Below are 55925 nucleotides of genomic sequence, written 5' to 3'. Positions count from 1 at the left end.
CCCCGCATCAATAATTATTGACTATGCGAGTACGGGCAAGTTTGACCTAGTCATGATGGGCCACAGGCCGCATATCATTGGTAGTGTCGCATTGAAGGTTGTGGCGAGATCACCAATACCCGTACTAATAATTAGGAGGCTGAGTAAAGCCAGGTATTAAAGTCAAATTTATCATTTACTCAGGGTAATCCTCATCAGGGTATTCACGTAGGTCTCCTCATCAATCCCCGGCGGATTAATCACATAGCATAACAACCCACCTAGGAATGCTCTAATCCTCACAATGCCCTCGGGACCCTCATCGTTGAAGACCACCCTACTTATCTTAACCACCATTGACCTGCATAGTTCTCTAACGCTCTCCTCAAGTTCCCTGTAGACGTTCATTGCCGATATTGTGTGCAGGAATAACCTCCTCATTACCGAGTCGCGGTATTTCCCCAGGAAACCAATCCCAATGCACCTAAGGATCTCATACCCACCGCCTCCTCTACCCAGGCAGTCCTCAACAACATCAAGGGGAATGCTCCTCCGGGCAACCTCAATTATCAACTGATCCTTGGACTTGAAGTACCAAAATACCAATCCCTTGGATACACCTGCCCTACTGCACACCTCATCCACAGAGGCCCTGAAAAAGCCCTCCTCGGCAAAGACCTCACTGGCCGCCTGCAGAATCCTCTCCCTAGACCCGAGAACTGGAGAACTCATGAGAAGACGCCCAAATTACCTAGTTTAAAGGATGCTTATCAATATTTTTCCAAGCACAAACGCTATTATTAACATTATGACAAATCTCATGTATTGGGTCCTTATCCTATTCATTAGGTACGAACCTGTGAACCCGCCCAAGACACCGCCCACTAGTACCATGATCCATAGCATGTAATCAATACCCCTCAATAAGAATAGGTAGCTCGCAAAGCCGCTTGCTGAGCTAAACAATGCTATATAACCCGCCGTTGCCGAAACCCTCTTATAGTCATTCTCTATGAGGCTAGTACGGGCAGGATTATCATGCCGCCACCAACGCCAAGCAAACCCCCTAGGAAGCCCACAATAGCACCGGTAAACACACCCAGCGCATAGCCCTTTAGGCCCATGTAAAACCTGCCCACTCTCTCCTTAACCCTACCCTTCGCCAGGTTGTATAGTGTGTATGCCAGGAATGCCGCGAATGCGCAGAGCAGTATCTTCCTTGGTGTGTGGATGCCTATGTAGGCGCCTATTGGCGCCATGACGATGGCGGGTATTAGGAAGATTGTCCCCAACCTCCACAGAATCCTCTTCTTATTCGCATTGTATATTGTGGCCGTGGATAAGGAGAACACATTGAGTAATAGCCCTGAGGCGGCCGCCACAGGGAATGGTATGCCTAGCGAGTAGTATATAGGGATTAGGGTATTGGCCGCACCCACTCCAGCGATTGCGAAGAGCGCTGAGATTGCCCAGGTTAGTATGGTGATTATGATAGGAGTTAGGTCTGCCGTAATCATAGTGATCCTCGTGATTCTCCCCTCAACTCAGTCTCGTAGCACCTTGGGCATAGTTTCTTTCCATTAAATATCTTGATATAATTCTCAAAAACGAGCTCCCCGCATGAGTCACAAGGTATCCTGCTCATCGCCTTCCTAATTGCTGGCCTGTAATTGAAGTCCTTAAGGAATTCGTACTTAAATACCTCCTCGGGATCTTTAGATAGTACGAAGTTTATGACCTCATCAACCACCTCCCTAGGTACCTGGGAAGCCGGTATCCCTGACCTCCGGTACCTAAAGAACTCGAACTTGCCGAGTTCGTTCAAGAACTCCGACTTTATGGCAACTCTTACGGCCCCCTTACCTGGTCTATAGAGTATTATTGCCAGCTTCCCGTAGTATAGCCTTTTGTAAAGGCCCTTGCCGTATGTGCATCCAGTGGCTGCTTGCACACCATCGTCGAAACACTCCTGGTGATGCTCATCCCCAGTCTCGGAAAACACGTAGGTACCCGAGTCCCTCTCCCTCTCAATCCCAAGCAGTTTAAGGGCGTACTTACCCGCCAAGTAACCCAGAACAAGCGCTGGGCATCTATGTCCATGGAACTCAAAGACCCAGTCAGGAATCTCGTACTTCAGGTTTGCCGAGGCCGTATTGATCCATTGCCCAACTGGTCAATTAATATTTAATCATTATTACACGTAATCCGTAAAAAGCCCTTGAGATTGAAAACTCGATAATAAAGTTTTAAGCGAATCCCACATAAGCGCTAACGCTAAGCTATTATGTAAAGAAATAAAAGAAATAACTGAGAACAAGTAATACAGCTGATATTAGGGCTATCGTTACAGCGAATACCATATAAGGCCTTCTGTTCTGCATAGGCGACTCTACACCCCCACGAACATCGCCCGAACAGGTAGAACACGGTCGAAGGAGAGAGAAGCCAAGCTTATCCCCGATAATAACTTCAAACGAAAATATTATGTAGAAAGGAGCGGAACTATATTTTATTTATTTTAAGTTAAATTCTTAACAATTCTAGCGGCTCATCAAATCAGCGTTATTGCTATCCTTAATGCTGAAACCAATAGTATCAGAGCGAGAAGCATCCTCAACCATGATGGTTTTGCAAGTTTTATCGAAAGGAAAGCACCTATTACAGAGGCTATTGCAACGAGGGAGGCTGATAAGATTAAAAAGTTTAAAGGTATGAATGAGTGCATAACAAAACCTGCAAATCCGGCAAAGCTTGCAACTGTTGCTATTATTGCCGTTGTGCCGGCTGCCTTCTTAGTGTTATAGCCGGAGATGAGCAGGAAGGGCATCATTATGCCTCCTCCCCCTATTGCCAGAAGCCCTCCTATGAACCCTGCAAATATAGCTCCTGGCAGGCCTGCAGAAAATACCCTTTTGGCCTCAATGCTGACTCCCTCCCTCTTTACGTTTAAGATAACCCATGCGCTGAGGATCAGCAGGACAGCGACTAAAAGATACATTATCACTTTTACAGGAACCATGAATGCGTAGTAAGCTCCAGTGAATGCCGCGATGCCAGCCGCAACTGAAAGTAGGCTCCCGTACTTCCAGTCCACGTTTCTGGTCTTTATAAAAGGTATCGACGCGAAGCCGCTGTTTATCCCGTTAAGCAGTATGGCGAGAGGAAATATCGTAGAAATCACGCTATAACCCAAGCCCTCCATGCTTGCTATAAAGACAGGTGCAGCTCCAACTCCAAGCATGCCGAAAAGCAGCGCTGCCAAAAAGTTCACTAGCTGAACTATAACTGATGCTATCATTGCACTTTCACCTCCTTATTTTTATTGATTGGCCTGAGGAGAAGCTCCCAAACGAAGAATACCGCGGTTATTCCTGCAAATACTGTTAAAGTATAAGTTTCGCCAACCACTGAGAACATGTAGCCCACCAGTGGCATTAGGGCTGACATTATCATCATTATTGAACTGAAGAATGATGTGGAGGTTGCGATTTCCTCACGCTTAAATGACGTGTTGGCAATTTGTAACCCAAGGGTCCAGGTCAATCCATCTGGTATACCTGCTATTAGGAGTGCTAGGATGAAGAATATCCATGAAACCATGCTTAATGCCAGGAATACCGAGGCTAGTAGCGCTATGGTGACGGCGGCAATCATGTAAGGCCTCCTGTTGGTTATTGGTGATTTAAGCCTAACCACGAGTCTCGTCAACACATCACCAACGAACATGGCGGCCAATAGGTAGTAAACCTCGCTGGCAGTGAAACCTAAGGCACTTCCTATTTCGTAACTGAAGGAGAATATTATGAAGAAGGGTATTGTGTATGCCAATGCCGCAATCACTGCCCAGTTAAACTCAAGGTTCCTGAATAGGGATGATATACTCGTGTGTCCGCCATGGCCCTTGGCTTCCACGTACTTCAACGCGTACCTCCCACGTAGCGCCACCACGAAGGGTATTGCTATGAAGGCCATTATGGCGAATAATGCGAATAGTGTCTTTATTCCAAGGCCAAGTAGATAACCTGTAGTGAACGGAGCTACAATAAGCGCCAGCGCCACCCAGAATGAGAATGCCGCCTGTTCCACCTGCCTCCTTGCCTGGTCGATTGATGCCATACCTGACATGGTCATAAAGGAATCCATGACCACGCCCGTTATTAGGCCATCAATAATCATCAACGTGTAAACCTCAGCATAGCCCTTCACTACTATGTATAGTGGCATTGTTGCGCCGAGAAGCGTGAGCGCTATTATTTCAGCAGTCCTTAATTGACTGGGCCTTATTCTATGCATTATGAATGCTGATGCTGCGAAGGCTAGTGTGAAGAGTGCGAAGCCTATACCTATCTCAAATGAGTTCATGCCGAAGGTACTCCCTAGGTAGCCTATTGATGTTTGATAGAATTGAAGTAGGTACCTACCTAGGAACGCTGCCACTATTATTAACCACTCGGCTCCACTTATTACACCGAAATCCAACCCGATTTTCCTCCATCTACTTTGTTGGGACATACTGGTCAACTAACCGGTCAGTTAGCTGGTTTATAAAGCTTTCTGACCAGTCAGTTAGTAATAACCAGTTGGTCAGTAAGTTATTTAAAGGTGTAATGCTAAAATAAACACGTGAGGAAAACCATGAGGAGCAAGATGAGGAAGGAAAGAATGATGAACATTATTAATGCAGCTATTAAGGTCTTTGCTGAGAAGGGGTTTGATGCAGCCTCAATGGATGAGGTTGCTAAAATGTGCGGTGTTAGTAAGGGCACAATATTCCTATATTTCAAGAGCAAGGATGAGTTGATACAAAGTGTTGCCCTCTTATCTGTACCGCATGACATAATAAATGAAGTGTTGAGGAGAGATTACAATAATGCACGGGATTTGTTAATTGATTTCGGTATGAGGTTTATGGAGAAGTACTCCAACAGGGATTTAAGGTCCTTACTGATGCTCACAATGGCCTATAAGGATAGGTATGGGAGAGTTAAGGAGAGGTTAAGAGAGACATGCATGGACAAGATGAATGAAATGTTTAGGAGGGTTGAGACGCTTACGGGGCACTCAATACCGATGTCTCTCAGGAGAGCCTTCTTCGGGGCATTGATGTGCTACACCATTTGGTGGGATGAGAATGAGATGGAACCCAGGAAATTCGTTGAGGAATTAGTCGATAGCCTACTAAGCGCCACCAGCCTCCAAACAAGCCAAAGATAGGCTTAACCACCAAGAACAAAGTATTTAAGTGAAACAGATTATGTGTTAGTAATGAGTAGTGGCGAGAAGGCCCAGGGTAAGGAACCGTTCTACTTCAAGTCCTTTGACAGGGTCATCGGCATAGCCCGTAATGTTGAGGAACTAAAGAGTGAGCTTGAGAGGCTCATTAATGTTGATCCAAAGGCCCTTGAGTACCACCTTAGGGAGGGCCATATTGTTCAGTGGCTTGTTTATATTGGCGAGGTTGAATTGGCGAAGAGGTTGATCGGCGTTGGCGATCCTAAGAGGGCCCTTGAGATAGTAAGTGAGTACTTATCATCAAGAGGTAGGGAGGGTAAGCCTGAGGAAAAAGAGGGGGAAGTGGAAGAGGGACCTGGCGAAAGCCATTTATGAAACCACATAGGAAACCCTTTGAGAAGCCTTGGGAGGGAGGGCACGGTACCTAATTAACTAAGAGTAAAATGCGTTTTACTTATCAACGATCTTCACCAACTTAGTCATCCTCACAATTAGTGAGTCTGGTAACTCCATTAATAGGTTTGGGTTCCTACTTAACCTATCCTCAAGTTCCCTCCTCACTATTCCTGAATCCACCAGGTCTCGTGCGAGTTTCTTAAGCTCGGAGAAGTCTGGGAATTTAATTGCGTCCCAGAGGCAAGCCACTTGGCAGTTGTTGCAACCAACCATGCAGTTGTACGGGTATAAAACTACGGATTTTCTCCTTGTCTCATCATAACCAAATACATTCCTCCTCTCACTACATTGCACAACGCAGAGACCACAACCAACGCACTTATCCTCATCAATCATTGGGCCCCACCTTATTGCTGTCCTATCAATACCATGCCACTTGCTGAATTCGGGGCTTGGTTTATTAATTAGTTTGAAGGTTCTTGAGTCAACCCTGTGGTCAGGGTACTTACTGAGTCTCTCCATTAACTCCTTCTTAACGTTTGGGTATATTTTCTCCTTAATTATTATAGTCCTCAGGAACCTCTTTGGGTCATCCGGAAATGTCATGGCATCCTCAGGCATAACTTTGCGCATGTGGTGCACCCCAATACACAGTTACCTGGGTTCGCAACAATGGGTAACCCCCTGTCCGACCACCTAAAGACATCATTACCACACGTAAGCAGGCACAGGCCGCACCCGGTGCATTTACCATAGTCTATTCTTGGATACCAAGTTAAGCGTGTCCTATCCACTCCATGCCAAGTCCTTCGTTCTGTCCCGTGTGACATCGATTGACCAGTCAGTCAATATAATTACTTAGGGATTATTCCACAGGGAATGTGTAAGTCCCTGCAGAAGCACGTAATTAGTAGGTTGTGAATAATTACTTATGCCTTCCTATTATTCACGCAGATGTTGTTGTTCTTTATCCTTATTATTTCATTCAACACGCACTCCATGTTGCTCAGGTTACTCAGTATTAAGTCAATCCTATCCCTCAACTCAGGCATTTTACCCCTAAGCTCAAGCAACCTCTGCTTAAGCGGTATAACCTCCTTATCAAGCATCTCCACTGGCTGGTTTAGGAAGAGTTCATAGAACATGGGCACCGCAGTGAAAACCCTAACCCTACCCCTCTTCTCGGGCTTAACCATGTAATACCGAACCAGGTTATTAAGTGATTGGGACACAGTCGACAGGCTGAAGCCTGTCTTCTCGGAAATATCCTTCATAGTCATGGGTCCAGGCTGAGGAGAAGCGCCGTGTATATCGCTATGTCCTTCTCACTAAAACCCCAACGCCTAAGTATCCTACCCATTAACTCCAGGGAATCATCCAAGGTATCACCAAGGGCCATGGTAACCACCCAAAACCCTAATAGGAGAAATTAAGAAAAAAATTTTGAATTTTTAAAAGTTACACACAGCATCCTCTAGTCTCACTTCTTAAGTGCCACGAGGATTCCTCCGATCAAGGCAAGTATGGCACCAACCTCCCAGAACCCACCATCAAATGGCATGGTTATTATTGCGAGCACAAAAACAGTCCAGCCAATGGCAGCAGGCCACCTCTTATAGAAGGGTAGTAGTATGAACATGATGATACTAAGGGCTATCTCAGTCCAACCAACCACGGAGACACCGCCATAATGCGGACCATAGAACGTGCTCATGCCGAGCACCAGGCACCATCAATGAGTATTAGCAACGCACCAATTATCGCAAGCCAAAAGCCCCATGTACTTAACCTACCCACCGTTGCCTGTGCGGGTTTAGTCTGGTTTTCACCCATATCACTCACCGACTATACTACTAATTCACTAGTTTTTAAAACTTTCTTAATTTCTAAAAATAATGTAACATTAGAATTTTTAGAAAAATAGAAAGATTAAACCCCAATACACGTGAAGCAATACTTATAAGCCACAAGGGGGTGCGGGTCATTGTGAGGGTATTAATACCCGTGCTTGATGAGAATGGTGAACAATCAAGGATATCACCACACTTCGGCAGGGCCCCATACCTAGCCTTGTGGACATTGATGAGGACGGTAAAATACTAAATATATCATTCATAGAGGGCGAGGGACCACATGAGGAGAGAGGAGAGGATGAACAAGCCTCTGCGGTACGCAGGGGTATTCATGAGAGGATAATAGGGTTAGGACCCGATGCAATTATGGTAATGAGGATTGGGCCCAGGCTGTCTATGACTTCATAACTCATGGGATTAGGGTAATGAGGATCCCTGAAACAGTGGTGACAATTGCCGACGCCATAGTGTCGCTCCACACCGGCACTGTGGAGGAATACGTGCTGGAAAACGAGGAGTAAATAACTAATTATTGCATTAATACTGCCTGGGACCTCCTCGTAGTAATTACGCACGTAGGGCGTAATAATTATGCATAAGTCATTGTTGTCATTGATTAGGGCTTTTGTCCCCTTACTCATAATTGGTACTTAATTAGCCCCATCACCTCTAACCCTATTCCTGTACATGAGGTATATCGTCAAGTCATACATCATCTTCAGGGACCCACTGACTATGAATGGCAGGGAGTAGAGCCTCTGGGTTATTAAATCACCAACTATTAATGGGCCAGGTAGGGAACCAACACTCCTCGCCGTATTCGTTATCGCATTCGCGGGGACCCTCTCCTCATCACTGAATATCTGCGCCATGAATGCCTGCCTAGTCGGCACATCCATCTGCGAAACACTCTGCCTAAGTAGGAGGAATGCGAGGCTATCCATGAGGGAGCCCGCGAGTGGCACTAGGATCAGGAATACGTTTGATAATAAGTGCGTGTATACCATGGTCCTCAAATTACCAATCCTCTCGGCAATCAACGGGGCAATAACCAGCGAGGTCGCCGTAATCGCATTAACAATCATGAACACAATACCCAACTCCCTCAGGGATACCCCTAGCGAATATAGAACCAGTAGGACATTAGGGATTGCGTTACTAGACCACCACCGAAGGAATCCACCGAGAACAGTATTGATAAATTCCTAATGTCAACAACGGCGGTCCTACCCAACCCCCTCAAGCCAAGCCTCCTTCCCCCAGCCTCGATATTACTCATTGCGCTGTAGGTGATGACCATGACCAAGCCAGCCACTGCGTATATGAGGTACATCGACCTAACAAGCACCAGTTTATCCCCCAGGTAGGCCGGTATTGATGATGCGAGGGCGCCCAGTGATGAGGCTGAGTAACCGATTAGGTTGTAAATACCCAAGACCCTACCCAACCTATTGCCCGTGAACCTGGGCAGTACACCAACCTCGATGGATTGGAAGGGACCGGCCTCAGTCCCCGTCGTACTTATGTTATCCATGAACAGCGCCAGGCTAGTATGGGTATAGTGAGGATGAGGATAGGAGGATGCCGGAGGCGAACGTGAGGAGACTAAAGATGATTAATAACCTCCTCCTACCAATCACGTCGCCGAACCACGTAAGTAGTATGTTTGAGGAGGCATTACCGAGGACTATGAGGAATATGGACGCACCAACATAGGTTGGTGAGAAGCCTAACATTGCCAGGTAAATCGGCGTCAACACACTGACCATGCCGAAGACGAAGGTCCTCAACCCCTTAACAAATAAAACCAGGTAAACACTCCTGTGCATTCTAAACTGGGCGAAAAATCACTGATTTAAACATAGTCACTGGTAAAACCGGGGTGATAACCCAATAAAGTAATAAAAGTGGGTGTGTTGGCGTTTAATTGAATGGATTGTGCATTGAGAATTGAAAAATTAACCGTTAAGTACGGGAGCAAGGTCGCCGTTGACGGCCTAAGCACCTGCGTAAGGCAGGGTGAGACCTACTGCCTCCTGGGCCGAATGGGGCTGGGAAGACGACGACGATTAAGGCCGTGCTAGGCTCGTGAGGTATGAGGGGGTCATAGACATACTGGGCATGGGACCACCAAGACCCGAGGTCATGAACCACGTGGGTGCGGTCCTGGAGACCCCACTGGTCCTGGAAACCTTGAGCCCAAGGGACTTCCTGGAGTTCGTTGGCTCGGTTAGGGGTGTTAAGGACTCCAGGTACGTGGAGGCCTTGGTTAGGGCCCTGGGCTTGAGGAGTTCATTGACAGGCCAATAATGACGCTGTCCGCGGGCAATAGGCAGAAGGTGGTTATTGCGGCAGCCCTAATGCATAGGCCGAGACTTCTGCTCATGGATGAACCCTTTAATTATCTGGACGCCAAGTCCGTGAGGGTTATTAAGGAGTTGATGCAGAGGCACCTTGAGTCCGGTGGTTCGATACTCTTCACAACGCACATAATGGAAGTTGCAGAGAGGGTTTGCATGAGGATCGGCATCATAAACATGGGCAAACTCGTAATAGAGGGAACGCCCACGGAAATTATTAACGCAGCCAACGCGGGTATCTCGAGGACGCCTTCCTAAGGGCCATTAAGGCTGAGGATGAAATCAAGGGATTGCTGGAGGGTTTATAACATGAATGCCTGGTGGCTTGGTGGCCTGGTCTATAGGGAATTGATTGTCCAGGCAATAACCCAGTCCAGGAGGACTGGGGCTAGGCCCGTCAGGATTGATAGGATTGTTAATGGCTATGGGGTAATTAAGGCCGTGGCTCGATAATGACCACAACATACCTAGCAGCGCCGCTCATCATAGACCTAATCACGCACTGGAATGGCGCAGTTAGCATGTACCAGACACCACCCTATGAATACCTGGCCATGTACTTCATAATATTAATGATCTACATGCTACTAACTCCAATAGTTACCTCCGTAATGGGCTACCCGGTGATTGGCGACCTACTCAGGGTGTTGGGCCTCGATGAGGGCTCCATAAGGCTCGCCGCAACGGTGGCCATAATTAGGGCCGTGGATGCGCCATTATTTGCGTCAATCATGATGGCAATAATAATATCAGTAATAGCACACACGCCAGTGTTGGTGTTAGTCACGGCGCAGGCACTTCTTCTGGGTTTGATGGGGCCGTTGATGGGTATAGTGGCTCTCGACACCGTGGTCAGGAGGAGGGGATTGGCAAACGCATTCTTGACTAGGTCGCTCGTTATCATAATGAATTCAATACCCTGGGCAATAGCAATGGCACTACTGATGCTCAGTGAGGATCCCGGCATCATAAGCCTGGAATTGCCCAATACATACCGCTGGTAAACGACCCATTAATCATGAAATACCCAATGGCCGTCATGAACTCCATGGCAACCACGGTAATACTCCTCATAACCGATGTGTGCCTAGTGATAAATGCGGGACCCAGGCTGCTGAGACCGAAGATACCAGGCGGCCCAGAGTCCGTGATAAATATTGGGAGGTCATTCATGGGGTTCAGATTCAGGGGTTCATTCACGGGCTTGGTTAGGTACTACATGAAGATGATATTGAGTGCCAGGGGATCCCTGGGTATGGTCATTGGTGGCCTGCTCATGGCCGTGTTCCTATACGCATCCTTGGCCACCTCAATGAATGACCTAAGCCAATTCGGGTTGATGATCGGTGTCATGGCCTACGCAGCTCCACTGGCCTTCATATCCTCATTCCTGCCCGTCATGATGTACAACGCGGAATACTCCGCACTGCCAATAATTCTCACAATACCAATAACACCGATTAGGAGGATGCTCGCAAAAATACCCATGGTACTAACGACGTACTACGCACTCGCAGTACCCATAGTGGCAATACTCACCGCCCTACACCACCAATCAGCCATACCGCCAATCCTAGCCCTCTCCATATCTCCACTTGCCTCAACCGTGATGTCCGCCGTAATATTCCAACTAGAGGTCAGGGACTACCTAAGGGGTTCCCAAGCCCTGGCATTGCTGAACTTGGTCAATACCGTACTAATAATAGTGACGGCCTCAATACCAATGATAGCCTTTATCACGGTCCAGGTAATTACAACGAACACGGCCTACTCAACAATCACCCTATTAATCACGGGCACGGTGGAAACAATGACACTTTCCCTCATCCTAATCGGGCTGGCCAGACGGTGAGAAAGAGGGGGACTACTGCTTCTGCTGAGCCTTGGCCTGTGCGGTCTTTTTACCACCACTGAGCTCCTCCTCAATCCACTCAAGCTTACCAAGCATTGGCTGCCTAAGGGTTAGGCTAACCCTAACCACGTCCCTGTTACCAGCCGTCACGTAGCTAACCCCCACAACCCTAGCCCTAACAACGTCACCCCTACCAAGCCTACGCCTACTACGCTCGCCAACGAAGGCCCCACTCTGCTTGTCATAGAGAACCACGTTATCCTCCATCATCTGAGTCCTATGTATCAAGGCGTCTATGGCCCAACCCTCACGAAGGCCCCAAAGTCCTCAGTCCTAACCACCTCACCCTCAACAACCTCATTAATCAACGGCGTGTAAACCAGGGCCTTAAAGCGAACCCTGTTGTAGGTGGCCCCATCACCGAATATTACCACACCCCTCCTACTGACCTCAACGTCGAATATGGCCACGTAGACACCCACATCCCTCTCAACCCTACCCACGTACTCACCCCACAAAACCTCAAAGGCAACCCTCTCCAGAGGTTCCCCAAACCTACTGGGTGGGATCCTGATGTAGTCCTCGAGTGTCAAAACCCTAAACATGCAGGCTCCGTTTTAAGAAACCCTTTAAAAAAAACTAATCACCCAACCCATAAACCTCCCTCCACGGCCTACCCTCCTCAACCATCCTAAGTATCATAACCCTAACCTTCTCAACACACGTAAGCAGGTCCCTACCAAGCATCTCCGCAATCACTGGGCCGGCCACGGAGGCTATGAAGCCCGAGGAGGCGACAATGGCCATGTACCTAGCCAGGACAAACTCACCACTCAACTCCACAACCCTCTCCATAACCCTCCAGGCATTCACCAACTCATCACCACCGCAATCAACGCCCAGGGCACCACAGGACCTATTAAGGACCTCAATGCATAGTTTTGAGAGGCCATTTATTATTGACGCACCATCACCCCCAAGCGATTCACTAACCCTACCGGGCAACTCATCCTTCAGGTACTTAATTAATGCCTCATCCCTCCCAATCATCCCTAGGTCTCCACAATGGTCTCATCAATCAGTATGTTCTCCTCCCTAAACCCCAACTCCACAAGCAACTTCTTAACCCTCTGTCTCTGGTCACCCTGAACCTCAATGACGTTATCCTTAACAGTACCACCAGCCGCAAGCCTACGCTTAAGCTCCTTGGCAATGCCATTTATGTCTATGGCCTTAACATCAGAACTATCAAACTCAATAACAGTAACCAAATGCCTCTTCCTCCTCTCAACCCTAACCCTAACCAGGGCCTGCTCCTTGGCAATCTCCGACTCAGCCGTACTCTCACCACCAAGCACTGACGAAAGCAACTCATCAACTATGTCTCCCTGACCCTCCCCACTCATGGACCGAGTAAGTAAGCAACACATGTATTTATATCTTTTGCGTCCAGGAAAGGATGCAGCATCACGAAACAAGCAGGGAGGAACCCCCAAGATTAATGAAAACCCTACCGCCAACACTCACCAACGCCCCATACACAAGGAGATAACGAGTAGTCTGGGCAGTACTAAGGCCAAAACCCACCAAGCAGTCCATTGGGGCCGACACATCGATGACGCCGCCATTGACCTCCCTGGTGATGGCCACGGGTCTCGGGAAATCAAGGCCCTGGGCAGGTCCCAAAGATCAAGCGGTGGGTTGAGTGGGCGTGACCTACAGCCCACGGCCCTACGCCCAACCAGTGAGACCCCAATCACGTAGTCACCGACCAGGAACCCGAGGACCAGGTCGAACCAAGGCTTGTCAATGGGTCCCTCAATGGCAACGCTCTAACAACCAAGTCGTTTACTGGGTACTCACGGCCAAGGTCAACCAGGGTGAACCAGGGAACCGCCTGAATGGGCAGTAGGTACTTATCACCAACCCTCCTAGCCCCAAACCTCCTACCCAACTCAACACTCGAAGCCCTAAACAAGGCCTCCAACTCATCCAGGGAGGTGACGGGGAACTTACCACCGAATTGCCTAACAACCATGGGCGCTAGTCGTAAGTATCCTTGGTAGGGACTATAAATGCGTTTCTCCAAAATACGCAAGTGCCCAACAAACTCAAGCTAACAACCAAGGTTAACCCTACGAATTACAAAACCCAACCCCAGAAGGCGGTAACTGGGTTCAATCACCAAACACTAGACACAGGCGTTCCTCAACGCCTCCTCACACTTGACGTGCACGTCCCTGGGTATCCTGGGTATCACGTTTAGGAGGACCTTACGGGCAAGCTCCAGCTTCTCACTCATGACCCTCTCCACAAGCTCCGCAGTCACGGGTTGGTGCGGGACCCAAATGTCGTAGTCGGTCACCAGGGCGAGTAATGAGTAGCACATGCCCAACTCACGCACCAGGTTTATCTCGGGCACGAGCGTCATACCGATAATGTCGCAGCCATAGACATCCCTCCAAACCCTGGACTCAGCCTTTGTGCTGAACCTCGGGCCCTCAATACACACGTAACAACCACCGAGGTGAGTCCTATTAACCTACTAGCCTCCTCATAGAGCAATTGATTAATGACTTGGTTAAAGGCTCAAGGCCAATCTGTATGTGGCAGGTCCTAGGACCGTCAAAGAACGTGTACTCCCTACCCTTCGTCGCATCAAAGAACTGGTCAGGAATCACGAAGTCACCGGGCGCGAAGTCCTGCCTAAGACTACCCACGGCACTGACACTAATCACGGCCTTAACACCAAGGGCCCACAGGGCCCAGGCATTGGCCTATACGGAATCTTATGCGGCGGGTACCTATGCCCACGGCCATGCCTGGGCAGGAAGGCAACCCACTCATTACCAACCCTACCAATCACGACGTTATCACTGGGCAGGCCATAGGGCGTGTGAAGCTGAACCTCAAAGTACTCACTGAAGAAGCCAGCCTCATAAAGCCCACTACCACCAATAACACCAACGTAGGGCAGGGCATCAACACCCAACTCACGCGGGTCAACAGGCGCCTTGGTAACCGTCAACTTCCTAACCTCAACCACGGTAAAGCCGGGAAAAGGACCTATAAAAGCGTTACCCAATAACCAAATAACGAGGCAGAAACCAACGGCTAAGCACAATCACGAACCACCCACTAAACCCTCCCTCAATGCCTTAAGCTACTCTCAAGTACGTCACTCTGCCTTATCCTCTGCTTTAGGTTCTCTTCTGTTCACTAACTCCCCCATCAGCTTTATTACGGTTGTTGCTGCTTTCTGCCTATCCCTGTACTTGCTCATTGCCATGTCTGGTCCGGCCCATTGTATTGATAATCATGCAGTTCTAGGGTTACCGCAGTCCATGCAGATATTCCGTAGTGACCAACCTCCTCGAGCATCTGTGATAGCTTGACCATCCTCGTGGTTGGAATCCTCGGTACAGCCCTATTAGCAAGCCAATTCCTCTCCTCATCATCCCTAGCTACCTGTAATAGTTTGTTTAACTCAAGTCTCAGTAAGGCGGCAAGAAAAGCCCTCCAGGCCTGGAAGGCCTTACCAGCCGCATTCCTAACGAGACCCTCGTTGAGAAACCACAAAGCCAAACCAGCCTCAACGAGTGACTCAAACAACTTGGCATTAATGTAATCCTCAGTAGTTGGCTTAGGCAAAGGCCTCTCAAGGGGCTTCAGTATTCGCAACTTATTAATTGAGTTAGCCCTTAAATACTTAGTGATTTGCCGTAATGCCGGTAACTTAATTTTGGCGATTGGATTCCGTGCTTCAGATTATTCGTTACATAAAACCCGCCGTTAATTATTACTAATAAGGGTAAATGCGCACAAATCCTTACCGCCTAATACGGCCTTATCCACGCACTACCTAGCGCTGCGGTTCGCTCGTTCGTGAGTACTTCCTAATTAATTCATCGTAATCGACCTCCCTAAGCATTGGGTCAATTAGCCTATACTCGCCCTCCCTGACCCTCTCAACGAAGTTATAATTAATTAAGGCATTTAGCGCATTTACAAACTCTCTATCGCCGAACTCCCTACCGAGCCTTGCCGTTACTGCGAACTTAATATCCTTCCACCTATTCACGAATCTCAATGCCGATAGTATGGCCAGGTAGAGCGCCTTGTTCGCCTTATCCTCTAGGAAGTGCTCAAGCTCGCTGATCATTATCTTAACGCCCTCATTAACCGTCTCCCTCAGCGAATCCTCTATGCCCAAGCCCCTAACCCCATGGTAATTACCGAAGAGTGTTAACCAACCAATCACGCCATCAAGCCTATTGATGACGGTGTCAAAGGCGTGGAATTGAATACCCAACTCATTAAATCCCCTCCTTAGGAATTCCCTGGACAATTCATCACTAAACGACCTAAGCCTAACCTCCACCGGCGGCCTGCCGTACAGTGGTGACTCGGGGCTCGGCCTTAGTAATGCCTTAACGAGGCCCACGTACGACCCGGTGAACACGAAGGAGACCCTCGGATTACTCGCGAATACGTTGCCGAGTATCTTTAGGAATTGACCACTGACCCTACTCAACTCCTGAACCTCATCAATCCCAATCACGGTATCCTCATCGATTGATAACAGGAGTTCCAACAAGCCATTGAATACCCTGGAACCCCTACTTAGGGTGATACCCGCCGAGCCAATGATGAAGTTCAGCGAGACGGTAAGCCTAAGCCTTACGCGTGATTTATTGATCTCATTAATTAATATCGCAAGCAAATCCCTAAGCGTTGTGATGCCCCTCGCATTGACGTAGATTGCCCTAAATCCATCCCTGGATAACTCATTAAGTACAACCTTCAATAGGCTGGTCTTACCAATACCACGCTGACCACTAATGACAACCCAATTACCAGCCCTAACCTGTCTCTTAACATACTCAACCTCCTCATCCCTACCAAAAAGCTCATCCCGAACCTCCTTCGGGTGCAGGTCAAAGAGCACTGCAGACCCAGCAGTAACTGAAGACCCAGCAGTTATAAGGATATCTCCCGAGGAATCATCAAGACACTTCTCAAGCCAGGTAATAGCCTTAACACATAGTCCAGGATACACGTACTAATTAACAGGACCTACGGCCCAAGCATCAATCCCTACGCAATGATTCAATGGCCTTCCTGAGCCTATACTCCATTCTCTTCATGTATATTGCCATGGCGGCCATTCCGAGGAATTGTAATCCGATCAGGGTCCCATCCCTACTACCACCAACAACGAGAATCCTCTCCCTAGAAACACCAACGCCATTAACTCCGCAGAACCACGCAGATGGAAGTAGAGTATGACCATGGTGTCGCCGGGAATAACCACATAATCACCATAACAAAGAAGATAACCATAGGAAACCTCGCTAGGGACGGGGTGGGCAAACCCACAGACCTCGTAATAAAGAACTTAACAACAAACAAAGAAGCCACAACAGCAACAACCACCACAGTCACCAAAAACCATCCCACCCTCAAACCCACAACCATCAACCCCACACCACAGAACCCCCATTTAAAACTTCAGCATCACAAACAACACCCCTAAAACCACTCAAAGAAAATCAACAACCAATAAGCACCACCCACCAACACCAATAAAGACACAAATTAAACACAGTAAAATCAGACTTAGGAACCACAATAAAGTAAATTAAAATCGCGAGGAAGCTATAGTAATTGAAATCAAGTTCAATTCCTATTTAATTTAATTAATCATAAAGCTTAATCATCAGCCCTGCCACCACTCATAGCCCGGCAGTAGTGGTACTATCACGTTACCAACACTCGTACTCAACACCACAAAGCCACAGGACAACCCAACCACGCACCTGAGAGAGCGTAATTCACTACACAAGCCATTTAGACGCGCCTTAGGGACTAATTAAGGCCATTAAGCGACCTCACGAATCGTGGAATTGCACGTACCAATACCTACAGGTATTGCGGTTACTGGGAAACGGAGTTTGACGTGCACCTCAAGCTTTATTGACTTACCCCATTAATATTTTGCTCATTACCCACTTGTTATTCCCATTGGTGTTAACGTCATTGACCAACCACCAGTCTCATAGTTAATACTCACTATGTAATTATCACCTATGTACGAGCCAGGACCATTGATAAACTCAATAACTAACCAATAAATTCCATTACCTAACAGGATTTCCGACCCCGTTGCATAACCGGCACCACAGCCCATCCCAAGTGCGGGTGCGGTGGTTGGGGACTTAATTACTAGGGTTATTGGGTAGTAGGAGGATGAGGATGCCGCACTGCAACTTATGTTATTCCAACTAACGCCGCCGGATATTAAGTTGCTAAGAAAAACGTGATACACTGCGTAATATACCACGTTACTCGGCATTAATGCCTGGATCGACTGATTGCCTAGGCTTATTGACTGGGGTGTTAATGTTAGTGGTCCGTATGGGGCTATTACTACGAGTATTGCCGTGTCATTACCAACAACCTCATCGTTGAAGCCATCAATCGTTAAATTCACAAGGCCACGGTACACCCTGATGGGGATTGCTATTATACCCATCGTATTAGGCTCATTGGGCGTAACCTGCAACTGGTCATTCACTAGCCTTGGATAGCCAGGCACACTACTCCAAAGAATCAACTGCCCACCGAGTAATGAACCCACGAAACCCCTCAACTCCTCATACTCACCCCTCAAACTCGTATAATTAACCACAAGTTGATTATACTGCGACTGCAGTGCCGAGTAGTTCGCTTGCAACACCACGTACTGACCCTTTAATTCCGTGCAGTTAATCCTCAGCGAATTAACCTCACCCTGCAACGCCGAAACCTTCGAAGCCTCACCACCAACAAGCATACCAAGGTAAACACCAACAACCACAAGAACCACAACCAAAACAACCACAACATACAAGTACGGATTAGGCATAACCACAAGAAAGAACAACCAACTTTAAGCATTACCCCAAACCACCAACAAACAACTAACCCGTCACCCCCAACACCTGATTATTTACTACCCTTGCATTGAACAAAATGGATACTTTATTAATGAACGCAACAAGAACCTAACCACTGAGTTAGCCATAACGGTATAAGCAACACCGGATATGCAAAACCATGAAAGAACAACCCAACCCCAACCACACCCAGGCACCCACCCATTAGACCCCACCACCCGCACCTGGGGCAATTGGGAGTGGCGGGCTCCCCCCTCGGGAAAACCCTCGGGGGTTACACCCCCACCCCATCAACCCCGTCTTCTACGGGGACCCTCACCCGGCACCCGGCGGGTTTCCCCACCGGGCACCGAGCGGCCGCCTCTTTTCGGGGAGGGCTTCCCGCTTAGATGCCTTCAGCGGTTATCCCCTACGGCGTGGCTGCCCGGCTCTGCCCTGTAGGCAACCGGTAGACTAGAGGCCGCGGCGCCCCGTTCCTCTCGTACTGAGGGCACCTTCCCCTCAGGCGGCCAGCACCCCCGACAGGTAGAGTCCGACCTGTCTCACGACGGTCTGAACCCATCTCACGTTCCCCTTTAATGGGCGGGCAGCCCCACCCTTGGGGGCTGCTGCACCCCCAGGATGGGAAGAGACGACGTCTGGGTACCAAACCGCGGGGTCGATGGGAACTCTCACCCGCGACGAGCCGGTTACTCCTGGGGTAACTTTTCTGTCATGCCCGGCCCCCACTGGTGGGGGCACGAGCGTTCGCTAGGCCCGGGTTTCCCCCCTGCGCCCCTTGCGTTCAAGGCGCAGTCAGCCCGGCATTTGGCCTTACCCTCTACGGCGGAGTTCTGACCCGCCTGAGCCGAGCTTTGGGCACCCCTGATATCCTTTCAGGGGTGTGCCGCCCCAGCCGAACTGCCCACCCGCCGCTGTCCCCCGGGTGCTACCCGGGGTTAGGGGTGCGGGAGGAAGTGGGTGGTGTTTCATTGGCGCATCCGCGCGGCCCGGAGACCGCGCTTCATCGCTCCCACCTACACTATGCACCCCCTCCCGCACCCCAACGACGGGCTGCAGTAAAGCTCCACAGGGTCTTCTCGCCCCGTCGGGGGTCCCAGGACTCTGCACCCGGAGGTGGGTTCGCCGGGCCCCGGGCCGGGACAGTGGGGACCTCGTTGATCCATTCATGCACGCCGGAACTTACCCGGCAAGGCATTTGGCTACCTTAAGAGGGTCAGAGTTACCCCCGGCCTTCAGCGGCGCTTCGCCCGGTTGAACCCGGGTTTCACGTACCGCCAGTGGCCAGGATTCAGCCCCCGTACACACCCTTACGGGCTAGCGGGGACCTATGTTTTTGTTAAACAGTCAGGTCCCCCTTGTCACTGCGACCCACGGCTCCAGTGGTAACCACCAGAGCCGCGGGCACCCCTTCTCCCGAAGTTACAGGCCAATTTGCCGAGTTCCCTGGCCCGGGGTCACCCGAGCCGCCTTGGGCTTCTCACCCAGGAACACCTGTGTCGGTTCTCGGTACGGTCGTGGGGGCTCGCTCCCCACCCCCTTTTCATGGGCCCCGGGAGTCAGGTGGACCGGGCTCAAGGCCCGGCTATTCCCGCCTTCAGCCGGTTCTCGCCATTACGGCACTCCCCGGCCTTCAGCGGTTAAGCGGGGTATTCCCCCGCCCACCCTATCCCGAGCGTCGGAGATGGGGCCTGCGTTGCCGCGAGGCCTACCCCCACGGCACGGGAATATTAACCCGTTTCCCTTTCGGCGGGTACCAATTAGGCCCCGCCTTAGGACCGGCTAACCCATGGCTGATTGTCGTTGCCATGGAACCCTTGTCCTTTCCGGCGGAGGGGGTTCCCACCCCTCTTCGCTGCTACTACCACCGGGATCTGCATCGGCCACGGGTCCACCGGACCTCACGGCCCGACTTCCGCCCCATGGCCGCGCCCCCCTACCCCACGCGGACCAACGGTCCGCGGGCCGGGGTCTCGGCGGCGGGCTTGAGTCCCTAGACATCTTCGGGGCCCCCCGCCTCAGCGGGTAAGGTGTTACCCACTTCTTAGCCGATGGCTGCTTCTAGGCCCACGGCCCCGCTGTCTTGGGCGGGGGACACCCTTCTAGGTTGACACTTAGCCCGCACTTAGGGGCCTTAACCCCGGTCTGGGTTGTTTCCCTCTCGGCCCTCAGGCTTACCCCGAGGAACCCGCCTCCCCCCTTCTTCGGAGCCCACGGGTTCGGAGTTTGACCGGGGACCGGGGCCTTTCGGCCCCTGCATCCCCGATCAGTGCTCTACCCCGTGGGCTTCCTCCAGGGAGGCCGGGCTGGGACCCGCTTCGGGGGGAACCAGCTATCACCGGGCTTGGTTGGTCTTTTGCCCCTAGCCCCAGGTCATGGGAACGAATTGCACATCAGAACCCTTTCGGGCCTCCACGGGGCTTTCGCCCCGCTTCACCCTGCCCAGGCTAGATCGCCCGGTTTCGGGTCTCCCGCCCGTGACTACGGGCCCATTAAGACCCAGCCCCTCACGGGGTCGCCCCCGCTACGGGCTTTTCGGTTTCCCTACGCCTTCGGGGCTTAACCCCCTTAGGCTCGCCACGGGCGGGAACTCCCCGGCCCGTGTTTCTAGACGGAAGGGGCGACCCTGGACCCTCCCCCTCGTACTCCCGGGTTCACCCCGGTTTCCTTCGGGGAAGGGCACCCTTTCGGGCCGCCCCTCCTTTAGCCGCCCGGTTTCAGGCTCTTTTCACTCCCTTTCGGGGTTCTTTTCAGCTTTCCCTCACGGTACTAGTGCGCTATCGGTCTCGGGACGTGCTTAGCCTTGGGGGCCAGTGGCCCCCTGCTTCCCACGCCAAAACCAAGGCGTGGTACTCCGGGACGCCGGGACTCCGCCAGGCGGCCTTTAGCCTACGGGGCTATCACCCTCTACGGCGGGGCTTTCCAGCCCACTTCGGCTAGGCCGCCCCGGCGGTACCCAGGCCCTCAACCCCACATCTCCCCACGGTTATCCCGCGGGGATTTGGTTTGGGCTAACCCCCTTTCGGTCGCCCCTACTCAGGGGGTCCCTGTTGGTTTCCCTTCCTCCCCCTACTAAGATGTTTCCGTTCGGGGGGTTCCCGCTCCGAGGAAAACCCCGGAGCGCCCAGGCCTATTCGGCCCGGGCAGGAGGCCCCATTCGGGAATCCCGGGTTCAAAGGCTGCCTGCGCCTACCCCGGCTTATCGCAGCTTGCCACGCCCTTCCTCGGCGCCCGAGCCGAGCCATCCACCGGGCGGCTTGCTGGTGCGGGTGGTGGTTTGGTCAGGGTGGGTACCACCCAACCCCCTTTGAACACCCCATCCCCAGAGGAGGTGATCCGGCCGCAGGTTCCCCTACGGCCACCTTGTTACGACTTCGCCCCCCTCGGGAGCCCCCAACTCGTCCTCCCCTCCCCAGGGGTTACCCTGGAGAGAAGAGGCCTCGTTGGGGGCTCCCTCGGGTGGCGCGACGGGCGGTGTGTGCAAGGGGCAGGGACGTATTCACCGCGCGTTGGTGACACGCGGTTACTAGGGATTCCACGTTCACGAGGGCGAGTTGCAGCCCTCGATCCCTACTGGGGCGGGGTTTACGGGATTGCCTCCCCCTTTCGGGGTCGGATCCCGCTGTCCCCGCCATTGCAGCTCGCGTGCAGCCCCGGGGTTTCGGGGCATACTGACCTGCCGTGGCCCCCTCCTTCCTCCGGCTTACGCCGGCAGTCCCCCTAGTGTGCCCCCGGTCCCGAAGGACCGGGTAGCAACTAGGGTGGGGGTCTCGCTCGTTGCCGGACTTAACCGGACACCTCACGGCACGAGCTGACGACGGCCATGCACCTCCTCTCAGCTCGTCCGGCAAGGTCGTTAGCCTGGCCATCATCCTGCTGTCGCCCCGGGTAAGGTTTCCGGCGTTGACTCCAATTAAGCCGCAAGCTTCACCCCTTGTGGTGCCCCCCCGCCAATTCCTTTAAGTTTCAGCCTTGCGGCCGTACTCCCCAGGCGGCGGGCTTAACGGCTTCCCTCCGCCACTGGGCGGGCTCTAAGCCCGCCCAACAGCTAGCCCGCATAGTTTACAGCTGGGACTACAGGGGTATCTAATCCCCTTTGCTCCCCCAGCTTTCGCCCCTCACCGTCGGGCGCGTTCCAGCCGAGCGCCTTCGCCACTGGTGGTCCTCCCGGGATTATCGGATTTCGCCCCTACCCCGGGAGTACCCTCGGCCTCTCCCGCCCCCAAGCCCGGTAGTATCGCCCCCGGCCCACGGGTTGAGCCCGTGGATTTCAGGGACGACTTACCGGGCCGGCTACGGGCGCTTTAGGCCCAGTAAGCACCCCGACCACTCGCGGGGCTGGTATTACCGCGGCGGCTGACACCAGACTTGCCCCCCGCTTATTCGCCCGGCTTTTTGCACCGGGCAAAAGCCGCCCTCTTCGGGCGCACTCGGGGTGGCCCCGTCACGGTTTCCCGCATTGCGGAGTTTTCGCGCCTGCTGCACCCCGTAGGGCCTGGGCCCTTGTCTCAGTGCCCATCTCGGGGCTCCCGCTCTCACGGCCCCCACCCGTCTTCGGCTTGGCGGGCCGTTACCCCGCCAACTACCATGATGGGCCGTGCCCCCATCCTCGGGCGATCACGGTAGATCGACCGTGATCCCTTTCGGGGAAGGGGCCTTCCAGCACCCTTCCCCTATGGGGGATTGGCCCCAGTTTCCCGGGGTTGTCCCCCTCCCGAGGGTAGGTTAGGCACGTGTTACTGAGCCGTGCGCCACGCCCGGCGGTCCCCGGGCGTACGACTCGCATGGCTTAGCCCCACCCCGATAGCGGTCGGGTCCGGCAGGATCAACCGGTTTCTTGGGGATGGGGTTTGTTCGGGGGTTGGGTTTGGGTGTGGTTGGGGTTGGATCATCCCAACCTTCCGCCCGGGCTGTTCCCGGGTGGTTTGGTTGGGGACTCATTGTGCGGAGGTATCCTTGTTTTTGTGTTTTATAAGCTTTTTCTCCGTGGTTTTTGGTATTACTTATTCGTTCCAGAAGGGTTTTGTTCGTTGGTATTGTCGTTCTGCTTCTAGGATTTGTTGGTAGAGTTCTTGTTCTGTTTTGGCTTTTGGTAGGATTTTTCTTATTGCTGTTGTTGGTCCTACTCCGTGTGCTGCCAGGGCTGTTATGGCTTTTTTTGCCGTATTGTAGGACTGCTAGGCTGTTTGTGTTAGTTCTTGCCATTTTTCCTGTTCCTCCCTTGTTAGTCTTTGTTTTCTCCTGGCTTTCCTGGCTATTTCGTAGGTTCTTCGTGGGTCTTCCCCGTACTTTAGTACGGCTATTTGTCTCATTCCGCATCTTGGGCATTTGATTTGTTCTGGTATGTACTTGACCTTGGTTGTTGTGTGCCACCCGCAGTTTAGGCATAGTAGTGTTACTTCCCTTTCCTCGATTCTTTTCTTTAGTAGTTGTAGGATTGTGGTTGTTGGTATTCCCTGGATTGCCGTGTCGTATTTGCCCGCTTGGTTTATTATGTGCTGGGCTATTGGCGTGTATTGTTCGACCTTAACGACCCTAACCGTTATTCTCCCCTCCCTGACACTGCTCACCAATTGCCTGAGGGGTGTTGAGTCCACCTTTTCGGTGAGTATCTCCCTAATGACCTCCCTATCCACCACGGTGTCCCTGAGGGCGGTGGCTAGCCTCTCGATGTTCACATCCACGGACTCCCTCGGCAGTACCCCGAACCTCCTTGCTACGTGTATGAACCTGTACTTATACAGCCTGGTGCCCCTTATGGCCTCCCTCAACTCCCCCTCCACGTAGTCCGGGCTTTGGTTTAGGGTCTCGGTTATTGCCTGGGGTGGTATGCTTATTGGTGTTGTTATGAGTACCCTGTATGGGTCTGTGACGTAGGTCACGGCGACCCTATACCTCTGCCCAATGTGCCTGGCTAGGTATAGGGCCAGTGCCTGGTTTCCCTTGGTGCCTAGGCATGCGTGGATCACGGCGTCCCTACCCCTCCACTCGATGATTACTGCGTTGGTGAATTCCGTGACCTCCGTACCCGCCTGTTGCCTCAGTTCCTCGATGAGTGGGTTGGGGATCTCCCTCGTTGGGTATTTTGCCAATGCCGTGGCTGGGCCTGCGCCGTTGGCTATGGCGTTTATTAATTCCTCCCTTAGCCTGCATACTTCCTGGGCTACCTCGGTTGGTACTGGTATTTCCTCGCCGATCCAGGTGGGTACTGCGTTTAGGATTTGGTTCAGTGGTTCGAGTATTACCTCGCCCTTCCCGCGGTCAATACTCACTATCTTCCAGGGCCTGCCCGCTAGTATTATCTGTGTGCCCGGTTCCGTGGTTTCCACAAACTCCTCGTCTAGCTCGCCTATTGCCTTGTTCGTGATCATGTCCCTTGCCCTGTAGTGTTTTTGGTCTGGTATCATGGAGATGCTCTCGAAGTAGTACCTGTGGAGTCCCCTCCTTGGGGTTATTGTTCCGTCCTCGTTGACCCTGACGAGCTTGTTTCCCTCCATGAACCTCAGGACTTCCATGAGCTCCTCAGGCGTTAATTCCCTGTATGGGTGTGCCCTCCTCACTGTGCCCAAGATATCACCCACAGTCAATGCCCTGCCCTCTATCTTGGCTTCAATCACCATGCCTGCGACCTGGTGGTGGAGCACGTCGAGGGCCTTCTCGTGGTACTCAACCTCCCTCTCCAACTCGTTGTTTAGGGCTTTCCTGGCGATTACGAGGGATTCGAGGTAGTCGTCGGTGTCCCTGGCAATTACGTAACCAACGGCCCTCCTACCAAGCCTATGCCCGCTCCTGCCGACCCTCTGGATTAGCTTTGCGACTTGCCTCGGGCTTGAGTACTGTATTACGGCGTCTACGTGCCCAATGTCTATTCCCAGCTCGAGGCTCGACGTGGTGACCACGGTCCTAACTCTACCACTCCTCAGGCCCTCCTCAAGGCCCTCCCTCTCCTCCTTGTCCAGTGATCCGTGGTAGACGCCCACGGCGTTGTCGCTGAACACCCTACCGAGCCTATGCCCCAGTAGTTCTGCCTCGTCCCTCGTGTTCGTGAAGACCAGGGTTGCCCTGTGAGCACCAACTATCTCGGCTATCCTCCTGAGCCTCGCGGCTGTTTCTGGCATTGTGTTCAACTCCTCAGCCAAGCCCACGTCCTCCTCGGAGGCCTCTGGGTACTCCACGCTTATCTCCATCTCCCTACTCACGTCCACACTCACCACCTCCACCCTCCTACCCACACCTGCTAGGAACTGGCTGGCTAGTTCGGTGTTTCCAATGGTCGCGGAGAGCCCAATCCTCTGGTACTCACCGGCTATGTTCACGAGCCTCTCCAGGGCTATGGATAGTTGGGCGCCCCTCTCGTCATTCATCAACTCATGGAGTTCATCAACCACCACCCACCTAACATTCCTGAGCGCCCTCCTCATACTCCTCATCACCAGGATAACCTGGAGTGTCTCCGGCGTGGTTATGAGTATCGTGGGTGGCTCCCTAACCTGCCTCCTACGCTCACTCTCCGGTGTGTCGCCGTGCCTAACTGCCGTGGTTATACCCAGCCTATTGGCTATCTCCCTGAGCCTAACGTTCACGTCCCTATTGAGCGCCCTCGCGGGCGTTATGTAAATCGCCGCGACACCCCCAGTCGAGCCCCCGCTCAGTATCTTGCTCATTATTGGGAACATGGCTGCCTCGGTCTTGCCGCTTCCCGTGGGCGCGGTGATTAGGACATTGGCGCCGCCGAGCACCCTGGGTATGGCCCTCTCCTGGACTGGCGTTGGCTCTAGGTAACCAAACTCCTTAATTGTATTCACAAGCCTTGGGTGTAGGTACCTACTCCAGAAATTGCTCATTAATCTGCCCCGGCTAGGGGGTTGTTTTCCCGGGTTTTATGAGTCTGTCTGCCCTGGGGTGAACCTAAGTTGGGATGTTAATGATTACGATGGCTCTCAGACTACTCAATGGGGCTTTGTTGGCATTTGCTTGCGCTTTTGGTGTGCTTGTGTTCTTCCTAGCCCCCTTTGCCTGTTTTTGTTTGGTTTTAGATTCGCTTGATTACTAACCCGCATTCATGCGTAGTCTCGGCCTGTGCTCATCGCTTTTTCTTAACCTCGGTCATGTCTGGCGCTGGCGATCATCGATGCCACTGCCTTAACCGTACCCATCCCAATCAACCTCGGTTCATTGAATACGCTGGGCAGGGGTATCCGCGGCCCATTAACTGGCTAAATAACCACGGTGGCCGTAATAACAAGTGTTAGGACATACATAGCAATAAACTCCTGAGCCGAAACCAAGGTATGACCCATGTGAAAATCTTGGGTTCGAGTCCTGACTGGGCCCGCCGTCAATATTTCTTCGTGATTAGCGATGAGTGGGTGATTAGGTGTTGTCGACTTGCTGGTTGATGTGGTTAATTATGTGAAGGGTGCTGGGAATTATAGGCATGGGTCCTTCAATGTTTAGGCTATAAGTGTTGAGAACTACGGTAATTACTAAAGCCCTTAATTTAATAAACCCCTGGGATATGGGGATAGGTGGTATTGATTTTCATTGAACATGGCGTAGGTGGGGTCTATAAATTATAAATAATTATAATTATTATTAATGATTTAACTAAAGGAAATTTTATAAGTAAAATGATCTGGTGGAGACTTGAATGGTTCGAAGTCGGCAGAGGCGAGTGGTTCGTGAGACGTTAAATGACTTTATAAATGAAGCGTTTAGGGTAATTGCCTATGGCAAGGTGGGTTCCATGAAGGGAGATAATGTGCTTGATGTTCTGTGGGAGTTATTGGTTAATATTGATTATGAGGTAAAGAGAAGTAGGTGTTCGCGGATTAAGGCGTTAATGAACTAAGCCTCTCCCTCAGTAACTAACTGGGGGTACTAAGGGGATGGTGGCCTGTGTATCGATGATTAACTCATGTATTTATGGAACGCCTAATCTTCCTTCCTGCTGCACGGTCCATGGCGGGTCAACCTCATGAAATCCATGCTGCCCAGCCTATTTTGGCAGCTACGTAAACCTACATGGGTGAGGGGTTAGTTAATTCACGTGGTTACACCCATAGGGTAATGCCAAACCCAGAGGCTTAACCAGTGGTGGGGTGTCGATGATTACGTAGTAATCACCTAGCCTTAATCCATGACCCCTGCTTCCCTATTCACGTTGAGTGTGGCCCTATGGGTTTGAACTGTGTCCTTAATCATTGTGAGGTATAGCTCCTCAAACCCCTAAGAGCGCCATTAACGCCATCACTAGGGTAGTAATCGAGGATTCAATCATTGATGCGTAAACCAAGGAATAATGCGTTAGTAATCCCTCACCGATTCTGTCGGTTACGTGGCCAAATATTGTGCCGCCCAGGGGCCTGGTGAGCAGGGTTGGTGAGTGGGAGGCTAGTATGAGGGGGAGTCGGTGATTAGGCTTATTGTTGTGCGAGAAGTGCATGTCAAGGACCGAGACTATGAATATGGCCGGGGTTAGTCGAAGGCATCAACCGTTCAACCAATGACGTTCTTCAGTCCTTATCCAACATCACGAACTCCCTAACCAACTCACCATGATTCCTAAGGTCCCGAACAAGCCCACTAAGCTCACTAAGCAGTATCACCCTAACCCTCCTCCTAAGCTCATGGAACGAACCCCTCAACACCCTCTCAGCATTCTCATCCTTAACAATGGCGTATAGCCTGACGCCCCTCCACTTGTCCCTCGCGTGCTTAAGCCTAGCCAATGCCTGCTCGGGGTTATCAACAACCTCAAACACAGCCAGCGGCGCCAACCCATCCCTATACTCATCCTCATTACCCCACCAGGCAAGGTCAAGCCTATACTCACCCGCATCCACGTTACTGACTGGGTAATAACCAAATAACTGGGCTGCCTCCTTCAATAACGTCACCGCCTCGCTAATGCCTAGGGCCTCGGCGCCTGCCTTGGCACCCGTTGAATCAACCCCACCAACAACTTCCTTAGCACCGCCCTTTGGAGTCCCCAAAACCTCGATCACGGGCTTGGGCATTGATTGGTTCCTCAACTCATTAATTATCAATTCCGCATCCTCAACGGGCATTGGCATGGCCCTGGGGTTGGATGGATCCACGGAGTGCAGGGCCTCGGTAATGCCCCTCCTACCCCTAATGAACGATAGTTATTGGCGATGCTGCCAAGCTCAACCCTACCCAGGGATATCGGCTTTACCTCAACCACGTGGGACCAATCATTCAACTTCTTACCAGCCTTAACCCAATCACCAACAACCTCGAAAACCCCCACGAAGGACTTACAGTAGGACTTACAACCGAAGCCGCTCACGAAGAGCACAAGGCGTGTGCCGGGCCTTACCCTAGTCATTAACAGGCCGCACTCTGGGTCACGGCAACCAAATAGGCCCGTTTCGACAATGCCCATGAAGACCCTTTCCCTCATAATGACAAGCCAGTAATTCACGAGTAATACATAGCCTAGGTAGAGAAAAACTTTTGCTGGGGTTATGCCACGTCGCATTCGAATGAATACCGTTGAATAACAAAATAAATCCAAGCCCCATCGCCACTGAATTTAACTGGAAACTACCAACTATAATGAATAACCAATACCTAAGCACTTTTAATTAAGGGGCTAGGTAATACCATGATGACTAACTCAACCTTGGGAGTGCTTAGTGAGATTTACGTGCATGGTACCAACGTTAGTAACGCAATGGTCATGACCATAATCGGCATTTACCTACACGCGGTCTTCGTATCATTCACGCTGGGCTTTCCACTGGCCATACTCACCTGGCTCATTAAGTGGTACAGGACTGGCGACGCATTATTCCTCAATTACTCCAAGACCCTAACCATGGTCTGGGCCGTGAACTTCGCCCTCGGCGCCGTCACAGGCACCATAGTGGAGTTCGGCCTACTGGACATCTGGCCAACGAGCATACTACTCTTCTCCTCCTCAGCCTTCATCCCACTCCTCTACGAAGCCACCATAGCCTTCATAGGCGAGGCGGTTCTCGTGGTGCTCTTCATAATCGCCATAGGCAGGTGGAGGGCGAGGTATACACTCAGTATATTAATCGCGGCCTGGCTCCTCGGCTCACTCTCCGGGTACTTCATACTAACGGCGAATGCCTGGATGAACGTTCCCTGGGGGATGGGCGGGATACCACACGCATTATACCCATTCCTACCGAGCTACGGTCCAGACACCGCAAACCTAACCGCGACACTAAACCTAGCCGCACTCCTCCTGCACTACACGGTAGATGGCTCGGGCTCAGTCGCCCTAACAAGCACAAACTTCACATCACTGGTCGGTACATACCTAACGAACCCATGGCTACCCATGGTTAACCCCGACGCCGTAGTGACCACACTCCACACATTATTCGCAGCCTACGCAATCGGCGTAGCGCCGTGGCCCTGGCAATATCGATAAGGTTCTTCAGGACCCACGACAGTAAGTACACCAAGTTACTAAAGCCCCTTCTCTGGATACTCGTTGTGGTACTCATCATCGAGCCCATAGTCCTTGGTCACTTCATGGGTGATGACGTGGTGGCATACCAACCGCTCAAGTTCACGGCACTAACCACACTGACAGGAGGCCCAGGGTCTATGGGTATGAGTACTATGACCCAGCGGAGGCGTTATTCGCCTATGGAAACCCATACCACCCACTCCACGGCTTCAATTATTACCTAAGCCAATGCAGGGCGCTGGGCAACACCACCTTCGGCGAGCTCTATGGCGAGCTCGACCCAGGGATGCTGGGCTACCTCGGGCCCCTGACAAACGTGACGCTAGCCCAGAACTGCGAGGCCGCGGTTCTCTCCTTGGAGCCGTTGGCGCCGCTGGTGAGCGCGTTCTACTACACAATGATTGGTGCGGGAATACTACTGGCAATAGCCGCCGTTCTCGCCCTATTCACATACCTCGTGAGGGTACCTATTCTATCGGCAATAACGGACTTCATAAACAACGAAATACTGGGCGTATTGATAGGCGCCGACAATGTAATGCCTTCCTGGCCTCGGCAATGGCTGTGTTATCGGCATAGCGGCCACGGCCGGGTGGGCCGCGAGGGAGGTTGGTAGGCAGCCGTGGACGGTCTATGGCTTGATAACCACAAGTGAGGTCGTAACGAGTGATGCAATAACGCCGGGTTTCGTGGCCTTCGTGGTCGCCATACTACTTGCGATAGCTGTTGTGGGGGCCCTGGCCATGTACTACGTAGCTACGAGACCAAGCCTACTGGATAGGGTTAGGGAGTTGGCTGGGGTGGGTGGTCATGAGTAGTTACCTCGCCCTACTCTCCTTTGCCGTGCTTGGTTTCGCCCTGGAGATGCACCTGGTCTTCGTTAACGTGATAATAGGGGCCACAGTGCTCACGGTAATAACCAGGTACCTGGCCTACCTACGCAGGGACCCAGGTCTCGAGTCGGTGGCCAGGGACATGTTCAGGCTCATGGTGGTGACGGAGCTCTTTGGCGGTGTTTGGGGCACGATACTGACCGTGTTCATGGCGGGGCTCTTCCCATCAATGACTGCGATATTCACGAAGGTTTACTTCTACCCAATAGCCATAGCCCTCGTCGGCATACTACTGAGCATACCGCTCATAGCCATCTACTGGCACCTATGGGGTAGGGTCAGCCCAAGGACCCACAGCCTAATTGGCGTGCCACTCGCCATATCCGTACTACTCGTACCAGTGGGCTTCAGGTACCTCTTCGCGGGCCTTGATTACCCACAGTACGTCACGGGGGACCTCAACCCACTCACAGTCTTCTCAAACCCTGTATACCCACCGCTCATTGCCCACACGCTAATTGGCGCCATGGACATAGGCGCTTCGTAACAGCCTCGGTACTGGCGACTAGGAGGAACCTAGACATTAGGGGTGTGAGGATCGCCCTCGGCACCGGCTAGTACTACTAGTGCCACAGGCCATTGCCGGGGCCTACTACTTCACAGTCCTCGAGAGGTACGACCCATACATAGCCAGCAACATTGCGGGGCCATTACTCGGTTATGACCCTAGCACGGCCATGTTCTACCCAGCCTTCTACGCCGCGATAGCCCTCACCATAGCCCTGGGCGCCGCAGCCCTATACGCCTTTTACGCGGTAATGCAGGGTAGGGTCGTCAGACCGGCCGTAATTAGCACGGGCCTCCTCGCGGAGGCCGTACTCGTGCTCATGGAGTACGTTAATGACGGGTCCAGGTACCCATACCTATTCATAAGCGGTGGCTCAGGCGTACCAATAACGCAGTTACTAAACACACTCATACCGCTGCCCCTAATCGCCATGTACACAATGCTCCTCTCGACGATTATATTCACGCAATATTCACGTTAGCCCTATACTACGCCATAATAAGGAGACTACTGCCAGAGGGGTGAGTTTACTTCGTTCCATTAAACAAAACCTAAATGATCTTTAACACCCATTATTCAGACTGATGCTCAATAGAGCCCGTGACCCAGCCAACGCACCTACCCAGGATGCTGCAGTAAATGCGCCATCCATAATAAGCGGTATCAAGTTCCCCGGCGACTGCTCGGTTATTCAAAGCCCAACCCACATCACGGGTGGGCCTATCGCTTACAGGAAGCATTGACCTGGCCGCGTAGGTTGAGCCATCGTTGAGTAGGGTTAGGACCTCGGTGATGAGTGTGCGGGTTAGTTAATCGTTACTTAAATACCATAGAGTGTTGGTGAACCGGAAAGCCGAACCCTGGACACCCTCAATCAATCTCCCTCACGCTCAATGCAGTCCCCAGTGGTGAGTGAACCTGCCAGGGAGCACTAGGACTGTGCAGCAAACCCACCGGCCTAGCGCGTTGGTGAGTCGTAATGTCGTCATCCCCATCTCTAGCGGAAACCATTGCATCACAAAGGCGCTTCCGGTGGTATTAATGCCACTGTGTGTATTGCCAATACCTGGTGGGTTTGCCCCTCATTAGGTGAAGTTATTTAAAAATCTCGTCATTAACCATCGAAATGCTTTTATTTAGGGCTAAACATAGTTTTACTGATGATTTGGAACTTAACCGTTTATGATTCATACCATTGGACTAAGGCACGCATTGATTATGAATTCATCGGATCAATCGACAATGCAGTCAATAAATGGGTGATCAACAATGGTCAAGGTCCTGGTCAGTGACAATAACCCAACCTGCCCGGACACAGACAACCTTGACATAATTAATTACTGGTGCACGGCACTAAGTAACTTCAAGGGGTTCGATCTAATCTTCGAGAGGCCGATCACGGACATTGCCTGGATAATCCTACGGCCAAGCCTCGACATAGACGCGGTGCTATGGATAATAGAGGATTCGGGGCTTGAGGAGTACTTCGACGCGACGATACTAACGCCAGGCTGCAACACACCCGGCATAGTAATTCTAGTGCCCAGGGAGGCCAGGAAACTCGCTGAGTTATATAAACCGCAAATACTGAGCCTAGGCTCAATAACCTGCAACACACCAAGCAAGGAGTCATTCGATGCGTGGATCAACGTCGTGGAAGGACTAATAAGGAACATAGGCCCCGAGGAATTAACCAGACATGCAATGAGAGTACTCGGCCAAGCCCCAGAGCACACCCACACAATGCAAAGGGCCCATGGATAATGAATAAATAGGCCAGGCGTGATTACAAACACGCGGTTCTTACCAGGGAGTAAGTCACGAAGTCCCTACCAAGGGGCCGAAGTGCAATTACATGGCCAGGGAAAACCTGAGGATAGACGGCATGGCCGCGGTAATACCATACGTGGAAGGGGCAAATAATCAACTCGAGGTTGCGGAAAGAATTAGGAATTACATCAAGAATTTGATGAGGGTTGTCCTCGAGTAATGGGCTAGACGAGTGATGATAGGTGGTTCATAACCATGGACATGAAGCTCTTAAGCGCCGTAGCCACCGCCATTAAACCAACAGAGTTAAGCACGGCAGGTAATATGCCCATTAATAGGATGAAGACCACGCCCATCGCGGCCAGGGCACCAATAATACGCCTAATGCTGGACCACTCAATGAGTGAGTAACCAATCAGTGACTGAACGAGGGCCAGGAAGCCTATGAGACTTAGGCCTGCTATGGTTATTAAGATAAGCACGGCCGCCACAAAGGCCATGAAGTCAACGGCGCCATTAACAACGCCCTGAATTGCACTCTCGGCGGTGGCGAAGGGGTTTGTGGCATTCGTGGTGAGTAGCACCGTCATGGTGGCAATGCCGATTAGGCCCCTAATTAAGGTTAGGCAATGTGAAGGCCACGATGCACCGGAGACAGCGCACTTAACGCCTGACAACCCTAAACAACTTAGTCAATGCATTATCCGCGAAACCAAGTCTATTGAGGTAAAATGGCCCAATGAGGCTCCTAGCCATTGTCACCAACTCCTCAATAGGCTTCGTATACGGCATTAAGGCGTAGTACCACTTCTGCGAGACCTCAACACCAATTATGGCATAGGGGTCCCAACGGGCAACGAGCTTAGCCCTAACGCCATTAACCACGAACTGCCTACCAACCCTCTCAAACTTATCCTCACCCCGGAAGCCAAGCTCATTAACCAACTCACTGAATGTCCTGAAGTTCGTGGGCTCCCCAATCACGAAGAAGGGGGACTCAGGCGTGACCTTTAGATAATGCCCACAGCCCTCCATGGAAGCCCTATTACAAACCTTAACAACCCTACTGCCTGGGTAGGCCTCGAGAACCCTCTCAGCAGAGACCACGGAGTCAGGCTCGTAGGAGCTAACGACAACAAGCACGTCAGACCTACCCAACAAATCAACAAACTCAGGCTGGGCAATACTCATTGGAGGCAGGTCAACAATGGCGAGGCTGCTATAGTCCTGGGGGGGCAAGCCCTGCCTGACCTTCACCATCCTCGACAACCTATTAACACCATCAACGAAGTCACTAAGGTAGTAATAAACGCCAGTACACACACCAAGCTGCAGGAGTAATCAAACAACTCATGACCAAAGCCCCTAAGCGAAAGAATAGCCGATAGGCCAAGGGCAACCGTACTCTTTCCCGTCCCTCCCTTCGAACCACTCGTGACTACTATTAACATTCCAATTGTGTTCGTCTCAGGGCAGTATTTATATTTCTTTTGTCTATATGCACCATTAAGTATTACTTACGTATTTGGGTCAGCGAGTTACGGTGGTGCCAACCTCCCCATGGGTACTTGGGTGGGTTTACCCAGGGAATTTGTCCGCTTTTGCCATTTTTAACGCTCACGCAATTCTATTGAAATCTTCGTTAGGTATTAGTTACCAGAAAGGCATTACAAAGTGGTCATTGAGATACTTTCAATATTCTATTGAAATCTTCAGGCATTGCGTGGTGATTAACCATGAAGGTGATTTGCATAGATAGGGCTTTCAATATTCTATTGAAATCTTCAGTTTCTACACAGGCGACATGGCGTGCCCACCCTGAGGGACGCTTTCAATATTCTATTGAAATCTTCGGGTAGGCATTACGAGAGTATTGCGGTTGCCGTGGTAATGGCAGTAACTTTCAATATTCTATTGAAATCTTCATGCTCATCATCATCGGCATTGCCTGGCACATGTTCAAGGAGACCACTTTCAATATTCTATTGAAATCTTCTTAGGAGTGAGTACTTGACTATTGCCAAGGGGCTTTCTGGCCTTCTTTCAATATTCTATTGAAATCTTCACTTACCAATCCTGTCCATTATTGACTCCAGGAACTTAATAACTACTTTCAATATTCTATTGAAATCTTCGGTTCTGTCTATAAAGCGGTCTCGGGTTGGGTAATGAGTAATCTTTCAATATTCTATTGAAATCTTCAAAACGCGCCGTTTGCCCCACTCACGAATAGGGCAGAGAAGTGGGGCACTTTCAATATTCTATTGAAATCTTCCGGCTCGCTACTTTATTAGGCTCTTTATAAGTATTACCCTAGCCCTCCGCATGGTTGTCGTTGGAACATTAATTGCCATGAGCGTTCACGGCACGTATTTGTTCCAACGGTGTTTACGACATCAGTAATACCATTCCTTCATCACCATTCAATTACTAAATAACGTACTTGTTCCTACGGTGCTTTCACCATGCATGGTGAATTGTATCTTGGTTGGATAATGGCTCACAGTCCTTCGAAACTCACCACATACCCAGTATTTCCCTGTACGTTGTTTCCCGTGGTACTTCCTCGCGGTGTTTTGTGCATAGTTCGCTAGGCCCGGCGTCCTCCTCAGGGCAATTCTTGATTGAACCTGGCGGTGCGTAGTCCATGATTAATGCTGGGGTAGTTGGTTAGGGCTAATGCCCAGGAGCTTTAGGTATTCCTTGGTTATAATCAGTACGTATATTGCCGTTGTCGCGATTACGCTAATCATTAATGACGTGAGTATTGTGGACGTGTTAAGTTCGTGAGTTCCCAAACCGCTAGGCCGTGAATAACGAGCAAATAGATCGGCGAGGTCGTTGAGGCGTTTGCTGTTAGTTTCAAAGCCCAACCCACCCAATGAACCAAGGCCGGCTAAGGCTGGAATAGGTATGGTTAAGGCAGTGTTGTAAGTTTATCTTTTAGAGGCACACCAATCAGTCATATCGGTGGCATTGCGCATAATGGGGAGGTAATTCTACAAATAAAGGAGGGTTCAATTTTGATAATCTGAACATTGCGTAGCGTTAAATAGTGAAAGGCAATTGCAAATGAGGGGTAGGGCTTAATTTAGTCCCGTAGTAGTATTATGGCCAACGTAGTACTTAGTCGGGGTGTATTGAGAGTGATTTGCCTCGGTATTGACTGGCCGTGTAAGTAACCAACGATTTGTGGTGGGGCCGCCGGGATTTGAACCCGGGATCACTCGGGCTCGCGTCCTTCCCTAGATCCCGAGCCGAGCTTCGGGCGTGTTGAACCCACGTATCCTAGCCAGGCTAGACTACGGCCCCGCGCTCAATGTGTTATTTCGCGTCTTTTAAGTTTTCCTTGCCTTACCTGGTGTGGTTAATTTTAGGGCTTTATTTAATTAATTATTTAAATAAATACGTCATGCATGTCGGTTTTTTTTAATAAGTAATTTTTAAATAAAAGTGTTAATTAATAGGTTGATGGGTCATGAATAGCACTGGGCTTGTCAGGTTTTATGAGGGGCAGGTGTTTCATGAGGTGGAGGTCTTCGGCCTTAGGCGTAGCTTGCCATAGTGCCCATTGGTGATGGCTTATGGATTGCCTCGGATGCTGGCTTGTGCTTGGTGATGTGGAGTTCATTGGTAGGGCTGGCCGTGAGGTTGCCAATGCCGTGAGGCGATACGACCCGGGCATCATTGTTACGGCTGAGGCTAAGGCCATTGCCATGGCCTATGAGGTGGCTAAGGGTCTCGGTCATGGTAGGTTCGTGGTTGTTAGGATGAGCGTTAAGGGTTACATGAGGGGTTACGTTACTGAGAGCGTGAAGTCAATAACGACTAGGGAGCCCCAAACCCTTGTACTTACCAGTGAAGATGTGGAGTTTATCAGGGGTAGGAGGGTGTGCTTGTTTGATGATGTTGTTTCGACGGGTAGCACAATGAGGACTCTGGAGAGGCTTGTTAATAGGGTTGGTGGTGAGGTTGTTTGTAGGGCGTGCATTTGGCGTGAGGGTCCCTGGTACGCCTCAAACGATCTGGTGTTCTTCGATTACCTACCGATCTACGTATCGAGGGAGTTGTACGGTAGGTTCATGAATAAGTCCCTCATTGGGGTGTTGGGTGATGAGTGAGGTCCTTGCTAGGTATGACTTGGATAGGGTCACCATAGCCACGCTGGCGAGCCACTCATCGCTTCAGATATTCCATGGGGCCAAGCTCGAGGGTTTTAAGACCGTAGCCATCGTGCCCAGGGATAGGCTTTGGTTCTATGAGCAGTTTAGGCACTTGATTGATCACTTCGTGGTTCTCAATAACTGGAGGGAGCTATGCAACCCCGAGGTGGTTGGGAGCTTCACTCGTTGAATGCCGTGTTGGTGCCGCATGGCAGTTATGTCGAGTATGTGGGCCTGGACTGTGCCGAGGGTATTGAGGTACCCATCTTCGGGCTCAGGAGGTTGTTTAGGGTTGAGGGTGATCAGTGGGCTAAGATGGACCTCCTTAGGAGGGCTGGTATACCAATACCGAGACTCTTCAGTGTCGGTGATGATGTTGATGGGCCGTGATAGTCAAGTTGCCGGGTGCGAAGGGCGGTAGGGGTTACTTCATTGCCAGGTCTGGGGAGGAGGTGGTTAGGGGTGTTGAGGAGAGGGTTAGGGAGGCTTGGTGAAGACGCCTAAGGATGCCATTGTCCAGGAGTACTTGATAGGCGTGCCAATATACATACATTACTTCCACAGCCCAGTACTGTAGGGTCGAGATACTGGGTGCCGACATTAGGTATGAAACCAACATTGATGGCTTGAGGAGGCTAACGCCGGACGTAATTGTGGAGTTGGGTCTAAAGCCACCTTCGTCGTGGTGGGTAATATACCACTTGTGCTCAGGGAGAGCCTGTTGCCCAAGGTCCTCGATTACGGCATTAAATTTACCGAGGAGACCAGGAGGGCCCTACCGCCTGGCATAATTGGACCTTTCTCCCTGGAGGGCGTTATTGATGATGAGGCTAATATAAGGATTTTCGAGTTCTCTGGGAGGATTGTTGCAGGGACTAATTTGTACGTGTATGGTAGCCCGTACTCGTATCTCTACTGGAGCGAGCCGATGAGCATGGGTAGGAGGATTGCCAGGGAGGTGAGGATGGCAATCGAGAAGGACTCGCTGGAGAGGGTGGTCACATGAGGCATAGTGCCGGGGAATTACTAAGCAATTATAAGCTTGGCGTGGATTCGGTGCACATAGCCGCCATAGCGAGTCACTCAGCTTGATGTTTTTGATGGGGCTAAGGACGAGGAGTTCAGGACGATAGCCGTCTGCCAGAGGGGTAGGGAGACGGCGTACCTCAGGTTTAGGAGGGTTGTTGATATTCCGTTAATACTTGATAAGTATGCCGATGTGGCTAGGGAGGATGTCGTAAGTAAGTTGAGGTCGTTAAGCACCGTATTCGTGCCCAACAGGAGCTTCTCGGTTTACGTGGGCTACGATACTATCGAGGGCCAATTCCCAGTGCCCATATTCGGTAATAGGTACCTGCTTAGGTATGAGGAGAGGGTTGGGGATAAGACGTATTATAAGATCCTCGATAGGGCAGGCATTAGGAGACCTAGGACTTACTCCTCGCCTGACGACATTGATAGGCCCGTGATGGTTAAGATGCCCCACGCGAGGAAGAGGGTTGAGAGGGGTTTCTTCGTGGCCGTGGATAGGGAGGACTTCTGGAGGAAGTTTAGGAAGTTGGTTAATGATGGGGTGGTGAGTGAGGGTGACCTTGGTAAGGCATCGATTGAGGAGTTGGTTGTTGGAGCCCACTTCAATGTTAATTACTTTAGGAGTGTCGCTAGGGATGAGGTGGAGATACTCAGTATTGATAGGAGGATTCAGACGAACCTTGATGGGCTACTGAGACTTACGGCTGATGTGCAGTTGGAGATTAGGGATTACTTTGATGTGGAGATGATTGAGATCGGTCATGAACCTGCCACCATTAGGGAGAGCGAGTTGAATAGGCTCTTCGAGGTGGGTGACAGGTTTGTGAGGGCCGCTGAGGAGGTTGAGCCGCCGGGCGTCATTGGGCCATTCACACTGCAGCTTATGGTCACCTCGGACCTCGACATAGTGGTTTTCGATGTGGCCCTCAGGATTGGTGGTGGCACGAACATATACATGGGCATCGGGAGCCAATACAGCAAGCTATACTTTGGAAAGCCCATAAGCATGGGCAAGAGGGTTGCGATGGAGATTAGGGAGTGCCTTGAGGGTGATTGCCTGGAAAAGTTGGTGACTTAGCCTATTGCGTGCCTTATTAGTGCCATCTCAACCATGTACTTAACCGTATCATCCTCCCTACCCTCAGCCAACGAATTAATTAACAGCTGCGCCAGCAACTCATGTTCCTACTTTCATAGTCGCTGGGCCCCGCCCTAATGCCCATTTCCTCAAGCGTCTCAATGTCTTTCCTAACCATGTGAACTACATCATTGGTAATCCCGAAGGCATTACCCAGTTTTGTGAGCATGTCTAGGCATTCGTGGCATACGTACCTAGCCGCCACGCTTAGATCATGCCTTAGGTTTACATAGGCCTCACTCAACGCTGCATACTCTGCATCGCTTAACTCATTAATAGTAGAGACCCCCAACACCTCAGGCGGTATACCCAGGGAATAAAGCGCTGCGACGAATGTGATTGCCCTGGGAAGGACTACGCCCCTAAACCCCCTGCTATAGCCAAATAAGCCTATATGTAGTTTCCTGGCTCTCCTCCTAGGTACATAGTTAGAGACCTTATTTATGGCATTTGCTAAGCCCTCAACCTCCCTTTGGTAGTTAACCACGTACTTCCTAATAATGCCTACGAGTTTTCCATAATCCGCAATTAAGCAGTCACTACCTGGTGCCCTATTGTTTAGCCTAGACACTGCATTAGTCACAGAACCCTCTGGGTAGTCATATCTAAAGGCTGATTGTATGGTGAAGGTATGGACACATGGTACTCCCTAATGACGTTATCCACGTTATACGGCGTTAAGTGACCCCTAAATGGTGTTGGGCCAACGCCAATTATTGGGTAAACCTCGAGACCGAGCTCCCTACCAATACTCAATGACTTACTCAGTGCTATCTTTGCCATGAGTACCGCAGGTACTAAGCCGTAATTCATTGCTGGGTCTGACCTAGCTATGAAGACCCTGAGGTAACTCGGCCTAATGGCTTTCCAGTAACCAATGATTATCTTGCCAATCCCCAACATTGAGTCCAGGTCCTCAATGAGGGGTATCACGTCTATTGTGCCCGGCTTTACACTGCCAAGTACATCCATAACTTTGACACCAGGGAGTAACTCCATGAAAGCCTTACCGGCCACAACCCTTTCGTAGTACCTATACGTGAATATCAACTCCTCTGCCCTCGACGTTAGTGGCAGTATTACCTGAAACACGCCATTCACATTATCATCTCCATAAAATTCCCTGGCAATGTCATAGGCCGTTGGAACCAACTCCAGGGCTTGCGAGAACAACTTTTTCTCAGTGGTCTCAGCCCAGGGATTAGGTAACCTGAGGGTTAGGTATACGTCTCTACCAATCACGTGCTTCCTGAAGAAGTCGGGGTACCTACTAAGTAGTTTCCTGACCACGTAAATATCGACATCCTTGCCCTCAAAGTCCCACATGACCTCATGGCAACCATATAGGCTGTAGGCTAGGTATGCCTCGTGAATCTCATCATCACCCTGGATAACGCTATCCTTAACCCAATTAGGTACTTGAGCGTTATCTGGGTGTTGGGTGCACATGCTCATTGGTGTGTGGTCCATACTCAATGAAAAATAGTGAAGGGGGTGCTTATAAGTTATACTTATTTTATATAAATTCGTCAGTTAAAATATATAGAATTAGTCAGTTAATAAAACCTAACCACAGGATAACTACCCAGCATTTTTACATAAACAGCCACCCTACTTAATTCATCAAAAGCCCTTGAGCAGTTTACATCGCTTAATTGGCACTCGGTCTCCAGTAGGAAGTCGTAGCTCCAGGGACTACCCCTATTAGGCCTTGAGTAAATCATTGATAGGTTTATGCTAAGGTCAGCAAAGGGCTTAAGGGCATTGAATAGGGAACCCGGCCTATTGGGTACTGAGAATATCGCCATTGTCCTATCTCCAACCCTACCCATGTGCCTTGATATTACCAAGAACCTTGTGTAGTTCAGGTTGTCCTCAATACCGCAGATCAATGACTTAAGACCATGAAGCTCAGCACCCATTCTAGAGGCCACCGCGGCCCTGTGCCTAAAGCCCTTAATTATCCTCAGGGCCTCTGAAGTTGATTGCGTATAATTTACCGAGACATTTAATTTTGATATGAAGTTCAGTGCCTCATTAATCGCATGTGGGTGGGAGTAAATCTCCTTAATGTCGTTTATGTCACTCCCATCATTAACAACCAGGCATAGAGACACCCTATAATCAATTGCGTAATTCACATACACATTCCACCTAAGCAGGGCCTCCATGGACTCACCAACAACCCCGGCCTGGTTATTCTCGATGGGTATAACACCAAAGCCATAATCGCCCCTATAAACGCCCTTGACCACATCACCAATTGACTTAAGGGAAGTAAGTATTGCATCTTTACCAAATAATTGAAGGGCAGCCTCATGTGAGTAACTACCCTCGGGTCCTAGGTAGGCAATCCTATCATTGCTCACTAACACATCATTTATAAGCCTAAGAAGTAGCGGCTCATGTATTAATTGCATGAGGTCCACAACCCTCACATTACCGCCATACCTAACCAACAACTCCCTTAACCTGCTAAGGTCCTCCTCAGCCCTGGTTATTGCGCCATTAATTCTGAAATTCCTGGTTAATCACGCATCAATTTGCTAGTTATCCTTTTATAAATATTACCATGCCGTGGATTACTTACTATATTTTTATTGATTAATCATCTATAGAGTACGTCCTCACCAGCGAGCTTAACCATGAGCATGTCCCTAACCCTACCACTCAAAGCCCTGAGCAACTCCCTATTACCAACAACCGACTGCAGCGAGTATATGCCGGCCGCACCAAGGAGCTGGGCAATCTCCCTCTTAACGCCGATTAGGAATTTCATAAACCTAAGCCTAAAGTCCTCAATACCTGAATAACCATGTAGCGCCCTTTCCACAAAACCACTTATGATTACTGCATCCGCACCAAGGGCCACTAACTTAATAATATCCCCACTACTCCTGATATTGGGCATGTGGATTAATAAGTCCACGTTATCTCTAATACCCCTCCTCCTAAGCTCAACATCAAGCCTAACCAAGTGCGCCTCTGGATAATCATCATTAATGTCTATTATTACACCGTCAAACCAATTATTTTTCCTCGCCAGTGCATTTACGGCATTGCTAACCTCACCTGCCTCCGTAATCCTTACGTATGTGGGTACGTTGACGCCGGGCATGACTTGCTGCGGATTGGTTATTACGAGCGCGCCCAATTTCTCAATGTATGTATCCCACATAACCCTCATTAGGTGCTTGTTATCAACTATATCCATGCCCTCGAGATCCACCATTACTGAATTAGCCCTGGCAACAAACTTGGCTTCTCTAATGAGCTCCCTGTCCCAGGTCCTCGGTGGCCTAATTATTACCGGCATGGAAAGCCACAGTCTACCCTCAGCCAGCGTTGTCGACACGTCTATGTCCTCTCTATATGGTCTATGGCTGGTTTCGTGACCTGGGCGCCATCGAACCTCAACCAATCAATCAGTCTCTTCGGGGGCTCAACCTCCGGCGGCCCGGTGCTACCCATGCTCACGATGACTACGTCACCGGTCCTCACGAGCTGCGTCGCATAAATCGAATAATCAGGCGTCCAAACATTGCCTGGGTTTATGATGTTCTCATTAATTGAGTCACAGTGCGTTTCATTAATGCCTAGAACCTTCGCCGTTACCTCATCAAGACAACGGCCCTGCAGCAGATCCCTCCTTCCAACGAGCTTCCTAACATCATCAATGCCCAGGCTGTCTAGGATTAACCTTAACTCCTCCATGAATGCCGTTAGGAAGTTCCTAGACGACTTGAAGGCGAAGTCATGGTCAACTATTATTGTTCCATCAACGAGCTTACTCGTTATCCCTGCAGGGCAGTTGCCCCTATGGCATGTCCTGGCCATGTCACAGCCCATGGATATAAGCAATGCCGTGCCTAGGGAGACCGCGTCGGCCCCAAGGGCCATGAGCTTCGCGGCGTCATCAGCCGTGGAAATCCTACCGGCGGCTATCAACGTAACCCTATCCCTGAGCCCCTCCTCCCTAAGCATCTTATCGGCCGAGGCCACGGCCAACTCAATGGGTATGCCTATATTATCCCTAACCACCAGTGGTGTGGCCCCCGTGCCAGCTCCATGGCCATCAATAATAATACCATCAGCCCCCATCCTTGCTATGCCGGCCGCTATGTATGGTATGTAGTTGGTAGCCGCGACCTTAACAAAGACGGGCTTACCAGTGGCCTCTTTAAGCGCGTCAATCCTCTGCTTGAGGTCCTCAATGGAGTAAATATCGTGGTGGGGCGCGGGCGATAATGCGTCAATGCCGATGGGAATCCTCCTAACTTGAGATATTACTTGGGTCACCTTAGAGGCCGGTAGGTGACCACCAATGCCTGGCTTGGCTCCTTGCCCGATCTTAATGACCACGCCCATGCCCGCCATTAACGTATTTATATCCACGCCGAACCTGGCCGAGGCCCACTGCACGAATATCCTCTTATGCCTGGCAACCTCAGGGTGTAAACCACCCTCACCAGTACCGCTTATGAGCATTAGTTCGTCGGCTAGCTCGGCCTCGACTACGTTGGGCACACCGGCAAGGGCTCCGAAGGACATGTCGGCCAGGTATATGGGTGCCGAAACCTCTATACCGCCTATGGACGAGGTGAGGCTGGCCTTGCCCTTCTCGTTACCTGTCAACCTAGTTTCATTAATGCCAAAGCCAATGTTGTCAAGTATCCTATACTTCCTAACGCCTCTTCTGAATATTCTAATGGGTCTACCGTACTTGGCCATCTCCCTAATCTCCTCAATAACATCGCTATACCAGTAATCGCTTGTAGGCCCCTTACTCATTAACCTGATAAAATCACTAATTACTTGCCTGGGCCTTATATTAATTATATAATTCATTCAGGTAAATATCAATTACCTATTTATAAATATTATCCTTATTTAAATAATATATATCGAGACCACTACTCAGCCGTTACTACGGTATACCTTGAACTGAGCAAAGTATCAACTATGGACTCGCCTAGGTTGAATTCCTGTGTAAACCTACGCAATATAGACTCCAGCTCCTTAATCTCATCGCTATTTAGGTCTCTGTATTCTATTCTATTCCTCCTAACATGCTCAGAACGCACCAGTACATTTAATAATTTATTAATCTCGTCCTGTCTTAAACCCTCGTCATTAGACGCATCAAGAAACTCCTTGAGTTCGGAGTAGGGTATTGTTAAACCTATCTTATTCTCGGGCACCTTGCCCCTGATGTATATCCTGCCACCAACCATGCCACTACCCACGTGCTTACCAACTAATTGGACATTACACCTATTTAATGCATCAATGCCGAGGACCATGATCACGCCGCCAGCCATGTACTCACCGAGGTAATCATCGACCCTACCACCAATTATTAAGTAGGGCCTCCTGTCACGGTACTCACGCATTTGAATGCCAGTTCTATTACCCGCATTACCCCTAATAAGAACCTCACCACCCTGCAGTGCCTGGCCAAGCACATCCCTTGCATCGCCATGTATTGCGACCCTGCCGTCATGCATTGTATCCGCAACATCGTCCTGGGCATTACCGTAGACCACGAACTCAACGCCATTATTTAGATTCGCTAAGGAATTTCCTGGCGTGCCGTATATCTCTACCCTGACACCCCTTATGTTATGCCTTGGTAAGTTAACGCCTATGAATCTCTGGCCCCTAACATTTATTATCCTAATAACCCTCTCACCACTTAATGCCCTTCTCAATATTTCCTCATTTAACTCCCTATAATTGAGACCCTCAGCATTTATTGCATCCTTCCCAACATAGGTTGGGAAGAACCTACGTGTAAAGAAGATATCCACTTCCTCCCTAGGCCTACCCCATGAAATAACGCCGTGTCTTAACGAGACTATGAAATAACCACCAGGCTCAAGGGTCCAGACCTGGGCTTCAGGCGCCACAGCCTAATGGCGGCTTCCTCACTAGCCACGTAGTAGTGTTCATCATCCATGCCTATTACCATGGGCCTGAGCTTAAACCTATCCACCATGGCCACTAGGTAGACATCATCATTGTGATAAATACCCATTAGAATGGCGAAGGGGCCATCAAGCATGGCCCACCTAAACTGCCTAATTAATGACAAAGCCTTGCTGTCATGTACGTACTTAGGCGACTCACCAATTAAGGCCTTAACCGCACTTTCGATATCAAGTCCATGCAAATGAAGTAGGTAGTGCATTAGGTAGACAGCGGCCTCGCTGTCGGTTCCCACAAATGAGTTAAGGCCGTACTTATAGAGTAGGGCGTTCACATGATTACCATAACTACTTAATTCGCCGTTATGAACAACGGCGATGTCACTCACCGAAAATGGGTGTGACCAATAGGGTAGGTAGCCCGGCGAGTTTGTTGGAAACCTTGTATGGGCAACCCATAGGTCTGCGCTATACTTCTCTATGTCATATATAGAGCTATATCGCCTGGGTAACCAACACCCTTAAATACGTCGACATGCTCACCCAGTAGTAAACCCTGCCAGCCCTATCCTCCCACAGCAAGTCATTAATGTAGTTGACGATATTCATGACCCCGTAATTAAACCTAGCACCATTGAGTACCCTAACCTCTAGGTCAACAACAGGCCCAAGCTTATTCCTAACCCTTATGTCCACGGGACCAAAACCATTATCCCTCATTACCGACTCAATGATATCCACCGCGCCTTCATAGACCCCTCCTTAACGAAGACCCCCATCCTGAGACCCATTGATTCGCGGTTAAGCAGGGCGAAGCCCGAACCCAGTCCTGCACCCCTGAACTTAATAGTCTCTATAGCCTTAACCACAAGGTCACCACTTACCTTATCTGAGTTATCGCCGCGTCTAATTACGCCGAAAATCCCACAATCTGCTGGGTATTTAACGAGTGATATCATATGCGCGGGCAATAAATAAGTTCATGTAAGGAATATTTAAGCTTTATATTCCTAAGCAATATGTAAATAAGCTATTTCTTATTCATCTAGATAATTATATATTAAATATTGATGCTATGGTCGAAAATAGTGAATATTATTTTAAGACATTAACGAATTAATATTAAATAAATTTAATGACCTCGACGGTGAAGGAGGCGGTGGTATAGTTACCACCAAGGTCCGGCGTGTGTATTCCTCGGTTTAGGGCGTTGATAACGGCATTCTCAATGGCGTTACCAGCATTACGTAGTTACCATCCCCAGTTCTCTCCCCATACCACCTGAGCATCCATGCCGTACTCAGCATCATTGCTGTTGGATTTGCAATGCCCTTACCGGCAATGTCGAAGGCAGCCCCATGTATGGGCTCGAAGAGGGCCTTATTATCGCCTATGTTGGCCGATGGCGCAAGCCCTATACTACCAGTCACGTAGGCTGCTAAATCACTGAGTATGTCGCCGTATAAGTTTGTTGTGACTATCACGTCAAAATCCTGGGGTCTCCTGACCAGGTCCATCACGGCCGAGTCTATGTACATTTCATTAACCACAATGTCCGGGTAATCCTCAGCAACTTCCTTAACAGTATCCCTAAACAAGCCGTCTGACACTGTTAATACATTGGCCTTATGCACTATGGTGACCTTCCTACGCCTGGCCCTCGCCATGTTGAGGGCTACCCTGGCAATGCGTTCACTCGCCCTCCTGGTTATTACCCTAAGGGCTATTGCAACGTCATTGTTAAGCATGTACTCGGCCCTCACATAAACGTCCTCGGTATTTTCACGCACAATGACCAAGTCCACGCCGTCCCTCACCGCCTTAACCCCTGGGTAATTCCTCGCAGGCCTAATATTGGCGTATAGGTCGAGACCTCTCCTCAACTTAACAACAACCTCACCCGCACTCTCACCAACCGGTCCCTTCAGTATTGCGTCCGATTCCTCTATTACTCGCCAGTACTTACCTGGCAAGGCCTCCCCGTATTTCCTAACAGCGTTATCCCCAGCCTCAATATACGACACATCAATTCTTAAGCTGAACCTCGACGACACAGCCTTAAGAACCTCCAGCGCCGACCTTGTTACCTCAGGCCCGACACCATCACCCTCAATAACCGCCACCCTCATCAAGCCTATTACATAGCCTATTTTTTTATGTATTGCTAAACTATAGAAATTACTAATAAATGCCATCAATCGAATTGGATAATGGCCCCTAACCATGAAGACACTGACTTGAGAAACTTGGGAAATTAACCTAGTAAAGGCATAAGCATGGATTGAGAACAGCAATGGTCATTCTTATTAAGGTTTAAGATTTGTTGATCATTGGCATCCACTCGCTTATTAGGTATGATTTATTTAAGGTATGGAGAATAGTGTTTTGAAAATTAATCAATATTTAAACTATAAATTTTTGAAATTATTTTCTAGTAATGACCTGCCTTATCGGCGCCATAATTAACCAACTCCATTATTATGCGTTTAATATCCTCCTCTGAAGCCTTAATACCCATGTCACCCAACTCCTTAACTTTCTTTAATACTGCATTTACAATATCATCACGTGGTTCAATACCCATGGACCTTAGTATATATATTATTGAGTGCTTACCGCTGTGCTTCCCAACGACTATCCTCCTATTCATGCCTACCCTTGTTGGATCTATTGGTTCATAGGTAAAGGGGTTCGAGAGAACGCCATGCACATGAATACCAGATTCATGAGAAAAGGCGTTGGCTCCTACAATGGCCTTATTCGGCGGTACCGGTATTCCAAACAGTCTCGATACCAAGTCGGAGACCTCCTTGACCCTCTCAAACCTAATATTAACATTATAATTAAGTAGGAATTTCACAGCAGCGGCTATCTCCTCAAGCGCTGCATTGCCGGCCCTCTCCCCAACGCCATTTATCGTACCATGCGCTTGGTCAGCCCCAGCCTCTATCGCAGCTACGCTATTTGCCACAGCCATTCCAAAATCATCGTGACAATGCACGCTCAGTAAGTAATTGCCCTTAACCATATCCCTAACGAACCTGACCAATGACGCCATTCTGCTCGGCCACATCACACCGACGGTATCTGCAATATCTAGTCTATCAGCACCTGCATTAACAACCTCCTGGAAGACTCTAGCCAGGAACTTGGGGTCGCTCCTCGTTGCATCCTCCGCGCTGAACTCCACGGTTAAGCCATGGGACTTGGCGTAGGTGACCGCATTCACGGCGGCCTCCACGACCTCCTCCCTACTCATCCTCAGCTTATACTTCATGTGTAGGTCTGACGTGGCTATGAATATGTGTATTGCCTTAACGTCGGCATCAATCGCCCTGTCTATATCCTCCTTCCTAGTCCTCGCCAATGCTATGACCTCTGAGTTGCTCACCTCCCTGGCTATGGCCTTAACGGCCTTAAACTCACCCTCGCTGACTATTGGGAAACCAGCCTCTATAGAATCAACGCCTAACTCCTCAAGCTTTAGCGCAATTCTTAGCTTGTCCTCAGGTTTAAGGGCAACACCTGGTGTTTGTTCGCCATCCCTAAGTGTCGTGTCTAATAACCTTACGTATTTACTCCCCGGTGAAGCCCTAACTATGTTTTCCTGAGCAATCTAACCCACCGTCTCCTATAAACAAAATACTTTATTTAAGCATTTCCCCATGATATAGAAGGAACATAAATAATTGATAATTCACATTACACTAGTTATATGACGGAAAAGCTTAAATATTTTATAAATTTACCTATGTATGATGAGGTGTTTTATTCTTTACGTATAATGCGGATGAAAACGATCGGTTAAACTCACGGTTAAATGATACGGTGCATGCGCATGAATCGAGAGCGCCAGGTGATAGTGATGCCCAGGGCGGTTGACCTACTCGTTAGGGAGATGGAGAGTATAGGTGTTAAGGAGGTCTTTGGTATCATTGGTGGTCAGATAATGCCGTTCTTTGATGCATTATATAATTCTAATATTAAGGTTTATATGTTTAGGCATGAGCAAGGCGCAATACACGCGCTGATGCCTACGGCAGGGTCACGAAGAGGCCCATGACCGTGGTCGTCACGTCAGGTCCAGGCGCCACAAATCTGCTGACCGGCCTTGCCAATGCCATGATGGATTCATCACCATTAATTGCAATAACTGGTCAAGTACCAACGGCATTCTTCGGAAGGGATGCCTTCCAGGAGACAGACATTGTTGGTGCAACGATGCCTGTCACTAAACATACCTTCATGGTTAGAAAACCGGAGGATTTGGTGCCCGTGTATAAGGCTGCTCATGAGATAGCGATTGATGGAAGGCCAGGTCCTGTGGTCATAGACCTGCCGAGAGATGTTCAGTTAATGGAGGTCGACCCAGCGGTTATTAAGGCAAGAACTATACGAATAACCAGGAAAATAGCCCCAGAGCCAGACCCATCACTGATTGCCTACGCACTCAAGTTACTTCTTAATGCTGAGAGACCTGTAATGCTCATTGGCGGCGGTGTATGCTGGAGCGGCGCTACCAATGAGGTCCTGACCCTCGCCGAGTTACTAGGCATGCCCATAGTCACCACACTGCTGGGTAAGAACTGTGTGCCAAATAACCACCCACTGGTTATGGGGCCTCGGGGATGCACGGTAGCTTGAGGCCGATGCAGCCATAATAAATGCCGATGTAATATTGGCGGTCGGCACAAGGTTCAGTGACAGAACCGTGGGTAACTTCAACGAGTTTAGGAGGGGTAGGAAGATAATACATGTCGATATTGATAAAAGTGAAATTGGCAAGAATGTAAAGCCTGAGGTTGGTATTGCCGGTGATGCGAAGACCGTGTTATCAACAATGATTAAACTCGTGCCCAAGGCCCTTGAGAGGAGGCACGAGGCATTCATTAGGTGGTTAAGGGGTATTAAGGAGAATTATGAGGAGTATAGGAGCAAGGTTGATATTAATGGATTTGCGCCATGGAAGGTCCTGAAGGTCCTTAGGGAGGTGATGCCGCCGCATTCAATAATAGCCACCGGCGTTGGCAGTCACCAAATGTGGTGCGAACTTCATTGGGATGTTTACGTACCTGGAACCTTCATAACTAGCGCGGGCCTTGGTACAATGGGTTTCGGATTACCCGCCGCCCTAGGCGCAAAGATTGCTAGGCCGGATGTCCCAGTACTGGACATTGATGGTGATGGCTCATTCCAAATGACCATGCAGAACCTGGCCTTAATCCGTGAATACAACCTACCAGTGATAGTAACCATATTTGACAATTCAACGCTAATGCTCGTCAGGCATTGGCAGGTAATGCTGTATAATAAGAGGATCATTGCCGTGGACTTCAACGTAAATCCAGACTTCATGAAGATAGCCGAGGCCTATGGAATAGAGGGTGTTAGGCCAAGTAATTATGAGGAGTTGAGGAGCGCCGTGGCAAGGGCCGTTAGGAATAATGAGGCGTTGATTGTCGACATAACCATTGATAGGGAGAGGGACTTCGTTCTGCCCTTCGTACCGTCAGGCAAGTGGCTTGAGGAGGTCATATTTCCTGAGGGGTTCAGGGTCGACCTCAGGTACCCAGGTGATGGCTATGGAGGGTGATTTCTCGATAGAGGTCGTAATGAGTAATGAGGTTAACCCGTTCGATGCCGTGGTTAGGGCCATGAACGTGATCAGGAGAGGTAAGATAGCAATTAGGCATGTGAATATTGACATGAGTGACTCGGTGATTAAGGTCTCGATTAGGGCTAGGGGTGAGGAGGATGAGGTTAGGTGGGTTTGTAATAAGCTTGATAAGCTTTACGATGTGGTAAATGTTAAATATATGCCCGAAGAAGTACACGTGAATAAGGTGGTGGTTAGTAATGGCTAGGATATATAAAGATAAGGATGTGGATCAATCAGTAATCAAGGGTAAGGTCGTTGCTGTGCTCGGTTATGGCATTCAAGGTAGGGCATGGGCCTTAACATGAGGGATAGTGGCGTCAAGGTTATTATTGGTGTTAGGCCTGGCAAGAGCTTTGACTTGGCTAGGCAGGAGGGCTTTGAGGTTTACCCGGTGGGTGATGCCGTTAAGAAAGCCGATGTAATAGCCATGCTACTGCCCGACATGGTTCAACCAAGTGTTTGGGAGTCGGAGATTGCGCCAAACCTTAGGCGTGGCATGACGGTGGTCTTCGCCCATGGCTTCAACATTAGGTTCGGATTAATAAAGCCGCCGAGTGATGTGGACGTAGTCCTAATAGCGCCTAAGGCGCCTGGCAAGGCCGTTAGGGATGAATTCGTTAAGGGTTGGGGAGTCCCGGCGCTGGTTGCTGTTCACCAGGACTTCACTGGGAATGCCTTAAAGACTGCGTTGGCGATTGCGAGGGCCAACGGGTTCACTAGGGTTGGGGTTATAGAGACAACCTTCGCTGAGGAGACGGAGACCGACCTGATCGGTGAGCAGAATGTGCTTGTCGGTGGGTTACTGCAGTTGTTGAGGTATGGATTTGAGGTTATGGTGGAGCTTGGTTACCAACCTGAGGTGGCGTATTTCGAGGCCATTAACGAGGCTAAGTTAATAATGGATCTGATATGGGAGAGAGGGCTCACTGGGATGCTCCTTGGGGTCAGTGAGACGGCTAGGTATGGTGGCTTAACGGTTGGGCCATACGTAATTAATGAGGATGTTAAGAGGAGGATGAAGGAGGCTGCCGAGAGGGTTAGGAATGGTGAGTTCGCTAAGGAATGGGTCGCCGAGTATCAGAGGGGTGCGCCGAGACTAGGCGAGTTACTTGAGCAGGTTAGGAAAAGCCAAGCTGAAAAGGTTGGTGATTTCTTAAGGCAATTAATGAGGAGTAAATAGGTTTAATTCCTTGTGTATAAAAATTAGTTTTAAGTAGGTTATTATTTATTTAATGAGATTTTATTTAAATATTAATGTAAATTATTTAGTGGACGCTAGGTAATTATTAATTATAAATTGTGATTATTTATTATGAATAATTTTTAATAATTTAGAGGTTAGTCTATTGGCTTATTAATCTTTTATTGTTGACTTAGGCAAAATTTTTAATCCACGGCATAACTCACTAATCGTGGGTTATAGGGCGTTGAATTCTGATCGTGTAAAGAGGCCATTGGGTAGGCTTAAGATTACGCCGGAGATGTGTATTGGTGATGAGCTATGCGTTAAGAGGTGCCCAATGGGTATACTGGAGCTCTCGAAGGAGGAGGTCAACCCGAAGTTACCACTACGTCAGGATTAAGCCTGGCAGGGAATTCGACTGTGTGGCATGCGGTATATGCGAGAAGGTTTGCCCAACAAATGCGATATATGTCGAGCGTGAGGAGGAAATAACAGTTAAGGATTACTTAACGAAGATTGATGGGATCAGGGCTGCGCAGGATAACGCAAATAATAATCGCGTTCTCGTAATTGGCGGTGGTATTGCTGGTATTGAGGCTGCCCTTGCCCTGGCTAACATGGGCTATAAGGTGACGATCATCGAAAAATCAGCGACTATTGGTGGTAAGATGGCAATGCTCGACAAGACGTTCCCAACACTAGACTGCAGCATATGCATAGAAGGACCACTAATGAGCGATACGTCGAATAACAAAAACATAGAGGTATTAACCATGGCAGAACTACTAGAGTTAAGGGGTGAGCCAGGGCGTTATAGGGCTAGGATATTGGTTAAGCCTAGGTACGTGACTAATGAGTGTACGAAATGTGGGTTATGCGAGAACGTATGCCCCGTAATAACCCCAAGCGAGTATAATGCGGGTATCGGCCTTAGAAAGGCGATATACCTACCATTCCCACAGGCCGAGCCAGGAATATACGCCATAGACCCAGACCTATGCCTAAACAAGCCCCCTGAAAATATAGTCTGTAATAGATGCGTCAGTGTCTGTGAGCCCAGGACCATACTATTCACAATGATGCCACGGATAGTCGAAAGGGAGGTGGCTGCGGTCATAGTGGCCACGGGTTATGAAATAGAGAATGGCGATGTACTGGGTAAGTACGGCTATGGTAAGCACCCGGACGTACTCACGGCAATGGAGTTTGAGAGACTCGTCAATGCCACAGGGCCATCACTAGGTGAGGTAGTTAGGCTAAGTAACCATAACCACCCTAGGAAAGTCCTGTTCATATCCTGCATTGGCTCAAGAACAAATAAGGCAAACCCATACTGCTCAAAGGTCTGCTGCGAGTACCTACTCAAGCAAGCCATCTACGCGAAGAACCACGGTATTGAGGATGTCACAATACTATACATGAATGATGTCAGGACCTACGGCAAGGGCTTCGAAAACCTGTACCAAAGGGCTGTAGAGAGGGGCGTTAGGATATCCCATGGAAGACCGATAGTTATTAGTCTCGTCAATGGCTCGATAAGGGTTAAATATGAGGATACACGAAGTAGGGAGGTTAGGGCTGAGGATTATGATATGGTTGTCTTAGCACCAGCGATGAAGCCACCCAGAGAACTTCAGAAACTGGCTAATACGCTAGGTCTCGAATTGGATAGGTACGGCTTTATTAAGGTGAACCCCGCAAACCCTGTTGAGACCAATATACCAGGTATATTCGTGGCAGGAAGCGCCTCCGGACCCATGGACATTACGGAGTCGGTGCTCATGGGCCTGGCAGCGGCAGCCCAAGCCGTGGGCTTCATGAGAAAATCCATTATCGAGACCGAGGAATTCAGTGAGACCATAGAGACTGAGAAACCAAGGATTGGTGTTTTTGTTTGTCATTGTGGTACGAATATTGCCGGTGTTGCTGATGTTCCTGCGTTGGTGGAGGCTGCTAGGCAGATGCCTGGCGTGGTTCACGCCGAGGATGTACTTCGCCTGCTCTAAGGCGGGTTTGGATAGGATTGCCGACTCAATAAAGAAGAATAACCTTAACAGGGTCATCGTGGCGGCCTGCTCCCCAGCGACACACCTTAGGTTTTTCCAGGATGCTGCGAGGAGGGCTGGTCTTAATCCTTATCTCGTGGAGATGGCGAACATTAGGAACCTGGACACCTGGGTTCACAACGACAGGAAGGTAGCCACAGAGAAGGCAAAGGACATGATAAGAATGGCCGTAGCCAAGGCACCGCTCATGAGGCCCTTCAGGCCCGGGAAGCTCAGTATCGTCAAGAGGGCGCTGGTCATTGGATGCGGCCCTGCAGGGCTAGCGGCCATTGACGCCCTCGCCAACGCGGATGTTGAAACAATAGTGGTTGAGTTGGGAGATAGATGCGGTGGTCCTTACCTAAATGACTTCGTGATTAAGTACTTACCGGAAGGCATCAGGGCTAAGGAGTTGGTTAATAAATTGATTAGGGTTCTCGAGACCCCAGGGTTAGGGTTTATTATGGGACCACGGTTAAGGAGGTCACAGGCTTCACGGGTAACTTCCACGTAGTCTTAAGCAACGGCATGGAACTCGACGTCGGCGCAATAATAGTGGCCACGGGAGCTAGCCCCGTCAATGCCGTTAATTATAATGCTGGCGATGGGCTTAATATCGTGACTATACACGACCTAGTTAATAGGGGTTTAAGCGTTGGTAATGATGTATTACTTATTGACTTATGCAATAAGCCCTACTGCCAAGCCATAATGTTTAACACAGCCCTGGCGCTGAGGAGGACTGGTAAGAATGTGTACGTTGTTGTTAGGGATGTGATGATGGTTGGGACTCAGTATGAGGACCTGTATAGGGAGGTTAGGAGGGCTGGCGTTACAATATTGAGGGTTCCAAGGGATGGCGATGTCATGAATTATGTAGTACTTGATCATGATACTGCGTGATTAGAGATGTGGAGCTTGGCGGGGATGTGACTATCCACGTAGACTCTGTCGTGCTCAGCACGCCCATGAGACCTAACTCAGACGAGGTTTCCAAGGTGCTGAGGCTTTCTAAGGATCAGGAGGGCTTCCTGATGGAGGCTCACCCGAAGCTCGGTCCAGTGGACACGATGACGCCTGGAATATTCATAGCCGGTGCGGTTAGGGCTCATAGGGGTTTCGGCGAGGCAGTTCTGGAGGGTTATGCGGCAGCCGCTAAGGCGTTAACTCTATTGACCAGGGATTACATAATTAAGGAAGTTTCCGTACCCAGGGTAGACCCAAGTAAGTGCGTTGGTTGCCTACTATGCATTAAGGCTTGCCCGTATGGCGCAATTAAGGGTGAGCCTGGAAAGCCCGTTAAGATAGACCCTGCCACGTGCCAGGGTTGTGGTTCATGCGTTGGTGAGTGCCCGTATGGTGCATTGGACATGGACCTACTCAGCGATGATGCTATTATGGCTCAGATTGAGGCTGCCTTGGCTGAGGAGCCTGAGAAGAAGGTAGTAATGTTTACGTGCGCCTACTGCTCCTACTACGCAGCCGACAATACGGGAATACTGAAGCTTCAATACCCACCACACGTAA

The 55925-nt window shown here is 50.0% G+C and carries 65 protein-coding genes, 1 tRNA gene, 2 rRNA genes, 9 pseudogenes and 1 CRISPR repeat array (1 of these 78 running past the window's edge); of the genes and pseudogenes, 33 read left to right on the top strand and 44 right to left on the bottom strand.

What is annotated here, in order from left to right; genetic code table 11:
• Window positions 1-160: the end of a universal stress protein gene (locus JCM16159_RS10685; protein WP_054857813.1), read on the top strand. It extends 521 nt beyond the left edge of the window; the window shows 160 of its 681 coding nt (coding positions 522-681); its start codon lies off the left edge, out of view; its stop codon occupies window positions 158-160.
• Window positions 161-171: 11 nt separating this feature from the next.
• On the opposite strand, the gene JCM16159_RS10680 is transcribed toward JCM16159_RS10685, so the two are convergent.
• The 5 genes and pseudogenes from JCM16159_RS10680 to JCM16159_RS10660 form a co-directional block, all read right to left on the bottom strand.
• On the bottom strand, window positions 172-711 hold the full coding sequence (locus JCM16159_RS10680; protein ID WP_054857812.1) for a TetR/AcrR family transcriptional regulator: 540 nt from the start codon (window positions 709-711) through the stop codon (window positions 172-174).
• A gap of 24 nt (window positions 712-735) precedes the next feature.
• Window positions 736-1496, bottom strand: a pseudogene (locus JCM16159_RS10675) (sulfite exporter TauE/SafE family protein).
• Window positions 1493-2104, bottom strand: coding sequence for an FmdE family protein (locus JCM16159_RS10670; protein ID WP_367834474.1), 612 nt, complete (start codon window positions 2102-2104; stop codon window positions 1493-1495). The pseudogene JCM16159_RS10675 and the gene JCM16159_RS10670 overlap by 4 nt, the downstream one beginning before the upstream one ends.
• A gap of 426 nt (window positions 2105-2530) precedes the next feature.
• Complete coding sequence (locus tag JCM16159_RS10665; protein ID WP_054857810.1) at window positions 2531-3277, bottom strand: sulfite exporter TauE/SafE family protein; 747 nt, start codon at window positions 3275-3277, stop codon at window positions 2531-2533.
• A complete protein-coding gene (locus JCM16159_RS10660; protein ID WP_054857809.1) occupies window positions 3274-4491 on the bottom strand; it encodes an MFS transporter in 1218 nt (405 codons plus the stop codon). The genes JCM16159_RS10665 and JCM16159_RS10660 overlap by 4 nt, the downstream gene beginning before the upstream one ends.
• A gap of 123 nt (window positions 4492-4614) precedes the next feature.
• Between JCM16159_RS10660 and JCM16159_RS10655 the strand changes: the two genes are divergently transcribed.
• Together JCM16159_RS10655 and JCM16159_RS10650 are read left to right on the top strand one after the other, a co-directional pair.
• Complete coding sequence (locus tag JCM16159_RS10655; protein WP_243666670.1) at window positions 4615-5193, top strand: TetR/AcrR family transcriptional regulator; 579 nt, start codon at window positions 4615-4617, stop codon at window positions 5191-5193.
• Window positions 5194-5244: 51 nt separating this feature from the next.
• Window positions 5245-5586 (top strand): hypothetical protein, encoded by a 342-nt coding sequence (locus tag JCM16159_RS10650; RefSeq protein ID WP_054857807.1) that lies wholly within the window; start codon window positions 5245-5247, stop codon window positions 5584-5586.
• Between the two features lie 75 nt (window positions 5587-5661).
• Here the strand turns inward: JCM16159_RS10650 and JCM16159_RS10645 are convergent, their stop codons facing one another.
• The 6 genes from JCM16159_RS10645 to JCM16159_RS19400 form a co-directional block, all read right to left on the bottom strand.
• Window positions 5662-6213 carry a ferredoxin family protein gene (locus JCM16159_RS10645; protein ID WP_243666669.1) on the bottom strand — a complete coding sequence of 184 codons (552 nt, stop codon included), beginning with the start codon at window positions 6211-6213 and terminating at the stop codon, window positions 5662-5664.
• The gene (locus JCM16159_RS19410; RefSeq protein ID WP_367834465.1) at window positions 6210-6437 is read right to left on the bottom strand and encodes a ferredoxin family protein; all 228 of its coding nucleotides are present in this window, start codon (window positions 6435-6437) and stop codon (window positions 6210-6212) included. Before JCM16159_RS19410 ends, JCM16159_RS10645 begins: the two co-directional genes overlap by 4 nt.
• 99 nt (window positions 6438-6536) lie before the next feature.
• Window positions 6537-6887, bottom strand: a complete 351-nt coding sequence (locus JCM16159_RS10640; RefSeq protein ID WP_243666668.1) for a LacI family DNA-binding transcriptional regulator — start codon at window positions 6885-6887, stop codon at window positions 6537-6539.
• The gene (locus JCM16159_RS19405; protein ID WP_367834464.1) at window positions 6884-7006 is read right to left on the bottom strand and encodes a hypothetical protein; all 123 of its coding nucleotides are present in this window, start codon (window positions 7004-7006) and stop codon (window positions 6884-6886) included. Before JCM16159_RS19405 ends, JCM16159_RS10640 begins: the two co-directional genes overlap by 4 nt.
• A gap of 81 nt (window positions 7007-7087) precedes the next feature.
• A complete protein-coding gene (locus JCM16159_RS10635) occupies window positions 7088-7321 on the bottom strand; it encodes a hypothetical protein (protein ID WP_243666667.1) in 234 nt (77 codons plus the stop codon).
• Complete coding sequence (locus JCM16159_RS19400) at window positions 7318-7449, bottom strand: hypothetical protein (RefSeq protein WP_367834463.1); 132 nt, start codon at window positions 7447-7449, stop codon at window positions 7318-7320. Before JCM16159_RS19400 ends, JCM16159_RS10635 begins: the two co-directional genes overlap by 4 nt.
• 144 nt (window positions 7450-7593) lie before the next feature.
• Between JCM16159_RS19400 and JCM16159_RS19395 the strand changes: the two genes are divergently transcribed.
• Entirely contained in the window at window positions 7594-7710 is a 117-nt protein-coding gene (locus JCM16159_RS19395) for a NifB/NifX family molybdenum-iron cluster-binding protein (protein ID WP_367834462.1), read from the top strand.
• Window positions 7680-7868 carry a hypothetical protein gene (locus tag JCM16159_RS17210; RefSeq protein ID WP_243666666.1) on the top strand — a complete coding sequence of 63 codons (189 nt, stop codon included), beginning with the start codon at window positions 7680-7682 and terminating at the stop codon, window positions 7866-7868. The genes JCM16159_RS19395 and JCM16159_RS17210 overlap by 31 nt, the downstream gene beginning before the upstream one ends.
• Before the next feature lie 242 nt (window positions 7869-8110).
• Here the strand turns inward: JCM16159_RS17210 and JCM16159_RS17205 are convergent, their stop codons facing one another.
• The 3 genes from JCM16159_RS17205 to JCM16159_RS17195 are packed head-to-tail and all read right to left on the bottom strand — an operon-like array spanning window position 8111 to window position 9289.
• Window positions 8111-8596 carry an MFS transporter gene (locus JCM16159_RS17205; protein ID WP_243666700.1) on the bottom strand — a complete coding sequence of 162 codons (486 nt, stop codon included), beginning with the start codon at window positions 8594-8596 and terminating at the stop codon, window positions 8111-8113.
• The gene (locus JCM16159_RS17200; protein ID WP_243666665.1) at window positions 8578-8994 is read right to left on the bottom strand and encodes a hypothetical protein; all 417 of its coding nucleotides are present in this window, start codon (window positions 8992-8994) and stop codon (window positions 8578-8580) included. Before JCM16159_RS17200 ends, JCM16159_RS17205 begins: the two co-directional genes overlap by 19 nt.
• A gap of 13 nt (window positions 8995-9007) precedes the next feature.
• Window positions 9008-9289 (bottom strand): hypothetical protein, encoded by a 282-nt coding sequence (locus JCM16159_RS17195; protein WP_243666664.1) that lies wholly within the window; start codon window positions 9287-9289, stop codon window positions 9008-9010.
• Between the two features lie 259 nt (window positions 9290-9548).
• Between JCM16159_RS17195 and JCM16159_RS17190 the strand changes: the two genes are divergently transcribed.
• Genes JCM16159_RS17190 through JCM16159_RS17170 form a run of 5 tightly spaced genes read left to right on the top strand, consistent with a single transcriptional unit; the run spans window position 9549 to window position 11672 of the window.
• Window positions 9549-9770 (top strand): hypothetical protein, encoded by a 222-nt coding sequence (locus tag JCM16159_RS17190; RefSeq protein WP_243666663.1) that lies wholly within the window; start codon window positions 9549-9551, stop codon window positions 9768-9770.
• Window positions 9770-10078 carry an ATP-binding cassette domain-containing protein gene (locus JCM16159_RS17185; protein ID WP_243666662.1) on the top strand — a complete coding sequence of 103 codons (309 nt, stop codon included), beginning with the start codon at window positions 9770-9772 and terminating at the stop codon, window positions 10076-10078. Before JCM16159_RS17190 ends, JCM16159_RS17185 begins: the two co-directional genes overlap by 1 nt.
• Window positions 10079-10096: 18 nt before the next feature.
• Entirely contained in the window at window positions 10097-10273 is a 177-nt protein-coding gene (locus tag JCM16159_RS17180; protein WP_243666661.1) for a hypothetical protein, read from the top strand.
• The gene (locus JCM16159_RS17175) at window positions 10273-10824 is read left to right on the top strand and encodes a hypothetical protein (RefSeq protein ID WP_243666660.1); all 552 of its coding nucleotides are present in this window, start codon (window positions 10273-10275) and stop codon (window positions 10822-10824) included. Before JCM16159_RS17180 ends, JCM16159_RS17175 begins: the two co-directional genes overlap by 1 nt.
• A gap of 14 nt (window positions 10825-10838) precedes the next feature.
• Entirely contained in the window at window positions 10839-11672 is an 834-nt protein-coding gene (locus tag JCM16159_RS17170) for a hypothetical protein (RefSeq protein ID WP_243666659.1), read from the top strand.
• A 12-nt stretch (window positions 11673-11684) separates the two neighbouring features.
• On the opposite strand, the gene JCM16159_RS17165 is transcribed toward JCM16159_RS17170, so the two are convergent.
• The 9 genes and pseudogenes from JCM16159_RS17165 to JCM16159_RS10580 all read right to left on the bottom strand — a co-directional run bounded on the left by JCM16159_RS17165 (window position 11685) and on the right by JCM16159_RS10580 (window position 16620).
• A complete protein-coding gene (locus tag JCM16159_RS17165) occupies window positions 11685-11960 on the bottom strand; it encodes a hypothetical protein (RefSeq protein WP_243666658.1) in 276 nt (91 codons plus the stop codon).
• A 5-nt stretch (window positions 11961-11965) separates the two neighbouring features.
• Window positions 11966-12277 carry an RPB7/RPC8 family DNA-directed RNA polymerase subunit gene (locus tag JCM16159_RS17160; protein WP_243666657.1) on the bottom strand — a complete coding sequence of 104 codons (312 nt, stop codon included), beginning with the start codon at window positions 12275-12277 and terminating at the stop codon, window positions 11966-11968.
• A gap of 34 nt (window positions 12278-12311) precedes the next feature.
• Window positions 12312-12722 carry a hypothetical protein gene (locus tag JCM16159_RS10605; protein WP_054857803.1) on the bottom strand — a complete coding sequence of 137 codons (411 nt, stop codon included), beginning with the start codon at window positions 12720-12722 and terminating at the stop codon, window positions 12312-12314.
• Between the two features lie 2 nt (window positions 12723-12724).
• Window positions 12725-13078, bottom strand: a complete 354-nt coding sequence (locus tag JCM16159_RS10600; protein WP_054857802.1) for a translation initiation factor — start codon at window positions 13076-13078, stop codon at window positions 12725-12727.
• 61 nt (window positions 13079-13139) lie between these two features.
• Window positions 13140-13358, bottom strand: coding sequence for a hypothetical protein (locus JCM16159_RS17155; RefSeq protein WP_243666656.1), 219 nt, complete (start codon window positions 13356-13358; stop codon window positions 13140-13142).
• Window positions 13359-13428: 70 nt separating this feature from the next.
• Window positions 13429-13770, bottom strand: a complete 342-nt coding sequence (locus tag JCM16159_RS17150) for a hypothetical protein (RefSeq protein WP_243666655.1) — start codon at window positions 13768-13770, stop codon at window positions 13429-13431.
• Window positions 13771-13863: 93 nt separating this feature from the next.
• Window positions 13864-14700: pseudogene (locus JCM16159_RS19390) on the bottom strand (S-methyl-5'-thioadenosine phosphorylase).
• A gap of 150 nt (window positions 14701-14850) precedes the next feature.
• Window positions 14851-15344, bottom strand: a pseudogene (locus JCM16159_RS10585) (PaREP1 family protein).
• 190 nt (window positions 15345-15534) lie between these two features.
• Window positions 15535-16620 carry an ATP-binding protein gene (locus JCM16159_RS10580; protein ID WP_054857801.1) on the bottom strand — a complete coding sequence of 362 codons (1086 nt, stop codon included), beginning with the start codon at window positions 16618-16620 and terminating at the stop codon, window positions 15535-15537.
• A 164-nt stretch (window positions 16621-16784) separates the two neighbouring features.
• Here JCM16159_RS10580 and JCM16159_RS17135 point away from each other — a divergent pair, with 164 nt between their 5' ends.
• Both JCM16159_RS17135 and JCM16159_RS10575 read left to right on the top strand, forming a co-directional pair.
• Window positions 16785-16961 carry a pyruvoyl-dependent arginine decarboxylase gene (locus JCM16159_RS17135; RefSeq protein WP_243666652.1) on the top strand — a complete coding sequence of 59 codons (177 nt, stop codon included), beginning with the start codon at window positions 16785-16787 and terminating at the stop codon, window positions 16959-16961.
• Entirely contained in the window at window positions 16945-17208 is a 264-nt protein-coding gene (locus tag JCM16159_RS10575) for a hypothetical protein (RefSeq protein ID WP_054857800.1), read from the top strand. The genes JCM16159_RS17135 and JCM16159_RS10575 overlap by 17 nt, the downstream gene beginning before the upstream one ends.
• A 468-nt stretch (window positions 17209-17676) precedes the next feature.
• Here JCM16159_RS10575 and JCM16159_RS10570 read toward each other — a convergent pair whose 3' ends face one another.
• From JCM16159_RS10570 to JCM16159_RS10555, 4 genes are all read right to left on the bottom strand, one after another.
• Entirely contained in the window at window positions 17677-18579 is a 903-nt protein-coding gene (locus JCM16159_RS10570; RefSeq protein WP_054857799.1) for a hypothetical protein, read from the bottom strand.
• 244 nt (window positions 18580-18823) lie between these two features.
• Window positions 18824-21884, bottom strand: a 23S ribosomal RNA gene (locus JCM16159_RS10565).
• Window positions 21885-21936: 52 nt separating this feature from the next.
• A 16S ribosomal RNA gene (locus tag JCM16159_RS10560) occupies window positions 21937-23446 on the bottom strand.
• The 16S and 23S rRNA genes sit together here, the layout of an rRNA operon.
• 341 nt (window positions 23447-23787) lie before the next feature.
• Window positions 23788-26454, bottom strand: a complete 2667-nt coding sequence (locus tag JCM16159_RS10555) for a DEAD/DEAH box helicase (RefSeq protein WP_243666651.1) — start codon at window positions 26452-26454, stop codon at window positions 23788-23790.
• Window positions 26455-27284: 830 nt separating this feature from the next.
• On the opposite strand from JCM16159_RS10555, the gene JCM16159_RS17130 reads away from it, so the two are divergent.
• Window positions 27285-27461 carry a hypothetical protein gene (locus tag JCM16159_RS17130; protein WP_243666650.1) on the top strand — a complete coding sequence of 59 codons (177 nt, stop codon included), beginning with the start codon at window positions 27285-27287 and terminating at the stop codon, window positions 27459-27461.
• A gap of 664 nt (window positions 27462-28125) precedes the next feature.
• Here the strand turns inward: JCM16159_RS17130 and JCM16159_RS17125 are convergent.
• Both JCM16159_RS17125 and JCM16159_RS17120 read right to left on the bottom strand, forming a co-directional pair.
• Window positions 28126-28710: a hypothetical protein gene (locus JCM16159_RS17125; RefSeq protein ID WP_243666649.1), complete on the bottom strand. Its 585-nt coding sequence runs from the start codon at window positions 28708-28710 to the stop codon at window positions 28126-28128.
• Window positions 28656-29114, bottom strand: a complete 459-nt coding sequence (locus JCM16159_RS17120) for an EVE domain-containing protein (RefSeq protein ID WP_243666648.1) — start codon at window positions 29112-29114, stop codon at window positions 28656-28658. The genes JCM16159_RS17125 and JCM16159_RS17120 overlap by 55 nt, the downstream gene beginning before the upstream one ends.
• A gap of 126 nt (window positions 29115-29240) precedes the next feature.
• Here JCM16159_RS17120 and JCM16159_RS17115 point away from each other — a divergent pair, with 126 nt between their 5' ends.
• From JCM16159_RS17115 to JCM16159_RS17090, 7 genes are all read left to right on the top strand, one after another.
• Window positions 29241-30038, top strand: coding sequence for a cytochrome ubiquinol oxidase subunit I (locus JCM16159_RS17115; RefSeq protein WP_367834461.1), 798 nt, complete (start codon window positions 29241-29243; stop codon window positions 30036-30038).
• Window positions 30017-30304, top strand: a complete 288-nt coding sequence (locus JCM16159_RS19385; protein ID WP_367834460.1) for a hypothetical protein — start codon at window positions 30017-30019, stop codon at window positions 30302-30304. Before JCM16159_RS17115 ends, JCM16159_RS19385 begins: the two co-directional genes overlap by 22 nt.
• Before the next feature lie 62 nt (window positions 30305-30366).
• A complete protein-coding gene (locus tag JCM16159_RS17110) occupies window positions 30367-30696 on the top strand; it encodes a hypothetical protein (protein WP_243666647.1) in 330 nt (109 codons plus the stop codon).
• Complete coding sequence (locus tag JCM16159_RS17105) at window positions 30650-30898, top strand: cytochrome ubiquinol oxidase subunit I (protein ID WP_367834473.1); 249 nt, start codon at window positions 30650-30652, stop codon at window positions 30896-30898. The genes JCM16159_RS17110 and JCM16159_RS17105 overlap by 47 nt, the downstream gene beginning before the upstream one ends.
• Entirely contained in the window at window positions 30891-31460 is a 570-nt protein-coding gene (locus JCM16159_RS17100) for a cytochrome ubiquinol oxidase subunit I (RefSeq protein ID WP_243666646.1), read from the top strand. The genes JCM16159_RS17105 and JCM16159_RS17100 overlap by 8 nt, the downstream gene beginning before the upstream one ends.
• A gap of 79 nt (window positions 31461-31539) precedes the next feature.
• Window positions 31540-31962: a hypothetical protein gene (locus JCM16159_RS17095; protein WP_243666645.1), complete on the top strand. Its 423-nt coding sequence runs from the start codon at window positions 31540-31542 to the stop codon at window positions 31960-31962.
• Between the two features lie 103 nt (window positions 31963-32065).
• Entirely contained in the window at window positions 32066-32224 is a 159-nt protein-coding gene (locus tag JCM16159_RS17090; protein ID WP_243666644.1) for a hypothetical protein, read from the top strand.
• 127 nt (window positions 32225-32351) lie between these two features.
• Here the strand turns inward: JCM16159_RS17090 and JCM16159_RS17085 are convergent, their stop codons facing one another.
• Window positions 32352-32492: a hypothetical protein gene (locus JCM16159_RS17085; RefSeq protein ID WP_243666643.1), complete on the bottom strand. Its 141-nt coding sequence runs from the start codon at window positions 32490-32492 to the stop codon at window positions 32352-32354.
• Between the two features lie 258 nt (window positions 32493-32750).
• Here JCM16159_RS17085 and JCM16159_RS10530 point away from each other — a divergent pair, with 258 nt between their 5' ends.
• Together JCM16159_RS10530 and JCM16159_RS19380 are read left to right on the top strand one after the other, a co-directional pair.
• A complete protein-coding gene (locus JCM16159_RS10530; RefSeq protein ID WP_054857797.1) occupies window positions 32751-33245 on the top strand; it encodes a hypothetical protein in 495 nt (164 codons plus the stop codon).
• Window positions 33246-33336: 91 nt separating this feature from the next.
• A complete protein-coding gene (locus tag JCM16159_RS19380) occupies window positions 33337-33471 on the top strand; it encodes a hypothetical protein (protein WP_367834459.1) in 135 nt (44 codons plus the stop codon).
• Window positions 33472-33475: 4 nt separating this feature from the next.
• Here JCM16159_RS19380 and JCM16159_RS10525 read toward each other — a convergent pair whose 3' ends face one another.
• The 5 genes from JCM16159_RS10525 to JCM16159_RS10515 all read right to left on the bottom strand — a co-directional run bounded on the left by JCM16159_RS10525 (window position 33476) and on the right by JCM16159_RS10515 (window position 36563).
• Window positions 33476-33841 (bottom strand): hypothetical protein, encoded by a 366-nt coding sequence (locus JCM16159_RS10525; protein ID WP_243666642.1) that lies wholly within the window; start codon window positions 33839-33841, stop codon window positions 33476-33478.
• Window positions 33842-33914: 73 nt separating this feature from the next.
• The gene (locus JCM16159_RS10520; protein WP_243666641.1) at window positions 33915-34574 is read right to left on the bottom strand and encodes a hypothetical protein; all 660 of its coding nucleotides are present in this window, start codon (window positions 34572-34574) and stop codon (window positions 33915-33917) included.
• Between the two features lie 293 nt (window positions 34575-34867).
• A CRISPR array of direct repeats spans window positions 34868-35526; the repeat unit is 25 nt; unit sequence CTTTCAATATTCTATTGAAATCTTC.
• 242 nt (window positions 35527-35768) lie between these two features.
• Complete coding sequence (locus JCM16159_RS19375) at window positions 35769-35900, bottom strand: hypothetical protein (RefSeq protein WP_367834458.1); 132 nt, start codon at window positions 35898-35900, stop codon at window positions 35769-35771.
• Window positions 35901-35902: 2 nt separating this feature from the next.
• Window positions 35903-36124, bottom strand: coding sequence for a hypothetical protein (locus JCM16159_RS17080; RefSeq protein WP_243666640.1), 222 nt, complete (start codon window positions 36122-36124; stop codon window positions 35903-35905).
• A gap of 320 nt (window positions 36125-36444) precedes the next feature.
• Window positions 36445-36563, bottom strand: a tRNA-Pro gene (locus JCM16159_RS10515).
• Between the two features lie 272 nt (window positions 36564-36835).
• Here JCM16159_RS10515 and JCM16159_RS10510 point away from each other — a divergent pair.
• The 3 genes and pseudogenes from JCM16159_RS10510 to JCM16159_RS10500 all read left to right on the top strand — a co-directional run bounded on the left by JCM16159_RS10510 (window position 36836) and on the right by JCM16159_RS10500 (window position 39524).
• Complete coding sequence (locus JCM16159_RS10510) at window positions 36836-37372, top strand: phosphoribosyltransferase family protein (RefSeq protein ID WP_243666639.1); 537 nt, start codon at window positions 36836-36838, stop codon at window positions 37370-37372.
• A pseudogene (locus tag JCM16159_RS19370) lies at window positions 37365-38420 on the top strand (DUF1297 domain-containing protein). The gene JCM16159_RS10510 and the pseudogene JCM16159_RS19370 overlap by 8 nt, the downstream one beginning before the upstream one ends.
• Window positions 38417-39524, top strand: a pseudogene (locus JCM16159_RS10500) (formate--phosphoribosylaminoimidazolecarboxamide ligase family protein). The pseudogenes JCM16159_RS19370 and JCM16159_RS10500 overlap by 4 nt, the downstream one beginning before the upstream one ends.
• Here JCM16159_RS10500 and ppcA read toward each other — a convergent pair.
• From ppcA to JCM16159_RS10455, 9 genes and pseudogenes are all read right to left on the bottom strand, one after another.
• Window positions 39521-41054, bottom strand: a pseudogene (gene ppcA / locus JCM16159_RS10495) (phosphoenolpyruvate carboxylase). The pseudogenes JCM16159_RS10500 and ppcA overlap by 4 nt on opposite strands.
• An 86-nt stretch (window positions 41055-41140) precedes the next feature.
• Window positions 41141-42043 (bottom strand): prephenate dehydratase, encoded by a 903-nt coding sequence (locus tag JCM16159_RS10490; protein WP_243666636.1) that lies wholly within the window; start codon window positions 42041-42043, stop codon window positions 41141-41143.
• A 149-nt stretch (window positions 42044-42192) separates the two neighbouring features.
• Window positions 42193-44375 (bottom strand): annotated as a pseudogene (locus tag JCM16159_RS17050) (glutamate synthase-related protein).
• A gap of 122 nt (window positions 44376-44497) precedes the next feature.
• The gene (locus tag JCM16159_RS10480; protein WP_243666633.1) at window positions 44498-45493 is read right to left on the bottom strand and encodes a hypothetical protein; all 996 of its coding nucleotides are present in this window, start codon (window positions 45491-45493) and stop codon (window positions 44498-44500) included.
• A complete protein-coding gene (locus tag JCM16159_RS10475) occupies window positions 45442-45900 on the bottom strand; it encodes a hypothetical protein (protein ID WP_054857794.1) in 459 nt (152 codons plus the stop codon). Before JCM16159_RS10475 ends, JCM16159_RS10480 begins: the two co-directional genes overlap by 52 nt.
• A 106-nt stretch (window positions 45901-46006) precedes the next feature.
• A complete protein-coding gene (locus tag JCM16159_RS10470) occupies window positions 46007-46231 on the bottom strand; it encodes a hypothetical protein (protein ID WP_243666632.1) in 225 nt (74 codons plus the stop codon).
• Window positions 46231-46482, bottom strand: a complete 252-nt coding sequence (locus JCM16159_RS10465; RefSeq protein ID WP_243666631.1) for a hypothetical protein — start codon at window positions 46480-46482, stop codon at window positions 46231-46233. Before JCM16159_RS10465 ends, JCM16159_RS10470 begins: the two co-directional genes overlap by 1 nt.
• 231 nt (window positions 46483-46713) lie before the next feature.
• Window positions 46714-47640, bottom strand: coding sequence for an isocitrate/isopropylmalate dehydrogenase family protein (locus JCM16159_RS10460; protein ID WP_243666630.1), 927 nt, complete (start codon window positions 47638-47640; stop codon window positions 46714-46716).
• Window positions 47641-47942: 302 nt separating this feature from the next.
• Complete coding sequence (locus JCM16159_RS10455) at window positions 47943-49112, bottom strand: 2-isopropylmalate synthase (RefSeq protein WP_243666698.1); 1170 nt, start codon at window positions 49110-49112, stop codon at window positions 47943-47945.
• Window positions 49113-49343: 231 nt separating this feature from the next.
• Between JCM16159_RS10455 and ilvB the strand changes: the two are divergent.
• From ilvB to JCM16159_RS10420, 8 genes and pseudogenes are all read left to right on the top strand, one after another.
• A pseudogene (gene ilvB / locus JCM16159_RS10450) lies at window positions 49344-51104 on the top strand (biosynthetic-type acetolactate synthase large subunit).
• The gene (locus JCM16159_RS10445) at window positions 51094-51375 is read left to right on the top strand and encodes an ACT domain-containing protein (protein WP_243666629.1); all 282 of its coding nucleotides are present in this window, start codon (window positions 51094-51096) and stop codon (window positions 51373-51375) included. Before ilvB ends, JCM16159_RS10445 begins: the two are co-directional and overlap by 11 nt.
• A gap of 55 nt (window positions 51376-51430) precedes the next feature.
• A pseudogene (gene ilvC / locus JCM16159_RS10440) lies at window positions 51431-52350 on the top strand (ketol-acid reductoisomerase).
• A gap of 232 nt (window positions 52351-52582) precedes the next feature.
• Window positions 52583-52753, top strand: coding sequence for a 4Fe-4S binding protein (locus JCM16159_RS17045; protein ID WP_243666628.1), 171 nt, complete (start codon window positions 52583-52585; stop codon window positions 52751-52753).
• A 22-nt stretch (window positions 52754-52775) separates the two neighbouring features.
• Window positions 52776-54359: a CoB--CoM heterodisulfide reductase iron-sulfur subunit A family protein gene (locus JCM16159_RS10435; RefSeq protein ID WP_054857789.1), complete on the top strand. Its 1584-nt coding sequence runs from the start codon at window positions 52776-52778 to the stop codon at window positions 54357-54359.
• A complete protein-coding gene (locus JCM16159_RS10430) occupies window positions 54340-54912 on the top strand; it encodes a hypothetical protein (RefSeq protein ID WP_054857788.1) in 573 nt (190 codons plus the stop codon). Before JCM16159_RS10435 ends, JCM16159_RS10430 begins: the two co-directional genes overlap by 20 nt.
• Window positions 54913-54926: 14 nt before the next feature.
• Window positions 54927-55301 carry a hypothetical protein gene (locus tag JCM16159_RS10425; protein ID WP_054857787.1) on the top strand — a complete coding sequence of 125 codons (375 nt, stop codon included), beginning with the start codon at window positions 54927-54929 and terminating at the stop codon, window positions 55299-55301.
• Window positions 55298-55925: 4Fe-4S binding protein (locus JCM16159_RS10420; protein WP_243666627.1), on the top strand; the 628-nt coding region annotated here is incomplete at its 3' end. The genes JCM16159_RS10425 and JCM16159_RS10420, both read left to right, overlap by 4 nt.

Origin of the sequence: Vulcanisaeta sp. JCM 16159, assembly GCF_001316265.1 — an archaeon.
In the GTDB taxonomy this organism is placed as follows: Archaea; Thermoproteota; Thermoprotei; order Thermoproteales; family Thermocladiaceae; genus Vulcanisaeta.
This window is presented reverse-complemented; position numbering and strand designations above follow the sequence as displayed.

Bases quoted from the DNA above. Each gene is read 5' to 3' on its own strand.
- JCM16159_RS10645 (WP_243666669.1), bottom strand. From the start codon at position 6,213: ATGACATTTCCGGATGACCCAAAGAGGTTCCTGAGGACTATAATAATT.
- JCM16159_RS17110 (WP_243666647.1), top strand. From the start codon at position 30,367: ATGCTGGGCTACCTCGGGCCCCTGACAAACGTGACGCTAGCCCAGAAC.
- JCM16159_RS10600 (WP_054857802.1), bottom strand. From the start codon at position 13,078: ATGAGTGGGGAGGGTCAGGGAGACATAGTTGATGAGTTGCTTTCGTCA.
- JCM16159_RS19405 (WP_367834464.1), bottom strand. From the start codon at position 7,006: ATGGCCCTTGGTGATACCTTGGATGATTCCCTGGAGTTAATGGGTAGG.
- JCM16159_RS10680 (WP_054857812.1), bottom strand. From the start codon at position 711: ATGAGTTCTCCAGTTCTCGGGTCTAGGGAGAGGATTCTGCAGGCGGCC.
- JCM16159_RS17170 (WP_243666659.1), top strand. From the start codon at position 10,839: ATGAAATACCCAATGGCCGTCATGAACTCCATGGCAACCACGGTAATA.
- JCM16159_RS10460 (WP_243666630.1), bottom strand. From the start codon at position 47,640: ATGAGGGTGGCGGTTATTGAGGGTGATGGTGTCGGGCCTGAGGTAACA.
- JCM16159_RS10655 (WP_243666670.1), top strand. From the start codon at position 4,615: ATGAGGAGCAAGATGAGGAAGGAAAGAATGATGAACATTATTAATGCA.
- JCM16159_RS17115 (WP_367834461.1), top strand. From the start codon at position 29,241: ATGATGACTAACTCAACCTTGGGAGTGCTTAGTGAGATTTACGTGCAT.
- JCM16159_RS17175 (WP_243666660.1), top strand. From the start codon at position 10,273: ATGACCACAACATACCTAGCAGCGCCGCTCATCATAGACCTAATCACG.
- JCM16159_RS10425 (WP_054857787.1), top strand. From the start codon at position 54,927: ATGGAACTCGACGTCGGCGCAATAATAGTGGCCACGGGAGCTAGCCCC.
- JCM16159_RS17200 (WP_243666665.1), bottom strand. From the start codon at position 8,994: ATGGATAACATAAGTACGACGGGGACTGAGGCCGGTCCCTTCCAATCC.
- JCM16159_RS10570 (WP_054857799.1), bottom strand. From the start codon at position 18,579: ATGCCTAATCCGTACTTGTATGTTGTGGTTGTTTTGGTTGTGGTTCTT.
- JCM16159_RS10470 (WP_243666632.1), bottom strand. From the start codon at position 46,231: ATGAGGGATAATGGTTTTGGTCCCGTGGACATAAGGGTTAGGAATAAG.
- JCM16159_RS17100 (WP_243666646.1), top strand. From the start codon at position 30,891: ATGAGTAGTTACCTCGCCCTACTCTCCTTTGCCGTGCTTGGTTTCGCC.
- JCM16159_RS17185 (WP_243666662.1), top strand. From the start codon at position 9,770: ATGACGCTGTCCGCGGGCAATAGGCAGAAGGTGGTTATTGCGGCAGCC.
- JCM16159_RS10430 (WP_054857788.1), top strand. From the start codon at position 54,340: ATGTACTTCGCCTGCTCTAAGGCGGGTTTGGATAGGATTGCCGACTCA.
- JCM16159_RS17180 (WP_243666661.1), top strand. From the start codon at position 10,097: ATGAAATCAAGGGATTGCTGGAGGGTTTATAACATGAATGCCTGGTGG.
- JCM16159_RS17160 (WP_243666657.1), bottom strand. From the start codon at position 12,277: ATGTTTAGGGTTTTGACACTCGAGGACTACATCAGGATCCCACCCAGT.
- JCM16159_RS10650 (WP_054857807.1), top strand. From the start codon at position 5,245: ATGAGTAGTGGCGAGAAGGCCCAGGGTAAGGAACCGTTCTACTTCAAG.
- JCM16159_RS19380 (WP_367834459.1), top strand. From the start codon at position 33,337: ATGGCCAGGGAAAACCTGAGGATAGACGGCATGGCCGCGGTAATACCA.
- JCM16159_RS10530 (WP_054857797.1), top strand. From the start codon at position 32,751: ATGGTCAAGGTCCTGGTCAGTGACAATAACCCAACCTGCCCGGACACA.
- JCM16159_RS10525 (WP_243666642.1), bottom strand. From the start codon at position 33,841: ATGACGGTGCTACTCACCACGAATGCCACAAACCCCTTCGCCACCGCC.
- JCM16159_RS10575 (WP_054857800.1), top strand. From the start codon at position 16,945: ATGGAAGTAGAGTATGACCATGGTGTCGCCGGGAATAACCACATAATC.
- JCM16159_RS17090 (WP_243666644.1), top strand. From the start codon at position 32,066: ATGCTCAATAGAGCCCGTGACCCAGCCAACGCACCTACCCAGGATGCT.
- JCM16159_RS19410 (WP_367834465.1), bottom strand. From the start codon at position 6,437: ATGTCACACGGGACAGAACGAAGGACTTGGCATGGAGTGGATAGGACA.
- JCM16159_RS10445 (WP_243666629.1), top strand. From the start codon at position 51,094: ATGGAGGGTGATTTCTCGATAGAGGTCGTAATGAGTAATGAGGTTAAC.
- JCM16159_RS10665 (WP_054857810.1), bottom strand. From the start codon at position 3,277: ATGATAGCATCAGTTATAGTTCAGCTAGTGAACTTTTTGGCAGCGCTG.
- JCM16159_RS17135 (WP_243666652.1), top strand. From the start codon at position 16,785: ATGGCCTTCCTGAGCCTATACTCCATTCTCTTCATGTATATTGCCATG.
- JCM16159_RS10555 (WP_243666651.1), bottom strand. From the start codon at position 26,454: ATGAGCAATTTCTGGAGTAGGTACCTACACCCAAGGCTTGTGAATACA.
- JCM16159_RS17195 (WP_243666664.1), bottom strand. From the start codon at position 9,289: ATGCACAGGAGTGTTTACCTGGTTTTATTTGTTAAGGGGTTGAGGACC.
- JCM16159_RS10640 (WP_243666668.1), bottom strand. From the start codon at position 6,887: ATGACTATGAAGGATATTTCCGAGAAGACAGGCTTCAGCCTGTCGACT.
- JCM16159_RS10660 (WP_054857809.1), bottom strand. From the start codon at position 4,491: ATGTCCCAACAAAGTAGATGGAGGAAAATCGGGTTGGATTTCGGTGTA.
- JCM16159_RS10510 (WP_243666639.1), top strand. From the start codon at position 36,836: ATGGATTGCCTCGGATGCTGGCTTGTGCTTGGTGATGTGGAGTTCATT.
- JCM16159_RS19375 (WP_367834458.1), bottom strand. From the start codon at position 35,900: ATGGACTACGCACCGCCAGGTTCAATCAAGAATTGCCCTGAGGAGGAC.
- JCM16159_RS17120 (WP_243666648.1), bottom strand. From the start codon at position 29,114: ATGCGACGTGGCATAACCCCAGCAAAAGTTTTTCTCTACCTAGGCTAT.
- JCM16159_RS10605 (WP_054857803.1), bottom strand. From the start codon at position 12,722: ATGATTGGGAGGGATGAGGCATTAATTAAGTACCTGAAGGATGAGTTG.
- JCM16159_RS10635 (WP_243666667.1), bottom strand. From the start codon at position 7,321: ATGAGCACGTTCTATGGTCCGCATTATGGCGGTGTCTCCGTGGTTGGT.
- JCM16159_RS17085 (WP_243666643.1), bottom strand. From the start codon at position 32,492: ATGGTTTCCGCTAGAGATGGGGATGACGACATTACGACTCACCAACGC.